Source organism: Nocardia sp. NPDC059154 (genome assembly GCF_042755705.1).
Classification (GTDB): Bacteria; Actinomycetota; Actinomycetes; order Mycobacteriales; family Mycobacteriaceae; genus Nocardia.
Genome location: NZ_JBHZCS010000008.1, coordinates 57,672 through 111,851 on the forward strand (window position 1 = coordinate 57,672; position 54,180 = coordinate 111,851).

At 69.0% G+C, this 54,180-nt stretch carries 61 protein-coding genes and 1 pseudogene (1 of these 62 cut by a window edge); 37 read left to right on the forward strand and 25 right to left on the reverse strand.

The genetic code is table 11. The features are described 5' to 3' along the window. The first annotated feature begins 2 nt into the window (after window positions 1-2). From ACFXN1_RS09650 to ACFXN1_RS09660, 3 genes are read left to right on the forward strand one after another with little or no spacing between them, the layout of a single operon-like run. Window positions 3-770, forward strand: coding sequence for an enoyl-CoA hydratase-related protein (locus ACFXN1_RS09650; protein ID WP_379437709.1), 768 nt, complete (start codon window positions 3-5; stop codon window positions 768-770). 47 nt (window positions 771-817) lie between these two features. Next, complete coding sequence (locus ACFXN1_RS09655) at window positions 818-1,795, forward strand: class I SAM-dependent methyltransferase (protein ID WP_379437710.1); 978 nt, start codon at window positions 818-820, stop codon at window positions 1,793-1,795. A gap of 18 nt (window positions 1,796-1,813) precedes the next feature. After that, window positions 1,814-3,103 (forward strand): class I SAM-dependent methyltransferase, encoded by a 1,290-nt coding sequence (locus ACFXN1_RS09660; RefSeq protein WP_379437712.1) that lies wholly within the window; start codon window positions 1,814-1,816, stop codon window positions 3,101-3,103. 33 nt (window positions 3,104-3,136) lie between these two features. Here ACFXN1_RS09660 and ACFXN1_RS09665 read toward each other — a convergent pair whose 3' ends face one another. Together ACFXN1_RS09665 and ACFXN1_RS09670 are read right to left on the reverse strand one after the other, a co-directional pair. Next, window positions 3,137-3,535, reverse strand: a complete 399-nt coding sequence (locus ACFXN1_RS09665; protein WP_379437714.1) for a PPOX class F420-dependent oxidoreductase — start codon at window positions 3,533-3,535, stop codon at window positions 3,137-3,139. A gap of 11 nt (window positions 3,536-3,546) precedes the next feature. Further along, window positions 3,547-4,572 carry an SMP-30/gluconolactonase/LRE family protein gene (locus ACFXN1_RS09670; RefSeq protein WP_379437716.1) on the reverse strand — a complete coding sequence of 342 codons (1,026 nt, stop codon included), beginning with the start codon at window positions 4,570-4,572 and terminating at the stop codon, window positions 3,547-3,549. 98 nt (window positions 4,573-4,670) lie between these two features. On the opposite strand from ACFXN1_RS09670, the gene ACFXN1_RS09675 reads away from it, so the two are divergent. After that, window positions 4,671-5,132 (forward strand): MarR family winged helix-turn-helix transcriptional regulator, encoded by a 462-nt coding sequence (locus tag ACFXN1_RS09675; RefSeq protein WP_379437718.1) that lies wholly within the window; start codon window positions 4,671-4,673, stop codon window positions 5,130-5,132. A 3-nt stretch (window positions 5,133-5,135) separates the two neighbouring features. Here the strand turns inward: ACFXN1_RS09675 and ACFXN1_RS09680 are convergent, their stop codons facing one another. After that, window positions 5,136-5,606 (reverse strand): MarR family winged helix-turn-helix transcriptional regulator, encoded by a 471-nt coding sequence (locus ACFXN1_RS09680; RefSeq protein ID WP_379437720.1) that lies wholly within the window; start codon window positions 5,604-5,606, stop codon window positions 5,136-5,138. A 59-nt stretch (window positions 5,607-5,665) separates the two neighbouring features. On the opposite strand from ACFXN1_RS09680, the gene ACFXN1_RS09685 reads away from it, so the two are divergent. Then, window positions 5,666-6,100 carry a hypothetical protein gene (locus ACFXN1_RS09685; RefSeq protein WP_379437721.1) on the forward strand — a complete coding sequence of 145 codons (435 nt, stop codon included), beginning with the start codon at window positions 5,666-5,668 and terminating at the stop codon, window positions 6,098-6,100. A gap of 10 nt (window positions 6,101-6,110) precedes the next feature. On the opposite strand, the gene ACFXN1_RS09690 is transcribed toward ACFXN1_RS09685, so the two are convergent. The 4 genes and pseudogenes from ACFXN1_RS09690 to ACFXN1_RS09705 all read right to left on the reverse strand — a co-directional run bounded on the left by ACFXN1_RS09690 (window position 6,111) and on the right by ACFXN1_RS09705 (window position 8,950). After that, window positions 6,111-6,302, reverse strand: a complete 192-nt coding sequence (locus tag ACFXN1_RS09690; protein WP_379437723.1) for a hypothetical protein — start codon at window positions 6,300-6,302, stop codon at window positions 6,111-6,113. A gap of 83 nt (window positions 6,303-6,385) precedes the next feature. Next, window positions 6,386-6,685: pseudogene (locus tag ACFXN1_RS09695) on the reverse strand (ABC transporter permease); the annotation flags it as partial. 8 nt (window positions 6,686-6,693) lie between these two features. After that, complete coding sequence (locus ACFXN1_RS09700; RefSeq protein WP_379437724.1) at window positions 6,694-7,512, reverse strand: ABC transporter ATP-binding protein; 819 nt, start codon at window positions 7,510-7,512, stop codon at window positions 6,694-6,696. A gap of 100 nt (window positions 7,513-7,612) precedes the next feature. Continuing rightward, window positions 7,613-8,950 (reverse strand): PQQ-binding-like beta-propeller repeat protein, encoded by a 1,338-nt coding sequence (locus ACFXN1_RS09705; RefSeq protein ID WP_379437726.1) that lies wholly within the window; start codon window positions 8,948-8,950, stop codon window positions 7,613-7,615. Between the two features lie 139 nt (window positions 8,951-9,089). On the opposite strand from ACFXN1_RS09705, the gene ACFXN1_RS09710 reads away from it, so the two are divergent. The 3 genes from ACFXN1_RS09710 (at window position 9,090) to ACFXN1_RS09720 (ending at window position 10,941) form a co-directional block, all read left to right on the forward strand. Further along, window positions 9,090-9,836 (forward strand): acyltransferase, encoded by a 747-nt coding sequence (locus tag ACFXN1_RS09710; RefSeq protein ID WP_379402352.1) that lies wholly within the window; start codon window positions 9,090-9,092, stop codon window positions 9,834-9,836. 84 nt (window positions 9,837-9,920) lie between these two features. Next, window positions 9,921-10,460, forward strand: a complete 540-nt coding sequence (locus ACFXN1_RS09715; RefSeq protein WP_379437727.1) for a DUF1697 domain-containing protein — start codon at window positions 9,921-9,923, stop codon at window positions 10,458-10,460. A 46-nt stretch (window positions 10,461-10,506) separates the two neighbouring features. Continuing rightward, window positions 10,507-10,941 carry a cupin gene (locus tag ACFXN1_RS09720; protein ID WP_379402355.1) on the forward strand — a complete coding sequence of 145 codons (435 nt, stop codon included), beginning with the start codon at window positions 10,507-10,509 and terminating at the stop codon, window positions 10,939-10,941. Window positions 10,942-11,035: 94 nt separating this feature from the next. On the opposite strand, the gene ACFXN1_RS09725 is transcribed toward ACFXN1_RS09720, so the two are convergent. Genes ACFXN1_RS09725 through ACFXN1_RS09735 form a run of 3 tightly spaced genes read right to left on the reverse strand, consistent with a single transcriptional unit; the run spans window position 11,036 to window position 14,627 of the window. Further along, complete coding sequence (locus ACFXN1_RS09725) at window positions 11,036-12,298, reverse strand: glycosyltransferase family 4 protein (protein WP_379402357.1); 1,263 nt, start codon at window positions 12,296-12,298, stop codon at window positions 11,036-11,038. After that, entirely contained in the window at window positions 12,295-13,848 is a 1,554-nt protein-coding gene (locus ACFXN1_RS09730; protein WP_379437729.1) for a 1,4-alpha-glucan branching protein domain-containing protein, read from the reverse strand. The genes ACFXN1_RS09725 and ACFXN1_RS09730 overlap by 4 nt, the downstream gene beginning before the upstream one ends. Beyond that, window positions 13,845-14,627, reverse strand: coding sequence for a class I SAM-dependent methyltransferase (locus ACFXN1_RS09735; RefSeq protein WP_379437730.1), 783 nt, complete (start codon window positions 14,625-14,627; stop codon window positions 13,845-13,847). Before ACFXN1_RS09735 ends, ACFXN1_RS09730 begins: the two co-directional genes overlap by 4 nt. Window positions 14,628-14,818: 191 nt before the next feature. Between ACFXN1_RS09735 and ACFXN1_RS09740 the strand changes: the two genes are divergently transcribed. Both ACFXN1_RS09740 and ACFXN1_RS09745 read left to right on the forward strand, forming a co-directional pair. Then, window positions 14,819-15,604: an electron transfer flavoprotein subunit beta/FixA family protein gene (locus tag ACFXN1_RS09740; RefSeq protein WP_326309084.1), complete on the forward strand. Its 786-nt coding sequence runs from the start codon at window positions 14,819-14,821 to the stop codon at window positions 15,602-15,604. A 37-nt stretch (window positions 15,605-15,641) separates the two neighbouring features. Then, window positions 15,642-16,601 (forward strand): electron transfer flavoprotein subunit alpha/FixB family protein, encoded by a 960-nt coding sequence (locus ACFXN1_RS09745; protein WP_379437732.1) that lies wholly within the window; start codon window positions 15,642-15,644, stop codon window positions 16,599-16,601. A gap of 685 nt (window positions 16,602-17,286) precedes the next feature. On the opposite strand, the gene ACFXN1_RS09750 is transcribed toward ACFXN1_RS09745, so the two are convergent. Continuing rightward, entirely contained in the window at window positions 17,287-18,615 is a 1,329-nt protein-coding gene (locus ACFXN1_RS09750; protein WP_379437734.1) for an FAD-dependent monooxygenase, read from the reverse strand. Between the two features lie 47 nt (window positions 18,616-18,662). On the opposite strand from ACFXN1_RS09750, the gene ACFXN1_RS09755 reads away from it, so the two are divergent. Continuing rightward, a complete protein-coding gene (locus tag ACFXN1_RS09755) occupies window positions 18,663-19,190 on the forward strand; it encodes a CGNR zinc finger domain-containing protein (protein ID WP_379437735.1) in 528 nt (175 codons plus the stop codon). Continuing rightward, window positions 19,190-20,131, forward strand: coding sequence for an aminoglycoside phosphotransferase family protein (locus tag ACFXN1_RS09760; protein WP_379437737.1), 942 nt, complete (start codon window positions 19,190-19,192; stop codon window positions 20,129-20,131). Before ACFXN1_RS09755 ends, ACFXN1_RS09760 begins: the two co-directional genes overlap by 1 nt. 16 nt (window positions 20,132-20,147) lie before the next feature. Here ACFXN1_RS09760 and ACFXN1_RS09765 read toward each other — a convergent pair whose 3' ends face one another. Further along, window positions 20,148-20,588: a DUF1707 domain-containing protein gene (locus tag ACFXN1_RS09765; protein WP_379437739.1), complete on the reverse strand. Its 441-nt coding sequence runs from the start codon at window positions 20,586-20,588 to the stop codon at window positions 20,148-20,150. 52 nt (window positions 20,589-20,640) lie between these two features. Further along, complete coding sequence (locus ACFXN1_RS09770) at window positions 20,641-21,231, reverse strand: TetR/AcrR family transcriptional regulator (RefSeq protein ID WP_379437740.1); 591 nt, start codon at window positions 21,229-21,231, stop codon at window positions 20,641-20,643. A 76-nt stretch (window positions 21,232-21,307) separates the two neighbouring features. On the opposite strand from ACFXN1_RS09770, the gene ACFXN1_RS09775 reads away from it, so the two are divergent. Continuing rightward, a complete protein-coding gene (locus ACFXN1_RS09775) occupies window positions 21,308-22,093 on the forward strand; it encodes an SDR family NAD(P)-dependent oxidoreductase (RefSeq protein ID WP_379437742.1) in 786 nt (261 codons plus the stop codon). Beyond that, complete coding sequence (locus ACFXN1_RS09780) at window positions 22,090-22,581, forward strand: SRPBCC family protein (protein ID WP_379437743.1); 492 nt, start codon at window positions 22,090-22,092, stop codon at window positions 22,579-22,581. Before ACFXN1_RS09775 ends, ACFXN1_RS09780 begins: the two co-directional genes overlap by 4 nt. Before the next feature lie 10 nt (window positions 22,582-22,591). Here the strand turns inward: ACFXN1_RS09780 and ACFXN1_RS09785 are convergent, their stop codons facing one another. After that, the gene (locus ACFXN1_RS09785) at window positions 22,592-23,452 is read right to left on the reverse strand and encodes a LysR family transcriptional regulator (RefSeq protein ID WP_379437804.1); all 861 of its coding nucleotides are present in this window, start codon (window positions 23,450-23,452) and stop codon (window positions 22,592-22,594) included. A 112-nt stretch (window positions 23,453-23,564) separates the two neighbouring features. Here ACFXN1_RS09785 and ACFXN1_RS09790 point away from each other — a divergent pair, with 112 nt between their 5' ends. The 12 genes from ACFXN1_RS09790 to ACFXN1_RS09845 all read left to right on the forward strand — a co-directional run bounded on the left by ACFXN1_RS09790 (window position 23,565) and on the right by ACFXN1_RS09845 (window position 34,370). Further along, a complete protein-coding gene (locus ACFXN1_RS09790) occupies window positions 23,565-24,860 on the forward strand; it encodes an NAD(P)/FAD-dependent oxidoreductase (RefSeq protein ID WP_379402372.1) in 1,296 nt (431 codons plus the stop codon). Window positions 24,861-24,938: 78 nt separating this feature from the next. Further along, window positions 24,939-25,556: a PadR family transcriptional regulator gene (locus tag ACFXN1_RS09795; protein WP_354835188.1), complete on the forward strand. Its 618-nt coding sequence runs from the start codon at window positions 24,939-24,941 to the stop codon at window positions 25,554-25,556. Window positions 25,557-25,635: 79 nt separating this feature from the next. Continuing rightward, the gene (locus tag ACFXN1_RS09800) at window positions 25,636-26,658 is read left to right on the forward strand and encodes an ATP-binding cassette domain-containing protein (RefSeq protein WP_379402374.1); all 1,023 of its coding nucleotides are present in this window, start codon (window positions 25,636-25,638) and stop codon (window positions 26,656-26,658) included. Further along, window positions 26,655-27,416: an ABC transporter permease gene (locus ACFXN1_RS09805; protein WP_379437745.1), complete on the forward strand. Its 762-nt coding sequence runs from the start codon at window positions 26,655-26,657 to the stop codon at window positions 27,414-27,416. Before ACFXN1_RS09800 ends, ACFXN1_RS09805 begins: the two co-directional genes overlap by 4 nt. 70 nt (window positions 27,417-27,486) lie before the next feature. Continuing rightward, window positions 27,487-28,176 (forward strand): SDR family NAD(P)-dependent oxidoreductase, encoded by a 690-nt coding sequence (locus ACFXN1_RS09810; protein WP_379437747.1) that lies wholly within the window; start codon window positions 27,487-27,489, stop codon window positions 28,174-28,176. Further along, window positions 28,173-29,303, forward strand: a complete 1,131-nt coding sequence (locus tag ACFXN1_RS09815; RefSeq protein WP_379437748.1) for an S-adenosylmethionine:tRNA ribosyltransferase-isomerase — start codon at window positions 28,173-28,175, stop codon at window positions 29,301-29,303. Before ACFXN1_RS09810 ends, ACFXN1_RS09815 begins: the two co-directional genes overlap by 4 nt. A 308-nt stretch (window positions 29,304-29,611) precedes the next feature. Next, on the forward strand, window positions 29,612-30,460 hold the full coding sequence (locus tag ACFXN1_RS09820; RefSeq protein ID WP_379437750.1) for a GNAT family N-acetyltransferase: 849 nt from the start codon (window positions 29,612-29,614) through the stop codon (window positions 30,458-30,460). 6 nt (window positions 30,461-30,466) lie between these two features. Then, window positions 30,467-31,420 carry a lysophospholipid acyltransferase family protein gene (locus tag ACFXN1_RS09825; RefSeq protein WP_379437751.1) on the forward strand — a complete coding sequence of 318 codons (954 nt, stop codon included), beginning with the start codon at window positions 30,467-30,469 and terminating at the stop codon, window positions 31,418-31,420. 75 nt (window positions 31,421-31,495) lie between these two features. Then, a complete protein-coding gene (locus tag ACFXN1_RS09830; RefSeq protein ID WP_379437753.1) occupies window positions 31,496-32,122 on the forward strand; it encodes a VOC family protein in 627 nt (208 codons plus the stop codon). 244 nt (window positions 32,123-32,366) lie between these two features. After that, on the forward strand, window positions 32,367-33,359 hold the full coding sequence (locus ACFXN1_RS09835) for a hypothetical protein (RefSeq protein WP_379437754.1): 993 nt from the start codon (window positions 32,367-32,369) through the stop codon (window positions 33,357-33,359). Beyond that, window positions 33,356-34,000: a class F sortase gene (locus tag ACFXN1_RS09840; RefSeq protein WP_379402381.1), complete on the forward strand. Its 645-nt coding sequence runs from the start codon at window positions 33,356-33,358 to the stop codon at window positions 33,998-34,000. The genes ACFXN1_RS09835 and ACFXN1_RS09840 overlap by 4 nt, the downstream gene beginning before the upstream one ends. A gap of 223 nt (window positions 34,001-34,223) precedes the next feature. Beyond that, window positions 34,224-34,370 carry a hypothetical protein gene (locus ACFXN1_RS09845; protein WP_354835208.1) on the forward strand — a complete coding sequence of 49 codons (147 nt, stop codon included), beginning with the start codon at window positions 34,224-34,226 and terminating at the stop codon, window positions 34,368-34,370. A 64-nt stretch (window positions 34,371-34,434) separates the two neighbouring features. Here the strand turns inward: ACFXN1_RS09845 and ACFXN1_RS09850 are convergent, their stop codons facing one another. The 5 genes from ACFXN1_RS09850 to ACFXN1_RS09870 all read right to left on the reverse strand — a co-directional run bounded on the left by ACFXN1_RS09850 (window position 34,435) and on the right by ACFXN1_RS09870 (window position 37,919). Next, the gene (locus ACFXN1_RS09850) at window positions 34,435-34,899 is read right to left on the reverse strand and encodes a phage tail protein (protein ID WP_379437756.1); all 465 of its coding nucleotides are present in this window, start codon (window positions 34,897-34,899) and stop codon (window positions 34,435-34,437) included. A 104-nt stretch (window positions 34,900-35,003) separates the two neighbouring features. Continuing rightward, window positions 35,004-35,639 carry a glyoxalase gene (locus ACFXN1_RS09855; RefSeq protein ID WP_379437757.1) on the reverse strand — a complete coding sequence of 212 codons (636 nt, stop codon included), beginning with the start codon at window positions 35,637-35,639 and terminating at the stop codon, window positions 35,004-35,006. 65 nt (window positions 35,640-35,704) lie between these two features. After that, window positions 35,705-36,301 (reverse strand): TetR/AcrR family transcriptional regulator, encoded by a 597-nt coding sequence (locus ACFXN1_RS09860; RefSeq protein ID WP_379437759.1) that lies wholly within the window; start codon window positions 36,299-36,301, stop codon window positions 35,705-35,707. 296 nt (window positions 36,302-36,597) lie between these two features. Then, window positions 36,598-36,789 (reverse strand): hypothetical protein, encoded by a 192-nt coding sequence (locus ACFXN1_RS09865; RefSeq protein WP_379402384.1) that lies wholly within the window; start codon window positions 36,787-36,789, stop codon window positions 36,598-36,600. A gap of 263 nt (window positions 36,790-37,052) precedes the next feature. Further along, window positions 37,053-37,919 (reverse strand): helix-turn-helix domain-containing protein, encoded by an 867-nt coding sequence (locus ACFXN1_RS09870; protein ID WP_379437760.1) that lies wholly within the window; start codon window positions 37,917-37,919, stop codon window positions 37,053-37,055. A gap of 752 nt (window positions 37,920-38,671) precedes the next feature. Between ACFXN1_RS09870 and ACFXN1_RS09875 the strand changes: the two genes are divergently transcribed. From ACFXN1_RS09875 to ACFXN1_RS09885, 3 genes are all read left to right on the forward strand, one after another. Continuing rightward, on the forward strand, window positions 38,672-39,871 hold the full coding sequence (locus ACFXN1_RS09875) for a hypothetical protein (RefSeq protein ID WP_379437762.1): 1,200 nt from the start codon (window positions 38,672-38,674) through the stop codon (window positions 39,869-39,871). A 46-nt stretch (window positions 39,872-39,917) separates the two neighbouring features. Then, window positions 39,918-40,715: a murein transglycosylase gene (locus ACFXN1_RS09880; protein WP_379437763.1), complete on the forward strand. Its 798-nt coding sequence runs from the start codon at window positions 39,918-39,920 to the stop codon at window positions 40,713-40,715. A 77-nt stretch (window positions 40,716-40,792) separates the two neighbouring features. Then, window positions 40,793-42,445: an alkaline phosphatase family protein gene (locus ACFXN1_RS09885; RefSeq protein ID WP_379437765.1), complete on the forward strand. Its 1,653-nt coding sequence runs from the start codon at window positions 40,793-40,795 to the stop codon at window positions 42,443-42,445. 11 nt (window positions 42,446-42,456) lie between these two features. On the opposite strand, the gene ACFXN1_RS09890 is transcribed toward ACFXN1_RS09885, so the two are convergent. Further along, window positions 42,457-42,675: a hypothetical protein gene (locus ACFXN1_RS09890; RefSeq protein WP_379437766.1), complete on the reverse strand. Its 219-nt coding sequence runs from the start codon at window positions 42,673-42,675 to the stop codon at window positions 42,457-42,459. A 44-nt stretch (window positions 42,676-42,719) separates the two neighbouring features. Between ACFXN1_RS09890 and ACFXN1_RS09895 the strand changes: the two genes are divergently transcribed. The 4 genes from ACFXN1_RS09895 (at window position 42,720) to ACFXN1_RS09910 (ending at window position 46,765) form a co-directional block, all read left to right on the forward strand. Continuing rightward, window positions 42,720-43,940, forward strand: coding sequence for a cysteine desulfurase family protein (locus tag ACFXN1_RS09895; protein ID WP_379437767.1), 1,221 nt, complete (start codon window positions 42,720-42,722; stop codon window positions 43,938-43,940). Further along, complete coding sequence (mnmA, locus tag ACFXN1_RS09900; RefSeq protein ID WP_379402392.1) at window positions 43,941-45,062, forward strand: tRNA 2-thiouridine(34) synthase MnmA; 1,122 nt, start codon at window positions 43,941-43,943, stop codon at window positions 45,060-45,062. Next, window positions 45,059-45,520 carry a hypothetical protein gene (locus ACFXN1_RS09905; protein WP_379402393.1) on the forward strand — a complete coding sequence of 154 codons (462 nt, stop codon included), beginning with the start codon at window positions 45,059-45,061 and terminating at the stop codon, window positions 45,518-45,520. The genes mnmA and ACFXN1_RS09905 overlap by 4 nt, the downstream gene beginning before the upstream one ends. Window positions 45,521-45,721: 201 nt before the next feature. Next, complete coding sequence (locus tag ACFXN1_RS09910; RefSeq protein ID WP_379437770.1) at window positions 45,722-46,765, forward strand: methionine synthase; 1,044 nt, start codon at window positions 45,722-45,724, stop codon at window positions 46,763-46,765. Window positions 46,766-46,835: 70 nt separating this feature from the next. Here the strand turns inward: ACFXN1_RS09910 and ACFXN1_RS09915 are convergent, their stop codons facing one another. Further along, on the reverse strand, window positions 46,836-47,390 hold the full coding sequence (locus tag ACFXN1_RS09915; protein ID WP_379437771.1) for a TetR/AcrR family transcriptional regulator: 555 nt from the start codon (window positions 47,388-47,390) through the stop codon (window positions 46,836-46,838). A gap of 342 nt (window positions 47,391-47,732) precedes the next feature. Here ACFXN1_RS09915 and ACFXN1_RS09920 point away from each other — a divergent pair, with 342 nt between their 5' ends. Further along, window positions 47,733-48,158, forward strand: a complete 426-nt coding sequence (locus tag ACFXN1_RS09920; protein WP_379437773.1) for a hypothetical protein — start codon at window positions 47,733-47,735, stop codon at window positions 48,156-48,158. A 47-nt stretch (window positions 48,159-48,205) separates the two neighbouring features. On the opposite strand, the gene ACFXN1_RS09925 is transcribed toward ACFXN1_RS09920, so the two are convergent. From ACFXN1_RS09925 to ACFXN1_RS09935, 3 genes are all read right to left on the reverse strand, one after another. Beyond that, window positions 48,206-48,619, reverse strand: a complete 414-nt coding sequence (locus tag ACFXN1_RS09925) for a hypothetical protein (RefSeq protein WP_379437774.1) — start codon at window positions 48,617-48,619, stop codon at window positions 48,206-48,208. Window positions 48,620-48,681: 62 nt separating this feature from the next. Further along, complete coding sequence (locus ACFXN1_RS09930) at window positions 48,682-49,923, reverse strand: ATP/GTP-binding protein (RefSeq protein WP_379402401.1); 1,242 nt, start codon at window positions 49,921-49,923, stop codon at window positions 48,682-48,684. Between the two features lie 180 nt (window positions 49,924-50,103). After that, window positions 50,104-50,523, reverse strand: coding sequence for a PPOX class F420-dependent oxidoreductase (locus ACFXN1_RS09935; RefSeq protein ID WP_379437776.1), 420 nt, complete (start codon window positions 50,521-50,523; stop codon window positions 50,104-50,106). 135 nt (window positions 50,524-50,658) lie between these two features. On the opposite strand from ACFXN1_RS09935, the gene ligA reads away from it, so the two are divergent. The 3 genes from ligA to ACFXN1_RS09950 are packed head-to-tail and all read left to right on the forward strand — an operon-like array spanning window position 50,659 to window position 53,565. Beyond that, window positions 50,659-52,764 carry an NAD-dependent DNA ligase LigA gene (ligA, locus tag ACFXN1_RS09940; protein ID WP_379402437.1) on the forward strand — a complete coding sequence of 702 codons (2,106 nt, stop codon included), beginning with the start codon at window positions 50,659-50,661 and terminating at the stop codon, window positions 52,762-52,764. 16 nt (window positions 52,765-52,780) lie between these two features. Continuing rightward, entirely contained in the window at window positions 52,781-53,035 is a 255-nt protein-coding gene (locus ACFXN1_RS09945; RefSeq protein WP_379437778.1) for a hypothetical protein, read from the forward strand. Next, window positions 53,035-53,565 (forward strand): GNAT family N-acetyltransferase, encoded by a 531-nt coding sequence (locus ACFXN1_RS09950; protein ID WP_379382168.1) that lies wholly within the window; start codon window positions 53,035-53,037, stop codon window positions 53,563-53,565. The genes ACFXN1_RS09945 and ACFXN1_RS09950 overlap by 1 nt, the downstream gene beginning before the upstream one ends. A 251-nt stretch (window positions 53,566-53,816) precedes the next feature. On the opposite strand, the gene ACFXN1_RS09955 is transcribed toward ACFXN1_RS09950, so the two are convergent. Next, window positions 53,817-54,180: the 3' portion of a hypothetical protein gene (locus ACFXN1_RS09955; RefSeq protein ID WP_379437779.1), read on the reverse strand. Its footprint extends 227 nt past the window's final position; only the last 364 of its 591 coding nucleotides appear in the window; the start codon falls outside the window, past its right edge; the stop codon is at window positions 53,817-53,819.

Below are 54,180 nucleotides of genomic sequence, written 5' to 3' on the forward strand. Positions count from 1 at the left end.
CTGTGGCCGAATTCGTGACCGTGGACCGGGGTGTGGCGGAGCATGTCGCCGTGCTCCGCATCGCACGCCCGCCGATGAATCTGATCGATCTCCAGGTGGCGCTGGAGGTGGCGGCGGCCGCCGAGGAGATCGCGGCCGACGCGTCGATCGCGGCCGTGGTGGTCTACGGCGACGAGCGGGTGTTCTCCGCCGGTGACGAACTGGCCGAACTGGCCCGGCTCACCCCCGAGCAGGCGCAGGCCATGGCCGGCGACTTCCAGTCGGCGCTGGGCTGCCTGGCCCGGCTGCCGCAGCCGACCGTGGCCGCCATCAGCGGATACGCCCTCGGCGCGGGGCTGGAGCTGGCCCTGGCCGCGGACCGCCGGATCATCGGCGACAACGTGAAACTGGGCCTGCCGCAGATCAGGGCCGGGCTGATCCCGCTGGCCGGTATCCGCCGGTTGAGCCTGCTGATCGGTCCCTCGCACGCCAAGGATCTGGTGTACAGCGGCCGGTTCGTGGATCCGGAGGAGGCCGCGGCGCTCGGGCTGGTCGACGAGGTGGTCGCGCCCGACGACGTGTTCGCCGCCGCCCTGCGGTGGGCGAAGCAGTTCACCGACGGTCCGCGCGCGGCCCTGGCCGCTGCCAAGCGGGTGTTCGAGGCGGGCACGCACGGCCACGATCGGGCGCGTCGTGAGTGGGCGGATCTGTTCGGCAGCGAAGATCAGCAGGTTGGAACACGTTCCTATTTGGTCGACGGTCCGGATGCGGCCCGGTTCACCGGCCGTTAAGCAGCCCGATAACACCGTTCACCGGGGTATTCATTAGGCTGCCCTGCATGACAGTTGGTCCTGAAGACCCCGCGCCGAACCCGCACGCCACCGAGGCGGAGGTCCAGGCCGCGTATAGCGACAACAAGCTCGCCCAGGTCCTGTATCACGACTGGGAAGCCGAGACCTACGACGACAAGTGGTCCATCTCCTACGACGAACGCTGCATCGAGTACGCGCGGGGCCGCTTCGACGCCGTCGCCCCGAGCGCCGAGCTGCCCTACGACCGGGCCCTCGAACTCGGCTGTGGCACCGGCTTCTTCCTGCTGAACCTGATGCAGGCGGGCGTCGCCAAGCGCGGCTCGGTCACCGATCTGTCCCCGGGCATGGTCAAGGTCGCCACCCGCAACGGCCAGAACCTGGGCCTGGACGTGGACGGCCGGGTCGCCGACGCCGAGACCATCCCCTACGAGGACGACACCTTCGACCTCGTCGTGGGCCACGCCGTGCTGCACCACATCCCGGATGTGGAGCTGGCGCTCAAGGAGTGCCTGCGCGTGCTGAAGCCGGGCGGCCGGTTCGTGTTCGCGGGTGAGCCGACCACCATCGGCAACCTCTACGCCCGCAAGCTGGGCCAGGTCACCTGGAAGATCACCACCGAGATCACCAAGCTGCCGTTCCTCAGCGACTGGCGTCGCCCGCAGGAGGAGCTCGACGAGTCCTCCCGCGCCGCCGCCCTCGAGGCCGTCGTCGACCTGCACACCTTCGACCCGTCCGACCTCGAGCGCATGGCCCGCAGCGCCGGCGCCGTCGAGGTGCAGGCCAAGACCGAGGAATTCGCCGCCGCCCTGTGGGGCTGGCCGGTGCGCACCTTCGAGGCCGCTGTCCCCGACGAGAAGCTGACCTGGCGCTACCGCATGGCCCAGTACAAGGCGTGGCTGGCGTTCTCGGCCCTCGACGAGAAGGTGCTGCGCCACGTGGTGCCCCGCCAGTTCTTCTACAACGCCATGATCACCGGCGTGAAGCCCCGCGCCTCCGCCAAGTAGGCCGGTCCACGAATCCCCGTGGGCTACGCCTTCTCTCGCGCTGACATCGCCTACCTCGCCAGTCCGGCCGGCGCGGCCGCCCTGGCCGAGGTAGGCGATTTCGCGCTCACCCCCGCCTCGCTCCTCAAGGACCTGGAGCGCCTCCGCCGCGACCACGGCGACCACGCCCCCGCCCTCGTGGAAACGGTCCGCCTGCGCCGCCGCGCGACAGCCAAACTCGACGGCGCGGGGGAGTGGCTCTTCACCGACGACGCCCTCCAGCAGGCCACCCCGTCGGCCGTAGCTCGCCACCGCGCCCAGCGCTTGGCCGGCCGCACGGTCCACGACGTCACCTGCTCCATCGGCGCGGAATTGGCCGCCCTGGCCGAGGTCTGCCCCGCCGTGATCGGCAGCGACCTCGACGACGTACGTCTCGGGATGGCTCGGCACAATCTCGGTGTGCCGCTGGTGAATTCCCGCTCGGACGGCGATGCGATCCACCACGGGGATGCGAGCGTTGCTGGGCAGGGACGTGGCGTCCCGTCGGCGATCGGCAGCGTATCCACTGCGGCGCTCGCCGGGGCGGAGGTGCGAAATGTAGTGCTGGTCAAGGCGGATGCGCTGGTGCCGTGCAGTAGCGCCGAGGTCGTGATCGCGGATCCGGCGCGGCGGGCGGATGGGCGGCGGACGCATGATCCGGCGAAGCTGCAGCCGCCGCTGCCGGATCTGCTCGCGGCATATGCCGGGCGGGACCTGGCCGTGAAGTGTGCTCCCGGACTGGATTTCGAAAAGCTCGGCTGGGCGGGGGAGATCGAAGTCGTCTCGCTCGACGGGGCGGTGCGGGAAGCCTGCCTGTGGTCACCGGGTTTGGCGGAGCCGGGTGTGACCCGCCGCGCGACCGTGCTCTCGTCCACTGCCGCGCCCTGGACTCTCACCGATGCCGATCCGGACGATATCCCCGAGCGTGAGCCGGGGGAGTGGATCATCGACCCGGACGGGGCGGTCGTCCGTGCGGGGCTGGTGCGGCACTATGCCGCGAAACACGGGCTGTGGCAGCTGGATCCGCGCATCGCGTACCTGACCGGCGACCGGGTTCCGGAGGGTGTGCGGGGGTTCCGGGTGCTCGATCGGATGGAATTCCGGGAGAAGCCGCTACGGGCCGAGTTGCATCGGCGCGACTGTGGTCCGCTGGAGATCCTCGCGCGTGGTGTCGATATCGACCCGGATGCGCTCCGTGCCCGGCTCAAACCGCGAGGCTCCCAGCCACATACGCTGGTCGTCACCCGGATCGGCCGGGCGGCAACGGTTTTCCTCTGCGCCACGCCCTGACGCGGCGTCTCCGCCCCGGTAGCTCGCGCTGTTTCAGCCCTGATAGCTGACGCGGGTGGGCCGCATGACGAGGACGACGCGGTGCGGATGGTCGCCGACCGGCTTGTCGTAGGCCAGCCCGTACCGCTGCGCCAGGACGTCGAAGAACTCACCCTCGGGGTCGGCGTCGATGCGCTCGATGACGCCGCGCACCTCGAGGTAGCGGTAGGGAGCCTCGGGATCATTGATGCTCACCGCCACGTGCGGGTCGCGAGACGTATTGCGGTGCTTGGCGCGAGTGGTGGTCGTGGTGAAGCGCAGGACCTCACCGTCCCAGATCTGCCAGACCGGGGTGACCTGCGGGGTGCCGTCCGGGTTGAGGGTGGCCAGGTGCGCGAACAGCGGGCGGGTCAGCAGGTCGGTGTACTTCTCAGGAATGACGGGGTGGGTCACGGTGTGCTCCTTCAGAGTTGGGAGATCTCGACGATGCGGAAGCCGGCGGGGACGCCGTCGCCGTAGGGGCCGTTCTTGTCGAACTGGGAGACCGTGACCAGCGCGTGGCCGCCGGTGTGCACGATCGAGGTGGGGATGTCGAGCGCGGGGTCGGTGACGCGGTGCTGCAGTTCGGCTTTCGCGCCGTCGTTCCCGAGCCGCCAGCGGGACACGGCGTTCCCCTTGTTGTGCACCACCCACAGGGTGTCGCCGCGCAGTTCCAGGCCGTCGCCGTCGAGCGCGTCGCCGCCGGTGCGCTCGATCCGTTGCGCGGTCGGTTGTGGTCCGGTCGAGACCCGGTAGAGGTCGCCGTTGGTCATGTCGACCACGATCAGATACCGGCACCCGTCGTCGGCGGCAATGCCGTTGAGGGTCATGGGATTCCGCGCGGCCGGGTCCTTGGCGGCGCCGAGGTCGAGGTAGACCCGCAGTTCGCCGCCGTGCCCGTCGTGCGCGAGCGCGTCGGCGAGCTGGTCCGGTCCGATGCGGTAGACCACGTTCCGCACGCTGTCGGTGACGTAGACGCTGCCGTCCGGGGTGATGGCCAGATCGTTGACGAACGGCTGCCCGGCGGCCGGGACGTCGAAGCGGGCCAGTAGTGCGCGAGTCCCCGTGTCGTACACCGTGATTCCCGCGGTGTGGTCGATCACCCAGAGCCGCCCGGCGGCATCGACCTTCACGCCGTTGGCGGTGTGGCGTCCGTCCGCGCCCGCCGCCAGGAAGGTCTCGGCCGCGGTCGTGCCCGGCGTGGCCCGGTAGATCGCGCCGGTGAGGAACGAGCTCGCGTACACGTCGCCGGTGCGCGGATCGACGGTGATGCTCTCCGGATACGCGCGCTCGGGCAGGTCGTACGCGGTGGTGATGCGGTCGGGCGCCGGGGTGTTGTGGTCGGGCGCGGCGCCCGGCGTCGCCGCGTCGCCGGTGCTGCACGCCGCCGACGCCAGCAGCAGCGCCGCCGTCACCGCGGGCGCGGCCCAGCGGCGAATCGGGTGGGACATGGTTCGTGCCTTTCGATCCCGGTGGATAGAGATGACATCTGAGTGCGAGAGCGAAGATAGATTAGACCTCTAATGATCGTCAAGGTTCGAACAACTGCATGAGCTATCATGCCGGGGTGACGTCGATGCCGGTCGAAGAACGCCTGGGGACCTTCATCAAGCGCGCCGAACAGGCGCTGATGGGTGCGAAGAACGCCGCCCTCAAACCCGCGGGCGTGACGATTCCGCAGTACGCGGCCCTCTACGTACTGAGTGAGAACCCGGGCATTTCGGCGGCCGAGCTGGCCCGGCGCTGCGGCGTCACGCCGCCCACCATGAACACGGTCCTCACCAATCTGCGCGAGCGCGGCCTCATCGAGCGCACGCCGCACGCCTGGCACCGCAATGTGCTCGAGACCCGGCTCACCGAGGAGGGCCGCACCGTCATGCACGCCGCCGACAAGCGGGCGGTCCCGGTCGAACGCGCGCTGGCCGCGGAGTTCACCGATGCCGAGCGCGAGGCGCTCATGTCCATGCTCGAGCGTGCGGCCACCCTGCTCGATTCGGTGCGGCCGGACTGATCGCTAACGGTTGCTGATGGCGCTGAAGTCGGCGACGAATCTGGTGAGCAGCCGGGCGAATTCGGTGCGGTCGCGCTCGCCCCAGGCCGCGGTCGCCTCGGCGAAGACGGCCTGGCGGTTGGCGTGGGCGCGGCTCAGTGCGGTCTGCGCGGCGGGCGTCAGGTGCAGGTGGATGCGTCGCGCGTCGTGCTGGTCGGCACGGCGTTCCAGCAGGCCCTCGGTGACCGCGCGCGCCACCAGGCGGCTGGCGCGGGGCTGATCCACGCCCAGCGCGGCCGCGATGTCGGTGACGGTGGCCTCCCCGTCGCGCGCCTCGACCGCATCGAGCACGCCGAAGATGGTCGGATCGAAGGCCGGTCCGCCGCCGCGGGCCGCGAATCTATTGAGCGCACGCCGGGTCTGGCTGCGCCGGATGGCCACCATGGCGCGCTCGATGGCGACGATCGCGGGGTCGTTGTCCTTCACCCTTGCCATCGTACAATTCCTTGCTAAAGTACATGTATATGTAATAAGATAACTGATTGGAGAATGTCATGACCGACACCCCGAAGCCGATCGGATACTGGTTCAAGCACATCGACAAGACCCTCGAAGAGAACTTCGCCGCCCTGCTCGCCACCGAGGGCCTGCTGCGCCGCCACTGGCAGATCATGCACACCCTCTCCGGTGGCGCACTCGACGCGACCGGGCTCGACGTAGCCCTCTCGCCGTTCCTGAACGCCCAGGACCCTACGGCCGCACCATATGTCGGCACACTGCTCGACCGCGGCTGGGTCGTTCGCGATGCCGCGGGTGCCTACACCCTCACCCTCGAGGGCATCGGCGCGCACGCGAAACTGCTGGAGCGCATCGGGATTCAACGCACGGCGGCGACCGAGGGCCTCAGCGACGACGACTACCGCACGCTGCTCGATCTGCTGCAGCGCGTTTCGGCGAACGTCGACGCGTTCGCGCTGACCTTGCGGTAGCCGGCGCCCGTCACGGGTGCGGCGGCACCCGCTCGACCCGGGTCCAGCCCTTCCAGCCCCGCTCTGCCAGGATCGCCATGAGCCGTTCGGCGACCGGTGAGGTCTCGAGCATGGTCGTGTCCAGCAGGTCGACGAATTGATCGTCCATCACGTCGGTGAACTTGCCGCCGACTCTGCCGGTATCCGCCTCGCCGGCTGTCATGGCGCGAATCAACAAGCGCTCCAGGATGTCGGCGACCTCGACGATTCGCGAGTCGTCCGCCGACCAGTCGAGCGCGCCACACCCGACCGCGCGATCGGCATCGACTGGAAGCGCTCGAAGATCCCGCTCTTGATATCTGTGAACAGCCGGAACGCGGTGTAGGAGATACCCGATGCGATCGTGATGAGCAGGATGCCGGGCAGCATGTAGTCCACGTACTTTTCCGAGTCCGTGGCGATCGCACCGCCGAACACGTAGACGAACAGCAGCATCATGGCGATCGGCACGATCGCGGTGGTGATGATGGCGTCGGGGCTGCGGGTGACATGGCGCAGGGTCCGGCCCGTGAGTGCGGCGGTATCACCGAAGAAGTAGGAGGGCATCGTCTTTCCTAGGGGTTCGTGTCAGCGACGGAGTTCGCGCCGGCGACGTCGCTCTCGGGGTCGTCGCCGATGATCGCGAGGAAGATCTGCTCGAGCGTCGGCCGCTTCTCGACGTACTCGACGGTGGCGGGCGGGAGCAGTCGCTCCAGTTCGCCGAGCGTGCCGTTCGCGATGATCCGGCCCCGGTGCAGGATCGCGATCCGGTCGGCCAATTGTTCGGCCTCGCCGAGGTATTGGGTGGTGAGCAGTACCGTCGTGCCGTGGCCGGCGAACTCCTCGATCGTCTGCCACACCTCGAGGCGCGCCTCCGGATCGAGTCCGGTCGTCGGCTCGTCCAGGAAGATCACCGGCGGATTCCCGATGAGGCTCATGGCGATATCCAGGCGGCGGCGCATCCCACCCGAATAGGTGGACACCTTCCGTGCACCGGCGTCGGTCAGCGAGAAACGCGCGAGCAGGTCATCCGCGATCGCGCCGGGTTGCGCGAGGTGGCGCAGCCGGGCGACGAGCACGAGATTCTCCCGCCCGCTGAGGATCTCGTCGACGGCCGCGAACTGACCGGTGAGGCTGAAGGATTCGCGCACTGCGGCCGGTTGGGTGGCGACATCGAAGCCGTTCACGCCGACCGTTCCCGCGTCGGCCTTCAGCAGCGTGGCCAGGATCCGCACGGTGGTGGTCTTGCCCGACCCGTTGGAGCCGAGCAGCGCGAAGATGCTGCCGCGCTCTACATCGAAGTCCACACCCCGCAGCACTTCGAGCTGACCGTACGATTTCTCGAGACCCCGCACCCGGATGGCCGGGGCGTGGGCCGTTTCGGCCGTCGTCATCGTTCTTCTCCATCCCGGAGCTGTTCCGGTCGTTCCGGGAGGCTCCTGGCACCAGGATGGAGGGTTGACCCCCAGCGTCAGGGTCAAGCCGGACGCGGCGTCACTTCTCGGGTTTGAAGACGAACAGCTCGCCGATGCGGGTGGTCACCACGACCTCGCCCTGATCGCCCACGGCGGTGGCCACGGTCGTGCCCTCCGCGCCGGGCAGCTCGTTCGACTGCACCGTGGCGCCGGTCTTCGTGTCGAAGGTGACCAGCGTCAGCTTGTCGCCGATCGGCGCGACCGTGTACCCGGTCCCGCCCGCCGTCTGCACCGGCCGCCCGCGCAGCTCCAGATCCTTACGCTCCCAGGCGATCTCGGCGCTGTTCCCCCGGTCGCGCAGCGCGACCAGATGCCCCTCGTCGCCGGCGGGGACCAGCAGTCCGTCGGCCACCGAGATGCCGCCGCGCGCCGGGAAACCCAGATCCTGCACCCATTTGGTGTGCCCGGTGGCGGCGTCCACGGCCATCAGCCGGTTGGTGTTGTCGCCGACGTACACCGTGGACCCGTCGGCCGACAGCGCCGGGCTGGTGGCGCTGCCCTGTTCGAGCAGCTGCGCGGTCCAGTCGACGTGAACGTCCTTGCCGCCGTAGGTGAGTGCGATCAGTGCGGCCGCCTTGTCGCCCGGCTTCCACACCGTCGCGTAGAAACGCCCCGACTTCTGGTCCACCGCCGACACATTCGCGATCGGGCACTGCGGCCCGCCGGTCGCGCAGTCCTCCAGGCCCTGCCGGTCCGGCGGCCGGCTCAGCGACGGGTTGGTCAGGAAGTCGGGCTCGCCGAGCAGCTGGAAGGTGGACACCTGCCGATCGCCGGTCTGCCGGCTGAGCACGTCCACCTGTCCGGACTGGGTCACCGACAGGACATTTCCGTCACCGGTGAACTGCACCGACACCGGTGTCCCGGCGGCCGGGGTGCGCCAGCGTGGCTGCCCGGAATTGTTGAAGGAGTTCACCGCGCCGTCGTCGCCGACGTACACATTGCCGACGCCGTCCACCGCGGAGCCGCCGTCGACGGCGCTGGGACCCATCGGATTGCAGAACCGCTTGCGCCCGGTCGGCATCTGGAACGAGACAATATTGCAGGCATTGGCGCGGGTGGTGACGTACAGCTGCCCGTCGCCGCCGATCGTCACCGGCTGTGCGACCGGACCGCCCACGGGCCGAGACCAATTCAGCGCCAGCTTCCGCGACCCGGTGACCGGACTCGACCCGCTGTTGTGCGCGTCGCGGAAGGCCAGCGGCCACCCCTTGCCCGGGCCTACGCCGATATCGTCGACCTTGGTGCTGCCGTACGCGCACGCGGTCAGCGTGAACAGCCCGGCGCTCGCCAGAGCCAGCACCTTCGCCCCGGTGCGGGTGCGTCGTTCACGTCCGGTCCGCCGCCTGCCGTTTCGCACCTGCTGGTGTCCCTTCTGCCAGTACGGAAGTCTGTAGTTTCTCGCCGGGCCGCTACAGCCGGAGCACAGCCTACTTTCACGCCCTGTGAGGGGGGCGGATACCCTCGTTGAAACGACCGGTGAACACAGGGAGTAGTTCGTGACGAGCATGTGGGGCGCACCGTTGCGCTCGCGTTGGCGGGGGTCGCGCCGCCGTGATCCGGAGCAGGCGCGTTTCCTCACCCTCGCGTCCCTCAGGTGGGTTCTCGCCAATCGCGCCTACACGCCCTGGTATCTGGTGCGCTACTACCGGCTGTTCAAGTTCAAGATGGCCAATCCGCACGTGGTGTTGCGCGGCATGGTGTTCCTGGGCCGCCGGGTCGAAATCCACGCCACCCCGGAACTGGGCCGGCTGGAGATCGGCCGCTGGGTGCACATCGGCGACGGTAATGCCATTCGCTGCCACGAGGGTTCGCTGCGCATCGGCGACAAGGTGGTGTTCGGCAAGGACAATGTCGTCAACACCTACCTCGATATCGAGATCGGCGAATCCACCCTGGTCGCCGACTGGTGCTACATCTGCGACTTCGACCATGTCACCGACGACATCAACCTGCCCATCAAGGACCAGGGCATCGTGAAGTCCCCGGTGCGCATCGGCCCCGACACCTGGATCGCCGCCAAGGTCACCGTGCTGCGCTCCACCCGGGTCGGCCGCGGCTGCGTGCTCGGCGCCCACGCCGTGGTCAAGGGCGACGTCCCCGACTACTCCATCGCCGTCGGCGCCCCCGCCAAGGTGGTCAAGAACCGCAAGGACGCCTGGGACTCCGCCGCCGAGAAGCGCGCCGCCCACCTGGCCGCCCTCGCCGACATCGAACGCAAGAAGAGCGGCGCCACCGCGTCCTGACAAATCACCGCCTGACCCATCACCGCACAGAGGCCGGGCCGCGATGCCCGGCCTTTGTCATGCCCGCCCGGTACGTTCAGGCGCATGCACCGCTACGCCGCCTTCCTGCGCGGGATCATGCCCACCAACCCCAATATGCGCAGTGAGAAACTGCGCGGCGTCTTCGAGGGTCTCGGCTTCGAGACGGTGAGCACCTTGCTCACCAGCGGCAATGTCGTCTTCCGGTCCGACGACTCGGATGTCCCGGCCCTGGAAGCCAAGATCCAGCAGGCCCTCAACTCCGAACTGGGCATCCCCGGCGGCACCCTGATCCGGACCCACGCCCAGCTCCAGGCCCTCATCGACTCCGACCCCTTCGCCGGCCTCACCCACGGCCGCGAGACCTACCTGACGGTCACCTTCGTCCGCGACATCCCGAAGTCCCTCCCCGAATTCCCCGAGGGCGAATCCACCGTCCGCCTCGTCCGCTTCGACAAGCCCTGCCGCGCCCTGCTCTCGGTCATCGACAACACCGACCCCAGCACCACGGGTTTCATGGCAGTCGTCGAGAAGGCCTACGGCAAGGACATCACCACCCGCACCTTCCTGACGGTCCAGAAGGCCCTCAAAAAGATGGACGCCTAACGCATTTCGGCCTGCGGGCCGTCGTGGGGCGCGATACCGTGGGCCGGTGACTCTCGGATTTCGAGCTGTGCTGACCGGCGTGGCGTCCGTCGCGCTGGTGGGGTCGCTCGCCGCGAATGCTCATGCGACGCCGTCCAGCGGCATCAGCGCCGTGATCCTCTCGCAGACCACCATCGGCGGTATGGACTACATTCTGCGCGAAATCACCGTGGCGCCAGGCGGTTCCACCGGGTGGCATTACCACGATGGGACGTTGTACGCGCTGGTGCGGCAGGGCGAGCTGAGCCATTACGGGTCGGACTGCGCGGTGGACCAGACCGGCGGGCCGGGAACCACGTTCGTGGAGCGGGCCGGGTCGGGGAATGTGCATCTCGAGCGGAATCTGGGCACCGAGCCGCAGATCCTCGATGTGCTGTACGTCCTGCCCGCGGGCAGTCCACTGTCCGAGGATGCGCCGAATCCGGGCTGCCCGTTCGACTGACCGGCTGCCGGGGTCGAGCGTCCGCTGACCCCGAATTAGAACTCGTTCCAATTCGGGGCGCAGGGATGTCCCAGGTGAATTCGAGCCGAGGGGCTCAGTACGGCTGGTTCGGGTCGCGTTCGGGGAGTGGGCGTTCCGCGATCACGGGACGGCCCAGCGGTGTCCGGACGCGGCGCTTGGCGGACTGGTAGACCAGGGCGGTCTCCTCGGCGACCACGTCCCAGGCGAAGTCGGCGGTCAGCCGCTCGCGGGCGGACCAGGCGCGATCCTGGGCGGCGGCGGGGTCGTCCAGCACCGAGATCACCGCGTCCGCAACGCCGTTCACGTCGGCCGGTTCGAACGAGGCGCCGGTGACGCCATCGGTGACCAGGTCGCCGAGCCCACCGGCGGTGGAGGTGACCAGCGGGGTGCCCGCGGCCGCCGCCTCCAGCGCGACGATGCCGAAGGGCTCGTAGCGGCTGGGCAGCACGATGGCATCGGCGCTGTGCAGCCAGCCGAGCAGATCGGTGTGGTCGAGCTTGCCCACGAAGTTGACCGCGCGCGCCACCCGGTGCGCGCGGGCCCGCTCACGCAGCCAATCGAATTGGGTGCCGATACCGGCCACCGTCAGGGTCGTGCCCGGGTGCGCCTTGCGGATCCGCGGCAGCGCGGCAATCGCGTCCTGGATGCCCTTCTCGTACTCCAGCCGGCCCACGTACAGCAGTCGCGGCGGACCGGAGCGGGGCGCGCGCTCACGGAAGGTCCACGCGCCCACGTCGATACCGTTGCGGATCACCGTCATCGGCACCCGCTCGGCGCCGTAGAGCCGGTGCACCTCGTCCTTCATGGACTCCGAACAGGTGATGAGCGCGTCGGATTCGTGCGCCAGCCACCACTCCACCGAGTGCACCTGCCGATTCACCCGTCCCGACACCCAGCCGCTGTGCCGGCCCGCCTCGGTGGCGTGAATGGTGGAAACCAGTGGCACGTCGTAATACTCGGCCAGCGTGATGGCCGGGTGCGCGACCAGCCAGTCGTGCGCGTGCACCACGTCCGGTGTCCAGCCCTCGCCGATGCCGGGCTTGTTCAGCGCGATGCCGGCCCGCACCATGGCGTGGCCCATGGCCAGCGTCCAGGCCAGCATGTCCTCGCCGAAATCGAAGGCCGGTGGATCCTCGGCGACCGCCACCACCAGTACGCCCTCCTCGATGAAGGAGTGCGTCGGGTGGGTGGTGGCGTCGGTGCCCATCGGACGGCGCGCCAGCACGACGACTTCGTGCCCGGCCGCGGCCAGTTCGACGGCGAGGTGATGCACGTGGCGGCCCAGCCCGCCGACTACGACGGGTGGGTACTCCCACGACACCATCAAGATCTTCATGCGGGTCCTTCTGAAGCGGGGCCGAGCCTGCGCGCATCGAGCGCGGGGAAGAGTCCGTCGGCCGCGTACCATCCTGCCGCCAACTGCCCCGCTTTGGCGAGTTGCCCGGCCGCCACCGCCGCGGCGATCTCGCGCACGGCGTGGGCGTGTTCATGGGCGCGGTCACGCGCGTATCCGGCCGCGGAATCCTTGGACACCATGAACGCCCAGTCGCTGGAGACGGTGAGGATCGCCTCTCGCAGCAGCTGGTCGGCAACCGTGTCGCGGAGCCCGAATCGGTCATTGTGTATCGATCCGGCGTCCACCCGCATCTTGTCGAGGGTGTCCAGGGCCAGCCGCACCACCTCGGCGTTGAGCTCGACCAGATCCGCGACCTGGTCCCCGGCCCACACCCGCCAGTCCTTGCCCGAACCCCAGGAGGAGTCGGCCAATTCGACGCGTTCGCCCACGTAACCACGGGCCCGCGCATCGGCGAGCGTGCCGACGGTGACCCCCGCCTCGGGCAGTGCGCGCAGCACCTGTTCGAGCCACTGCGGACCCTCGTGCCACCAGTGCCCGAACAGTTCGGTGTCGAACGCGGCCACCACCAGGGCAGGGCGACGGATCCGTTCCGACTCCGAGATCAGCCGCTCCCGCACGGTCGCCACGAAGTCCGCGACGTCCTTCTCGATGGCCGCGGCGGCGAGTTCGGGATCGTAAGGGGCCTTGTCGGGGCCCGCGACGGTCTTGCCGGTGACGCGCGCCGGCTTCAGTCCGGTGGCGTGATCGTAGTGATGGAAATCACGATAGAAGGGCTGCCCCGGGTACCCGGATTTCGGCGACCACACCCGGTAGCTGACCGTCAGGTCGCGGCCGAAGGCCACCACATCCGAATCCCACACCGGCCGCCCGAGCGTGGTGTCACCGCGCAGCGCGGGACCGTCCACCATGAAGTGCGAGATGCCGACCTTGTCGTAGGTCGTTTCCATCCCGGGCGTGAACCCGCACTCCGGAGCCCAGATGCCGGAGGGTGTGTGCCCCCATCGGGCCCGAGCGTCCGCCAGCCCCTCGGTCAGTTCGTACTCGCGCAGCCGCGGATCCAGCAGCGGCTGGAACGGATGCGACAACGGCCCGCCCAGCAATTCGATGGCCTCGGCGTCGATGAGCTCGCGCCACACCGGCGAGGCCCCGTGCATCCAGCGCGTCTCGAAATCGTCGAGAGCCGTTGCGGCGAGCCGGTGTTCGTGCCCGCCGAGCGCGGTATTGCCCGCCATGGACGCCTCGTCGGCACGCAGCCGCCAGTTGCCCAGCCAGTGGTGCATGCCCTTCAGGCAGTGCGGATCATCCAGCTGCGCCGCCAGCACCGGCGTGATCCCCAGGCTGATCAGGTGCGAACGGCCCTCGGCCGCAAGGGTTCTCAGCACCTTCGCCACGGGCAGGTAGGACGCCGCCCACGACTGGTACAGCCACTCCTCGCCGACCGGCCACCGCCCGTGATGGGCCAGCCACGGCAGATGTGAGTGCAGGACCAGCGTGAACTGGCCCGGCACCGGGGAAAGCTTGTCACTCACGGCTTCACCGCGATGGCCAGCAGATCCAGGCTGGCGTCGATATCCCGCGCGGTGTCGGCGACCAGTTCGAAATCGTCGATGCGCACGGCGGCCACGTCCGTGGCCAGCTCCGCCGGCCACGGCTCGCCCGCCAGCGCCCGCTCGATCTGCGCGTCGATGATCGACCCGCCCCACTTCGCGTCCAGCGCTACGAGTTCGGGCCCGTGGAAGATGCCGGCCATCAGTTCCACGGTGAAACCGGCCTCGACGAGAAGTTCGGTCATCTCGGCGGCATTCAGCTCACGCGTGTGGAAAGGGTTGAGCGGCGTATCGCGCCCGGGGGAGAAGGTGATCCGGTTGGGGGTGGAGATCAGCAGCTTGCCGCCGGGCCGCAGCACCCGCAGGCATTCGCGCAGGAACTGCGCCTGGTCCCAAAGGTGCTCGATCACTTGGAAGTTCACCACGATGTCGACCGAGGCGTCGTCGAGCGGCAGCGCGGCCAGATTGCCCTGCACCATCCGCACCCGCGGGTACTTGGCGCGCACGTGCGCGACCGCGCTGTCGTCGTAGTCCAGGCCGGTGACCTGCGCGGCGACGTCGGCGATCATATTGGCGCCGTAGCCTTCTCCGCTGCCGGCCTCGAGCACGATCTTGCCCGCGCAGTGCTCCAGCATGCGCACGTAGGCGATCTCGTGCCGCCGGAACCAGTAGTTCTCCTCGGCGATGCCGGGCACCGTCCGCTCACCGGTCAAAGGCAAGGGATCGGTGGGGTTTTCAACAGGACTCACGGCCTCGCTCATTGCTCCGACGTTAGCGGTTGTCCATATCACACCCGCGACCGGATCAGCCGATGCAGAAAGTCACACGCTAAGTTACCCACGAGTAACTTAACGTAGGGTAATCTCCCGGACGAGCTACTTGTGGACGTACGTGACGAACTCGTGCGACCGCCATACCCAGTGCCACCAGAACAGGAGGTCGACGAAGACCAATGCCGAACATCGTCGTACTGATCAAGCAGGTTCCCGACACCTGGTCCGAGCGCAAGCTGACCAGCGGTGACTACACCCTCGACCGCGAGGCCGCCGACGCCATCCTCGATGAGATCAACGAGCGCGCCGTCGAGGAGGCGCTGTTGATCAAGGAGGCGCAGGGCGGCGAGGTCACCGTGCTGGCCGCAGGCCCCGACCGGGCCACCGAGGCCATCCGCAAGGCCCTGTCCATGGGCGCGGACAAGGCCATCCACATCAACGACCCGGCCATCCACGGCTCCGACGCCGTGCAGACCGCCTACATCCTGGCCGCGGCGCTGGGCCAGATCGAGGGCATCGAGCTGGTCATCGCGGGCAACGAGGCCACCGACGGTCGCGCCGGCGCCGTTCCGGCCATCATCGCCGAGTACCTGGGCCTGCCGCAGCTGACCCACCTGCGCAAGCTGACCGTCGACGGTGAGCGCATCGCCGGCGAGCGGGAGACCGACGAGGGTGTGTTCAAGCTCGAGGCCACTCTTCCGGCCATCGTCTCGGTCACCGAGAAGATCAACGAGCCGCGCTTCCCGTCCTTCAAGGGCATCATGGCCGCCAAGAAGAAGGAAGTTCAGACCTTCACCCTGGCGGATCTGGGCGTCGACCCGGAGACCGTGGGCGTTGCGAACGCCGGCACCCAGGTGACCGGTGTGACCCCGAAGCCGGCGCGCACGGCGGGCGAGAAGATCGTCGACGAGGGCGAGGGCGGCAACCAGATCGCCACCTACCTGGTCGGCCAGAAGATCATCTAAAGCCCCCGAGCCCAACGACTTTCAGGAGATAGAAAAAATGGCAGAAGTTCTGGTGCTCGTGGAGCACGCTGACGGTGCGCCCAAGAAGGTGACCACCGAACTCCTCACCGCCGCCCGCTCGCTCGGTACCCCGGCCGCCGTCGTGGTCGGCCCGGCCGGCACCGCCGACAAGCTGGGTGACGCCCTGGCCGCCGCCGGCGCCGAGAAGATCTACGTCGCCGAGGGCGACGACGCCGAGGGCTTCCTCGTCACCCCCAAGGTCGACGTGCTCGCCGGCCTGTCCGAGTCCGCAGCCCCGGCCGCGATCCTGGTCGCCGCCACCGCGGAGGGCAAGGAGGTGTCGGGTCGCCTGGCCGCCCGCATCGGTTCCGGTCTGCTCATCGACGCCATCGCCGTGAACGGTGACGGCTCGGTGCAGCACTCCATCTTCGGTGGCGCGTTCACCGTGGACGCCAAGGCCACCGGCGACGTGCCGGTGATCTCGGTGCGCCCGGGCGCCGTCGAGGCCGCCCCGCAGGCCGCCGCCGGCGAGAAGGTCGCCGTCGAGCTGCCCGCGCAGGAAGAGGGCGTCGTCAAGGTCGTCTCGCGTGAGCCGAACGTGGGCGGCGACCGCCCCGAGCTCACCGAGGCCGCGATCGTGGTCTCCGGTGGCCGTGGTGTCGGTTCCGCCGACAACTTCGGCAAGGTCGTCGAGCCGCTGGCCGACGCCCTCGGTGCCGCCGTCGGTGCGTCCCGCGCCGCCGTCGACTCCGGCTACTACCCGGGCCAGTTCCAGGTCGGTCAGACCGGTAAGACGGTCTCCCCGCAGCTGTACGTCGCCCTCGGCATCTCCGGCGCCATCCAGCACCGCGCCGGCATGCAGACCTCGAAGACCATCGTGGCCGTCAACAAGGACGAAGAGGCCCCGATCTTCGAGATCTCGGACTACGGCATCGTCGGCGACCTGTTCAACGTCGCCCCGCAGCTGACCGAGGCCGTGAAGGCCCACAAGGGCTGATTCACCCCTGGTGAAAGCACTCCGAATGTCCCCCGGTCCGAGCGGCCGGGGGACATTCGTCTGTTCGGGGGCCGGAGGTTCCGCCCTCGCCGGCAAGGGGTCGGCCTGATCGGGTGAGGCGGGGCGTGCGTCGTAAAGTGGCACGGTGCTTGGGCGATTCGATCCTCGGCGTCGGCGGGCTGAGCCGGTCGCCTCTGAGAAGGCCGATGCGGCAGGCGATGTCGAGCTGACCGATATGGTCGCGGCCTTGCATCTCGATCTGGCCGAATGGCTGGGGTCGGATGCGCCGCCGAAGGTGTTCGACCGGATCTCCGGCGCGCTCGACGAGGGCTTCACCTCGGTGGTGACGACCGGGCAGGCGGTGGATCGGGAGACGTTTCTGACGGGGATCTGGTCGGCCCGGAATGTGCTGGCGGGGGTGGAGATCGAGGTCTCCGAGGTCGCGGAGATCGCCCGCAGCGGGCAGCTGATCGTGGTCCGCTTCGTCGCGGAGAACCGCATCGGTGCGGTGAAGACCGGCGGGCGCACGGTGACGGCCGTCCTGGTGACGGACGGACGAACCTACCTGTGGCGCACCGTGCATGAGACGCCGGTTCCCGAAACCGCCCAGCCCATCACCACGGAGCCACCTGCTGGTGCGCCGCCCGAGCAGGCCGAAACCGTCGACGAGGAGCCGGCCGAGGGCTCAGCCGTAGAGGCGGGCGGCGATGTGGCCGTCGGGGCGGACGAGCAGAGCGGTGGTGCGGGGGAGTCCGCAGCGGTCGCGGAGGGATTGGGGGAGTTGGGATCCGGTGAGGAGGACGTGGCCGGGCCCGACCAGATCGAGAGTGGAGCGGCCGTCGGCTAGCCAGGCGTGCGGGAGACGCTCGCCGACATCCGCCGAAGGGGTGTAGCCGTCGGTGGTGAGTGTCGTGCCGGTGCCGCGGTAGGCGGTGCCCAGCAGGAGTTCGTCGTCGATGCGGTAGCTCGAGCGATTGCGGGCATTCGCGGTGGAGATGTCGATGACCTGGCGGGCCACGGGGCGGCGCTCGAATTCGTAGGTGTCGAGCAGGGATTCGGGTGCCGCGCGGGTGAGAACCGCGGCCAGCTTCCACGCGAGATTGTCGGCGTCGCCGATGCCCACGTTCATCCCGTGCCCGCCGGTGGGCGGGACGGCGTGCGCGGCATCGCCGGCCAGCATCACGCGGCCGGACCGATAGCTGTCCGCGAGCCGCGCATCCATACGCCAGGTGGCGGTGTTGTGGACGATCACGTCCAGATCGGGTATGCCGGTGCCGGAACGGATCTGGGCAACCAGGTCGATATCGCCGGGCCGTCTGCCGTTCAGCGGATGCTGGTAGATCCAATGCCGGTCATTGTCGATCGCCAGGAACCCGCCACCGCCGGTGAGGAAGTAGGAGGTGCTGGCGCGATCGGCTACCACTGGGCCCAGCGGTGCTTCGAATCGAACGCTGAGAAATTCGTTCAGGCCGGTCGGCCCCGTCATCGTGATGCCGCTTCCGCTTCGGGCGGTGCTGTGCGCGCCATCGCAGCCGATCAGCCAATCCGCCTGCAGCACTGACTCTGCACCGGTCCGCTCCTCGCGAATCGTCGCGGTGACTCCGGAACCGGTCTGCTCGTAGGACATCAGTCGGACGCCCCACCGCACCGATTCGCCCGCGTGAGCGGACAGCACGCGTTCCAGCGCGTCCTGGGAACAGGTGAGACCGGGTGCGGGCGTATGGTCGGTGTCCTCCGAAACCGGCAGCGTGCGAACGTGATCCGGATCGTTGAGCGTCCGCCCCCGGAAGAAGGCGACATGGTCGGCGGGCAGTCCGGCCGCGCGGATCTCCGCCTCGAGCCCCAACCGCCGGAAGATCTCCATCGAGCGGGCCGAGATGCCGCGCGCCTTGGGGTGCGGCGACGGCTCGACGCGAGCCTCGATGACCCGGTGATCGATGCCCATCCGCGACAACAGGATCGACAGGGTCAGCCCGACAGGCCCGCCACCGATCACCAGGACCGAGGTGCGCATGATCCTCCTGTAACGCCAATTGATTCTATTGACGTTACAATACAGAGGTGGCGGATGACCAGAACCCGAGAGGGCTGTACTTCCTGGCCGACCTGGCGAACGCCGTGCGGGCCGGAAGCGGGGACGAGGACGTGCGGCGAATCCTGCGCGAGCACCGAGCCCCCGAGCGCTACCGCACCGCCGAACCAGCCGAGATCCGCCCCGCGGCCGCTCGCATCGCCGACATTCTCGAGCTCACGGATCCCGATGACGCGGCGCGGGAGATCAATGCCCTCCTGGCCGACTATCCCGCGCGCCCGCTGCTCGTCCAATTCCCCGGCCGCCCTTGGTCCATGCATTCGCGCCCGCCCGAGGACGCCGACCCCGAATACTGGCTGCTGGCCAAGGCGGCGCTGGCGCTGGGCCTGTGGTTGAGCGACCGCGGCCGATGCGCGTGGGGCCGGTGCGCCGCCACCGACTGCGGCCGCTTCTTCATCGACACCGGGCGGCGGCAACCTCAGAAGTACTGCGGAACCACCTGTGCCACCAGAACCAGGGTGGCCGCGCACCGGCAACGGTCCGGCAGGATGGACTGATGCCGATCTCGTTGCCGCCGAATGTGGCGGAGACCATCGCGGGGAGTTTCGGGGGACGGGGGCCGCTGTGGCTGGCCGCGCTGCCCGGGGTGGTGGACACATTGTGCGCGGCTTGGGGGTTGGAGGTCATCGGGGAGAGCTTCGGGGGTGGGACACATTCGTGGGTCGCGCCGGTGCGGCGGGCCGACGGGTCGGTCGCGGTGCTCAAGGTGCCGGTGGTCGACGAGGAGAACTATGGGGAGCCGACCGGTCTGTACCTCTATGGCGGGGATGGGGCGGTGCGGTTGTTCGAGTTCGATCCGGGGACGGGGGCGATGCTGCTCGAATGGGCGCGGCCGGGGACAGAACTGCTGTATCAGCCCGGGTTCCCGAGTCTCGAAGGGCGGCCGGAGAACATCGCCAAGGTCGAGCAGGCGTGCGGGTTGTATCGCAGGCTGCGGCGGGAGCCGGTGGTGGTTCCGGCGGGTTTTCCGGAGTTGCCGACCGCCGCCGGGATGGTCGCGGGGTGGGAGGGGATGGTCCTCGAGCCGGAAGACGGTGTCGCCGAGGTGATTCCGGCGCGGCTGCTGGATCGGGCGGCGGAGCGGTGTGGTGAGCTGGCGGTGCCGGACGGGCCGCTGCTGGTGGTGAACCGGGATACCCATCTGGGGAATATCGTTGCGGCGGAACGGGAGCCGTGGCTGCTCATCGACCCGAAGGCGTATCTGGGGGAGGCGGCGTTCGATGCCGGATTCCTGATCATGATTCAGATGCAGAGCGATCCGGCGCCCGACCATGCCCGGGCGGTAGTCGAGCGGACCGCCGCGGGATTGGCCGTCCGCGCCGATCGGGCGCGTGCCTGGGCGTTCATGCGGTCGATGGAGGAGATTGTGTGGGCCGTCGAGGACGGGGCACCCGAGGACCTGCGGTTGCACCTCGCGGTCGCGGCGGCGTTGGCCTGACCGTGGGGGCCGAAACCTACTGCGGCCGATACCGTTCGCGGGCCGCCCGCCGCCGCTGCGCGTCGCGCTGGACCACCATGCCGATGGAGGTGGGGATGAGCAGCGCGAGTCCCCACGGCACCGCCACCCAGATCGGCCAGAAGTAGCCCATCCCGGTGGCCACCCAGATCACCACGCACATCAGATTCACGAAAACCCATGGCGTCCAGATGATCTTGACCCAGACCGGCACGCTGCCGCCGTCGTCGGGTCGGCCCACGGGTCGCCCCGGACCCCGTGGGACCGGTAGGTCGGACAGGATCGGCGCCAATTCCCCGTAGGTCCGGGCCGAGTACACCTGCTGCAACCGTTCGTCGAATTCGTGCAGCGTGATCCGCCCCTCGCCCATGGCCACGCGTAGCCGGTCGACGATCTGTTCGCGGTCCCGGTCGGAGGCCCGCATGTTCTCCTGCCCCACGACGCCAGGGTAATTCGGTTCCGCCGGGTGTGTCGGCGGTATTCGGCCGCGGTCAGGTATCGGCGGGCAGTCCGGCGAGGCCGGCCACCAGTGCCCGGGCGTCGGCGCGGGCGGTCGCGGCCCACGGTGCGCTCGGTTTGTGGATGCGCAGGGAGGCAACCCCGTGCACGGCGCACCAGATGCGCAGAGCGGTGGCGCGGCGGGCCTGCGGGTCGGTGCCGGGCAGCAGCCGGGCGAGGCGGTCGAGTAGATCCAGGCCCGGGCCCTCGCCCTCGGTGTCGAGCGGATCGGGCCGCTCGAACAGCAATTGGTATGCGCCCGGGTGGTTTTCGGCCCAGGTCAGGTAGGCGCCGAGCAGGGCGTCGAGCTGTTCGGCGGGGCTCGCGGCTTCCGGGTCGGCAGCGTCGAGGTCGGCGCGCAGCCGGCCGAAGAGTTCGGCGATGACGGCGTAGTTCAGCGCGTCCTGGGAGGCGAAGTGCATGTAGACGGCGCTGGGGGCGACGCCGCAGGCGCGGGCGATGGCGCGCAGGGACGGCGCAGGCAGCGGTTGTGGCTCGAGTAGCAGGTCGATGGCCGCGGCGACGAGTTCGGCGCGCAGCCGCTCGCCTTCGCCGCGGGTTCGGCGCTGTCGGGTACCCGGCACGAAGTCCTCCTTGACAGAGATGACTGAACAGCTGTTAAGTATACATAGCTGAACACCCGTTCACCTAGGAGGAGAAATGACCGAGTGGTATCCGGCGACCGCGGTCGTCACCGGCGCGAGCAGCGGCATCGGCGCGGCCTTCGCCACCGCCCTGGCCGCCCGCGGCTGCGATCTGATCCTGGTGGCCCGGCGCGAGCCGCGGCTGCGGGACCTGGCGAAGGAATTGGAAGCCGCGCACGGGGTTTCGGTGCGCGTACTCGCGGCGGACCTCGCGGATCCGGCCGGTGTGGCCCGGGTCGCCGAAGTCTGCACCGATCCGCTGCATCCCGTCGGCATCCTGATCAACAACGCGGGTTTCGCCACCCACGGCGCGCTGGCCGACCATGCGGCCGGGAAGGTTCGCGAGGAGATCGCGGTGAATGTGGCCGCGCTGGCCGAGCTGACCCACGCCGCACTGCCGGCCATGGTGACCCGCGATCGCGGGGTGATCGTCAGTATCGCCTCGACGGCGGCCTTCCAGCCGATTCCGTTCATGGCCGTCTACGGCGCGACCAAGGCCTTCGTGCTCTCCTTCACCGAGGCGCTGTGGGGTGAGCTGGAGGGGTCGGGCGTCACCGCGCTGGCGGTCTGCCCGGGCGCGACCGACACCGAATTCTTCGATGTGGCCGGCGAAGCGGCGAGTGTCGGCAGCCGGCAGACGCCGCAGCAGGTGGTGGCCACCGCCCTGCGGGCCCTGGATCGCCGCAACCCGCCGCCGAGCGTCGTGTCCGGCACCGCCAATGCGGTCTCGTCGAGTCTGCCGCGAATCCTGCCCCGCCGCACCACCATCCGCGTGACCAGGCGTCTGGTCGGGGCGAAATGATGTTCGCACTGGGCCCGAGTGAACTCGGCGACATCGACGCCATGCGCCTGCACCTGCACAGCGAGCGCACGGTGGCGGCCTCGGCGGCGCGCACCTTCGAGATTCTCGCCGCGGGGGAGGGGCAGACCGAGTGGGCGAACGGCTATCGCGCCACCACCTGGTACTCGAATGTCCGTGCCGCGGGCGCGATCCGCGATATCCACCTGCGCTGGATCACCGTGCGGGAACGCTTCCTGGCCTGGGAACCGGCCGCGCGCTTCACCTTCGGCGCGGACGCCATGTCGATTCCCTTGGCCCGCCGCATGATCGAGGACATCTCGTTCACGCCGATCGACGCCGGGCACTGCACGCTGACCTGGCAGGTCCATCTGGATCCGGCCCCGGCGCTCGCCCCGGTCGGGGCGCGGTTCGTGCGGTCGATGCTGACTCCGATGTTCGAGTCCTTCGCGGCCGGTCTCGCCGAGTTCGCCGCCGCGCATCCCGGTTAGGGGTGGTGGGTCACGCGCAGTGCAGCGCCGCCAGCAGGGTGATCACGATGGGGGAGGTGCGGCCCTCGCTGCGGGTCACGGCCGAGACCGGGATGCGCAGCGGGTGCCCCGTGAGCCGCAGGGTGGCGATGCCCTCGGTCTGGCTGTCGGCGTAGAGGATGGTCCAGGCGTCGGGCCGGTTGATGAGTTCCATGGTGGCGGTGTGGTCCGGCGGGATGGGCGGGCCGAAGACCGGCCCGGTGGGGAGGTCGGCGAAGGCGGCCCGCACCACATTGTGGAGCAGGACCTGTTCCGACTCGGGCGGGAGCAGCAGCGGATAGGCCCCCAGTTCCGCGAGGGTGACATCGCCGCCGCGCATGACGAGCGGGTGCGCGGTGGAGGTGGCGATGACGGGATCCTCGTCCCAGAGCTTCTCGACGGTCAGGCCCGGCTGGTCGACACTGCCCCGGATGAGGGCAAGGTCACAGTCGCCGTCGGCCACCGCCTGGATGCGCTGCCGGAAGGGCTTGATGACGAATTCGATCTCCGCGCCCGGGTGCGCCTCGCGCGCGCCCGCGATGGCGGACAGTGATCTAGTTGCAAAGCTCATATTAGCCGCCAAGCGAATGCGCGGCCCGGAGGCCCGCACAGCTGCGCGAATGGCCGATTCCAGGCTCAGCATTTGCTTCGCAAGGGGAAGTAGCCGAGTGGTCGCGTCGGTCGGGACGACCGAGCGTGTGGACCGTTCGAAGAGGTTCACGCCGAGGTCGCGTTCCAGCCGGGCGATCTGATGACTGATAGCCGACTGCGAGATGAAGCATCGGCTCGCGGCCCGGCTGAAGCTCAGCTCCTCACAGACCGCCACGAAGTAGGCCAGTTGGCGCAGCTCCACGGCATTCTCCAATTCATGATCAACGTAGATAAGAGTCATCTTGATTATGCGCCCTGACGGCTGGAACAACCGCGTTCCGAATCACGGTTAGTCATGACGGAAGGGAGCAGTCATGCAACACGTGGAGGCGGGTATCGAAACCGCCGATGTCGTCATCGTCGGATCGGGCTTCGGTGGTCTCGCCGCTGCGAAGCAGTTGAACAAGTCGGGTATCCGTTACGTCCTGATCTCGGGTACGCCCGAGCACCTCTTCCAGCCACTCCTCTATCAGGTGGCGACGGGGGTGCTGGCCTCGGACGAGATCGCGCCTCCCATGGCCAATATCCTGCGCAACCACAAGAACGGCGAGGTGCGGCTGGGCAAGGTCACCGCCATCGACGCCCCCAATGCGGTCCTCACCTATGAGACATCCGAGGGTCCGCGCCGGATCCGGTACGGCAAGCTCATCGCCGCCACCGGCGCCAGCCAGTCGTACTTCGGCCGTGACGACTTCGCGGACAAGACGTTCTCGCTCAAGACCATCGACGACGCCCGCAACCTGCGCGCGCAGATCCAGCGCGTCTTCGAGCAGGCCAAGGATGCCGACCCCGAGACCCGCCGCCGGTTGCTGAGCTTCGTGGTGGTCGGCGCGGGCGCGACCGGCGTCGAGGTCGCCGGTCAGTTGAAGGAGCTCGCGAAGAGGTACTACCACCAGGAGGACACCGTCACCCTGGTGGAGGGCGCGGGCGTGGTGCTGCCGCCCTTCGGTGGCGGGCTGTCGGAATATGCCAAGGAGTCGCTGGAGCGCAGCGGCGTCGAGGTGCTGGTCGACACCTTCGTGACCGACATCGAGGACGGCAAGGTCACCGTCAAGAGCAAGGACGGCGTGGAGCGCCGGATCGCCGCCGAGACCGTGGTGTGGTCGGCGGGCGTGCAGGCCGGCGGCTTCGCCCAGGTGCTGGCCGAGGCAACCGGCTGCGAGACCGACCGCGCCGGCCGCCTGCTCATCAACCCCGACTGCACGGTCGGCGGCCACGCCGACATCTTCGCCATCGGTGACATGACCTACCTCAACGGCTACCCCGGCCAGTCGCCGGTGGCCATGCAGGAGGGCCGCCACGTCGCCGACATCATCCGCGGCAAGAAGCCCGCGGCCACCCCGTTCAAGTACTGGGACAAGGGCTCGATGGCGGTGATCAGCCGCTTCAGCGCGGTCACCAAGCTGAACGACAAGGTCAAGTTCACCGGCCTCATCGCCTGGGTGGCCTGGCTCGCGGTGCACATCTACTACCTGGTCGGCTTCCGCAACCGCTTCGCCGCGGTGCTGTCCTGGCTGGTCGCCTTCATCGGCAGCGGCCGGCCCGGCTTCAACGAGGTCGAAAAGGCCTCGGCCGCAAAGACTCCGGAGAAGTCACCGGTAGCGGCCTGACCGCAGGAACGAAACGAGCCGCCCGGCCATAGCGCCGGGCGGCTCGTTCCCGTTGTGGGGCAAGGTTAACCTGCGACTATGGCTGTTCCTACAACTCGATTGCTGGTGCTGGCGGTGGTGCGCCTGCTCCAGCCCGTGCACGGCTACGACGTGCGCCGCGAATTGCTGTCCTGGCATGCCGACGACTGGGCCAATGTGAAGCCCGGCTCGGTGTACGGGGCGCTGAACACGCTGGAGCGGGACGGTCTCATCTCGGTGGAGGGTGTCGGGCAGGAGGGGGCGCGGCCGGAGCGGCGCACATATCGGCTGACTCCGGAGGGGGAGAAGGAATTCGGCGAGATGCTGCGCGAGTCGCTGTTCGCGGCCGACCAGCTCAAGCATCCGTATTTCGCGACGGTGTCGCTGTTTCCGCACGCGCCGAAGGTGGATGTGATTGCGGCGCTGCGCAGCCGGATCCTGCAGTTCGAGTCGAATCTGGTCTATCTCGAGCGCGAGGAGGAGCGGATTCTGGCCGGGAGCGGGGATCCGCGGGAGGCGGAGCCGCATCATGTCGCCGATGCGATCAATCTTGCTGCGGCGCATGTGCGTGCGGATCTGGAGTGGTCGCGCCGGACCCTGCAGCGGATCGAGAGCGGGGAGCTGGATGCCTGGTCGGGGACCATGGGCGGGGCCCCGGTCCCGCCTCCGGTGAAGTAGTGTCGCCGCTCCTGGCGAAGTAATCAAGTTTTAATAGTCAAGCTTGACTATGTGGGTGGGTCGTTTCTACCGTTGAGGCGTGGAAACGACATCACCCGTCCGCGGCGCACCCACCGACCCGGTCATCCGGGTCCGTGGGCTGGCCCGGACCTTCAAGACCAAAACCGGTGACGTGCAAGCGGTCACGGGTATCGACTTCGACGTGCGCTACGGCGAGATCATCGGACTGCTCGGCCCCAACGGGGCCGGCAAGACCACCACCCTGCGGATGATCTCGACGCTGCTGGCGCCCACCGCGGGCGAGGCCACCGTGGTCGGCGCCGACCTGCGCGCCGAGCCGCGGACGGTGCGCTCCCGCATCGGCTATGTGCCGCAGGGCGGATCGACCAACGAGGCCGAACTGGTCGAGGACGAATTGATCCTGCAGGCAAGGCTTTTCGGGCTGTCCAAGACCGAGGCCAGGCGCAATGCCGCCGACCTGGCCAAGGCGCTCGAATTCGACGGGCTGGAGCGCCGCCGGTGCGGGCAGCTCTCCGGCGGGCAGCGGCGGCGGGTGGACATCGCGCTCGGCCTCGTGCACCGGCCCACGCTCATCTACCTCGACGAACCCACCACCGGGCTGGATCCGCAGAGCCGGGCCAACCTGTGGGACCACATCCGGCGGCTGCGCGACGAAGGCACCACCGTCGTACTCACCACCCACTATCTGGAGGAGGCGGACGCGCTCTGCGATCGCATCCTGGTGATGGACCACGGGACCATCGTCGCCGAAGGCACCCCCGATGAGCTGAAGCGGCGCATCTCCGGCGACGTGATCAGCCTCGAGATCGCTTCCGGCAGCGCCGATCTGGCCTTGGAGGTCGCCGCGGAGGCGCTCGAACTGCGCTCCCGGCTGCGCACCGAGGGCCACGAGAACGGCCATGCCGGAAAGAGTCTCGTGCATCTCACCGTCGAACACGGTGACGCCGCGGTGGTTCCGCTGCTGCAGGCGCTCGGCGACAAGGGCATCACGCCCGGCTCGCTCACGGTGAAGCGCCCCAGCCTCGACGATGTGTTCCTCACGCTCACCGGGCGTTCACTCCGGGAAGGAGACCGGTCATGACATTCCTGCGCGACACCGGACTGATCTACTGGTCCCAGGTCCGGGCCAATCTGCGCAATCCGGTCTGGGTGATCATCGGCCTGATGCAGCCGATCATCTACCTGGTCCTGTTCGGCCCCCTGGTGAAAGGCATCGCCCCGTCGCTGGGCCCGGGCGTGGATCCGTGGAAGATCCTCACCCCGGCGCTGGTCATTCAGATCGGTTTGTTCGGAGCATTGTTCGTCGGCTTCGGCATCGTGGCCGAATGGCGCGCGGGCGTGATCGAACGGCAGCGGGTGACGCCCGCCTCGCGCGGCGCGCTACTGCTGGGCCGGGTGCTCAAGGACATGACGGTGCTGCTGGTGCAGGCCCTGGTGCTGGTCGGAGTGGCCACGGCGGTCTTCGGGCTGCGGCCGAATCCGGGCGGCCTGGTGCTGTCACTGTTGCTGATCGCCGTCATGGGTGCGGGGCTGGCGTCCGCGTCCTACGCGTTGGGCCTGTGGGCGCGCTCGGAGGACACCCTCGCCTCGCTGCTGAACTCGGTGTCGGTGCCGATCATGCTGCTGTCGGGCATCCTGCTGCCGATGACGGTGGGACCGAAGTGGCTGCAGGACATCGCGAAGGTGAATCCGTTCTCGCACACCGTGGACGCGGCGCGGGCGCTGTTCCGCGGTGACTTCGGGGCGCACGAGGTCTATGTCGGCACCGCCGTCACCATCGTGGTCTCGCTGCTGCTGATCCTGGTCGCCTCCCGCAGCTTCGCCCGGGAGAACGCCTGACCCGGGCGGCTCTTCGCTGCCGGCGAAAAGTTGTTGACCTGAACAGAGGTTCAGGTTTCACGATGGCTGTATGCCTGAAAACACGAAAAGGGCCCTGATCACCGGGGCGTCGGCGGGCTTCGGCCGGGCGGTCGCGCTCGCGCTCGCCGAACGGGATTGGGAGCTGATCCTCGTCGCCCGCGGCGCGGATCGGCTCGACCGGGTGCGGGCCGCGACCGGCGCGCACGCCATCGCGGGGGATGTCGCCGACCCGGCGGTGCGCGAGCGCATCGCCGAGGCCGTCGGCTCCGGCCGGCTGGACCTGGTGCTCAACAATGCCAGCGCACTGGGGCCGAGCCCGCTCCCGACCCTGGACCGCTACCCGCTGGACGAACTCGCCACCGTCCTCGATACCAATGTGATTGCACCCCTGGCGATTCTCCAGCTCACCCTGACCGCACTCCGGGCCTCCGACGGCGTGGTGGTGGACATCAGCTCCGACGCCGCCGTCGGCGGTTACGAGGGCTGGGGCGGCTACGGCGCCTCCAAGGCCGCACTGGACCAGCTCACCAACGTGCTCGCCGCCGAGAATCCCCAGCTGCGCATCTACAGCTTCGATCCCGGCGACATGCGCACCGAGATGCACCAGGCCGCCTTCCCCGGCGAGGACATCTCCGACCGTCCGGAACCGGAAACCGTTGTCCCCGCCCTGCTGCGCCTTCTCGAGTCGCGCCCGCCGAGCGGCCGCTACCTCGCGTCCGAACTGTCGGTGGCGTCATGACCCTCGGTATGGAGGAGCTCGCGTTCACCCTGCCCGGCGAGCTGTCGGCGACCAGCCCGCCCGAGGCGCGCGGCCTGGCGCGTGACGAGGTCCGGATGCTCGTCTGCGACGCCGGGACGGTCACCCACGCGCGGTTCCGGGAGCTGCCGAGATTCCTGCGCGCCGGAGACCTTGTGGTGGTGAACAATTCGGCCATGCTCAGCGCCGCGGTGGATGCGCGGTACGGCGACGCGGCCGCGGTGCTGCACTTCTCGACCTGGCTCGACGACGGGCGCTGGGTGGTCGAACTGCGCGACCCCGCGGGCGTGCCGTGGCGCGGGCGGGCGCTGAAACCCGGTGCGCGCATTACCCTTCCGGCCGGTCACCTCGCCACCGTCCGCACCCGTTGGCTGCGCGGCGGCGACCGCCTCTGGGCCGCGGACGTCCAAGCCGCGTCCGATCATGATGCCGTCGGGAATCCAGCTGCCGTTGGGGACCGGGGCGCCGCCGCGGCGGGCCACGGCGACGGGGTCGAGAGAGCGGGGGCGGATGTGCGGGCGCTGCTCGCACGGTATGGCCGCCCGATCTCCTACTCCTACCTCACGGGGCGGTGGTCGGCCGCCTACTATCGGACGGTCTTCGGACTCGAGCCGGGCAGTGCCGAAATGCCCAGCGCAGGGCGGCCTTTCACCGAGGCGCTGGTGACCGAGCTGGTGGCGGGCGGGGTGGGGTTCGTGCCGATCACGCTGCATACCGGGGTTTCGTCGCCGGAGTCGGGGGAGCCGCCGAGTCCGGAGCGGTTCGCGGTGCCGGAGATGACGGCGCGGCTGGTCAATGCCACGCATGCGGCGGGCGGGCGGGTGGTGGCGGTGGGGACCACGGTCACCCGGGCGCTCGAAACGGCCACCGCCGCAGACGGTCTGGTGCGTCCGATGGCCGGTTGGACCGAGCTGGTGCTCGACGGGGATCGTCCCGCGCGGGCGGTGGACGGGCTGATCACCGGTTGGCACGCGCCGGGCGCCTCGCATCTGCATCTGCTCGAATCCGTGGCGGGCGGGGCGGTGGTGCGGGAGGCGTACCGGGTGGCGCTCGACTCCGGGTATCTCTGGCACGAATTCGGTGATTCCGCCTTACTCTTCCGGAACTGACCCTCCCTCGTTCCGGAAGTGGACCCCCGCGATGCAAGGCTCACCCGGGCGGCGTAGGCTGATTTCTTCCGCGTTGCCGACCGCTCGCGGACGCGGGTCCGGGCTCGCCGCAACGTCTTCCGGGCTCGCCGCGCGGCCTTCCAGAGCCGCCGGTACCCCGCCGGGATACGAGCATTTGTCCTGGTAGAGAACGTTGCGAGGCGGTCGGATGAACTCCCGGTGCGGTCTGCGTCGCGTTCACCGGACTGGCATCGGCAGGTAATCCGGCGGTCGCTCCAGCGCAGTCTCGGACTGGCTTGATCAAGCCTATGACCACCATGGCAGCGTCGAATTCCAGCCTGCTGGCAGCCGCGTCGAAGCCCGCCCCGGAAGCACCCCGCACCACCGGACGGTCCCAGTACTCCCTGGTCGTCTCCTCCGATGCCGAGCACCGCGAGGCCGCACAGCGGCTGCGCTACCAGGTGTTCGCCAATGAGCCGGGCTTCACCATTCCCGACAACGGAACCGGCCTGGACGCCGACCGTTTCGACGACCACTGCGATCACCTGCTGGTGCGCGACGAGCTCACCGAGCAGTTCGTCGGCTGCTACCGCATGCTGCCCCCGGACAAGGTGACCGCCGCCGGCGGATACTACACCGCCACCGAATTCGACTTGGCCGCACTGGATCCCGTCGGTCACCGGATCGTGGAGATGGGCCGCGCCTGCGTGGTGCCCGATCACCGCAACGGTTCGGTGCTGACGCTGATGTGGGCGGGCATCCTGCACTACATCCAGCTCACCGGATACGACTGGGTGATGGGCTGCGTGTCGGTGCCGATGCGGATGACGCCCGAGGACGAGCCCGGCGTGAACGTGCGCGGCGTGCGCGACATGCTGCTGCGCAAGCACGCGCTGGAGACGGAACGCCATGTGCGCCCGTACAACCCGGTGGTGGTGGACGGCCGTACCCTCGACGAGTTGGCAGCCCCCGCCCGCCCCAAGCTACCCCCGCTGCTGAGCGGCTACCTACGCCTGGGCGCGCAGATCTGCGGCGAGCCCGCCCACGACCCGGACTTCGCGGTCGCCGACTTCGTCGCCCTGCTCGGCCTCGAGACCATCAACACCCGCTACCTGGAGCGCCTGCAGGGCGCGGCCAACAGCCTGGATGCCCGGTGATGCCCCATGATGCCCGCACTGCTCTCCCCGGAGACCGGATCGCTCTCGTGCCCGCCGGCCGAGGCCTCCGCCCACGCCTGGATGCCCCACAGTCCCTGCGGCCCTTCGTGTGTCGACGCTCCCGCTGAGGCGGGCACGCTGCGGGTGGCCGCCCGGATCGCCGGCATCGCCGGGGTCCTGCTGAGCTTCCCGATCGCGCACTACGCCACCCCGCGCCGCCGTCGCGCCGGGCTGCAGCGCCGCTATGCGCGAGCCCTGCTGGCCTGCTGCGGAATTCGCGTCCGCATCGTCGACAACCGCGCCCCCGAGGACCGTCGCCAGGGCGGTGTGCTGATCGCGGCCCGCCACATCGGCTGGACCGACATCGTGGCCCTCACCGCCGTCGAGCCCGTGTCCTTCGTGGCCCGCGCCGACATGGTCGAGTGGCCGATGCTCGGCGATGTCGCCAAGCGGGTCCGCGTCATCCCGATCGAGCGCGAACGCCTGCGGCAGCTGCCGTCGGTCATCGCGACCATGGCCGACCGCCTGCGCGCCGGTGAGCGCGTCACCTTCTTCCCCGAGGGCACCACCTGGTGCGGCCGCGCCCACGGCCGCCTGCGTCCCGCCCTGTTCCAGGCTGCCATCGACTCCGATACCCCGGTGCAGCCCATCCGCCTGCGCTACCTCGACCGCGACGGCGACCTGTCCACCATCCCCGGCTTCGTCGGTATCGACTCGCTGGCCGACTCGATCCGCCGCGTCCTACGCTCCAAGGGCGTCGTCGCCGAGATCGCCCTGCAGCCGCAGCTGCTCCCCGACACCGACCGCCACGAGCTGGCCCGCCGCTGCGAACAGACCCTGGAGGGCGATACCGTCGCCCGCGCCTTCACCGACGTCATCCACGGCTCCGAGCACCTCGAGGCCGTCGGCACGGGCGCGGATCGACGTGCGGAGGCACCGCGGGCGACCGCCGGGAAGTGACTCGCCCGCCAGTGGCCCGGGACTGATCAGGAATCGAGAAGCGCTGGTCAGTGGCGCGACCGTAGCGTTGCTGCCATGACTTCCATCGAGAACATCACCCTCGACGTCGCGGACATCGACGCCGCGGCCACCTTCTACTCCACCGCGTTCGGACTGGACTCGAAGCTGCTGGGCTTCCGGGCCACCCGGGAGCCCAGCACCGGATTCCGTGGGTACACGCTGTCGCTGACGGTGGCCCAGCCGGCCGACGCCGACGCCTATCTCGATGCGGCGCTGGCGGCGGGTGCGACCGCGCTCAAGCCCGCGGCCAAGTCGATGTGGGGTTACGGCGGCGTGGTCCAGGCCCCGGACGGCGCGATCTGGAAGGTCGCGACCTCCTCGAAGAAGAACAGCGGTCCGGCGGCCAAGCGCTTCGACTCCATGGTGTTGCTGCTGGGTGTGGAGAACATCGGCGCGAGCAAGCGCTTCTATGTCGACCACGGGCTGCCGGTGGCCAAGAGCTTCGGGCCCATGTACGTGGAGTTCGACAGCGGCTCGAGCCCGGTGAAGCTGGCCCTGTACAAGCGGCGCGCCCTGGCCAAGGACGCCGGGGTCTCCTCCGACGGCAGCGGGTCTCACCGCCTTGTGGTGGGCGGCGCTGCGACCTTCACCGATCCGGACGGATTCGCCTGGGAGACCACGTCCCAGCATGCCGCCCGCTGACTCGTCACCGTTCCACGGCGGTTGCCCGCCTTACCGGAATGCTGTCGGCATGGTCGGTGAAGTGGAGCAAATTAGGGGCTTCGGGTGGGGGCTCGGTGCATTAGGGGCTTGTGCAGGCGTCCAGTTTCAAATGCGCCTGAAACGGCATAGTTTTCGCGGTCAGGGGCGACTTGTCGGTAACACACCAACCCGTCTGTTCGACGGGAAGGCAACCGAACAACAACGTCTGGAAGCGAATTCGAAAATGTCGGCTAGGACATTCCCGGTCATGGTGATCGCCGCGGCCGCAGTCGTACTGTGGGCGCCGCTGGCCGGCGCGGACCCGACCGCGACGACACAGCCCGCCCCGGGCGCCGGCCTCGGTGTGGACGTCGGCATCGGACCCGGCGGGGTGAACGTGGGCGTCGACGTCCAAGGCGGAGGCGGCGGCAATGCCGGTGCGTCCGTCCAGCCGAGCGCCGGCGCGAATGCCGGCGGCGGTGTGCAGGCCGGCGGCAACACGGGCGGCGGCGTGCAGGTCGGCGGTGGCGCGCAGACCGGTGGCAATGCCGGTGGTGGCGTGCAGGTCGGTGGCGGTACGCAGACCGGCGGTGACGCCAATGGTGGTGTGCAGGTCGGCGGCGGTACGCAGACCGGCGGCAATGCCGGTGGTGGCGTGCAGGTCGGTGGCGGTACGCAGACGGGCGGGGATGCCAATGGTGGTGTGCAGGTCGGCGGCGGTACGCAGGTTGGCGGTGACGCGAATGGTGGTGTGCAGGTCGGCGGAGGCGTCCAGACCGGTGGCAATGCCAACGGTGGTGTGCAGGTCGGCGGCGGCACCCAGGTTGGCGGTGACGCCAATGGTGGTGTGCAGATTGGCGGCGGTACGCAGATCGGTGGCAATGCCGGTGGCGGCGTGCAGGTCGGCGGCGGTACGCAGATCGGTGGGGATGCCAATGGTGGCGTGCAGGTCGGTGGCGGTACGCAGATCGGTGGAAACGCCGGTGGCGGAGTACAGGCGGGCGGGAACACCGACATCGGCGGTAGCGCACTGGGTGGCATCGATCTGGTGACGGCCGGAGCCGCGGCGGCCGGTGCGGACACGGCGTACGGCATGGCGATTCCGGTGGGCGCGACCACCGGCATCCCGGGCGGCACGGCGGTCACCGATCAGGTTCCGCCGGGCGGCTACGTGATTCCCAAGGGCGCGCCCGAGACCGGCGCGGGCGGCATGGCCGCCCAGGTGAGCGCGCAATGAGCACCGCGAAGGGAAATGCCTTGGGCGCGTTGAGAATCCGTAGACCACTACGTGGTGCGCTCGTCGCCGTGGTGGCGATCATCCTGGCCCTGGTGACCGGTTGTTCGTCCTCCGGCGCGACCCATTCGGCCGGGAGCACGACCACCGCGGCCGCATCCGCCTCCGGGGTGAAGACGGCGGCCGCGATCAGCCGGTCCACTCCGGTGTCGTTCGACATCGCCTCGATCAAGGCCTCGGGGTCGCTGATCGCGGTGGGGCTCAATGCCGATGGCTCGGTCCAGGTGCCTTCCGACTACCTGCAGGCCGGCTGGTATCAGCAGGGTCCCGCGCCGGGTGAGCAGGGCTCGGCGGTCATCCTCGGTCACGTCGACTCCTACAAGGGCACCGGCGTCTTCTTCTACCTGAAGAAGGTGAAGCCGGGCGACATGATCGACGTGAAGCGCGCGGACGGCAAGACCGCGCACTTCAAGGTCACCGATGTCCGCATGTACCTGAAATCCCAGTTCCCCGACCAGCTCGTCTTCGGTCCCCGCGGCGGCGCGACGCTGCAGGTGGTCACGTGTGGCGGCCAGTTCGACCAGGCTGCCAAGAGTTACGAGTCCAACGTGGTGGTCTTCTCGTCCCTCGATTCGGTGACCTAGCCACGCCCGGGGCGCACGGCGGTCCTGTGAGTCTGCTGTGGTCCCGATTGTCCGAATGTCGGCGTGTCGCCCTGTCGCGTCCGCTGAGACTCGGCAATGTTGTTGGCAGAGAACAGATTTCGGTGAATCCAGGTGCGGCAGCTCGCGCCACACCGGACTTGCCGGTGGTGACACGGATTGGCTACGTTCCCGTGCGCACCATTCGGATCGACCGACAGCGGAGGTGGACATGCAGACCTTTGCGCAGAACCTCGGAACGATCGGCAACGACGCGTTGTCGATCGGGCAGGGAATGCTCGTGATGCTCACCGACATCATCGGTATGGGTGGCACCGGCTACGCCGGCGCCGGTCAGTACCCGTTCGGCTGATCGAGCAGTGGCCGAACCGTCCCGCAGGTCTTCGTCGGCTGCGGGGCGGTAAGGCCCACCGGGATCAGTACTCGCCCTTGATGACGAAGTACGAGCCGCGAATGGTGCCGGCCAGCTTCGACTTCTGCCGCGCGAACTTGAATTGCGAGGCGAGCTCCGCCGGGACCTCCATCCCGTCGGAGAGCTTGAACCCGACCGCTCGTTTCTTGGCGTCGTCGACGGTGTACATCACATTGATCGACAGGCCGTTCTGGTAGAACACGTAGGCGATTCGAATGTCCTCGACCTGGAAGGCCGTCGCCTCGAGGGGCTTCGAGGAGATGACGAGGGACCGCTCCTCCGCGAGGATCCGGTTCACCCACTCGATGGTCTGCCGGGCGTCCTCCGCGGGCTCCACCGTGAAGACATGGTCGTACTTGTTCTTGAAGTACCGGGCCTCGTTCGCCCGTAATCCGGCGAGCGCGGGTGCGACCGGCGACGACTCCAGTCCCTCGGTCGAGACGTTCACGAAGTCAACAACATTCGGCATGGCGAATTCCTTCACACGAATGTCCGATCAGGTCGGACGGTGCTCTCGGACAGGCCGCGGTAATCCTAGCCGCGCCCGCCGGGCCGATGGGTAACCCGAAGGCGTCACGGGCGTTTCGCGGATGCCTCCCATTCGAAGCCGTCCGGGTCGACGAACGAGGTGGTGGCGCCGCTGACCACGATTCCGTGCGGGCCCGAGCCGGTCGGAGGGACGCCGGCGTCCTTGGCGGCGGCCGCGAGGGGGTACATGGCGAGCTTGACGGGGGAGTCGGGGAGGGCGAATTCGACGTACTTGCTGCCGAAGCTCTTCGAGACGGTGAGGCCGCGGTCGAGGTAGAACTGCTTGCTGGCCTTCACGTTCTCGACCCCGAGCAGCAGGACGACGCTGTCGACCTCGCGGGTCGCGGGGCCGGTGTTCTTCTTCTGGGAGGTGGTGACCTTCCAGACGGTGCCGTCCGGGCCCTGGATGACGGCGCCGTAGCCCCAGAGGCTCTTCTTGGCCGGCTTCAGGATGGTGAATCCGTTCTGCAGCGCGCTGGCGATGAGGTTGTCGGCGGTGCCGGGCTGGGTGACGACCAGGGACAGCATGAATCCACGGAAGCCTTCCGCCGGGGCGGCCGCGGGACGGAAGGTCAGCCTGGCGCCCATGCCGAAGGCGGCTTCGTAGGCGGCCGCGGTGGCGGTGGGGTCGGCAGCCTCGAGGTTGACATTGATTTCGGTGGTGGTGGCGGTGTTCGTCATGCCGATAACGCTAAATTTCGGCCGCGCCGGCGACATCCGTGCCGACCACGGATCCCGCCACGGATTCAGGGTCGGTGGATTCCGAGGTTGGTGAAACGCTCCAGCAGCACCGTCAGGTGCACGCCGATGGACTCGGTGCGCAGGCGGTGACTGCGCGCCAGCGTCACCAGGCCGTGCAGGGCGGCCCAGAACACCTCGGTGTCGGTGTCGGCGTCCGGATCGATGTCGCCGGGGGATGCCCTGATCACCGAGCGCATTTCGCCGAAGGCGCGGCGCAACTGCGCGGGCGTCTCGGCGCTGCCGAAGGCGAGATCGGTCGCCTGGACGAACATGGCGTCGTAGAGCGCCGGCTGGGACAACCCGAATTCGACATAGGCGGTGGCCAGGCCGCCCAGGCGCTGCTCGACGGTCTCGCGCCCCGCGCCCGCGGCGTGCAGATCATCGGCCAGCTCGGCGAAGCCCTCCACGGCCACCGCCGCCACGATGGCCTCCATGCTCGTGAAATGGCTGTAGAGCACGGGCTGGCTGTACTCGATGCAATCGGCCAGCCGGCGCGTGGTCACCGCGGGCCAGCCATCGTCCTCGGCGAGCTTGCGTGCGGTGTCGATGATCAGCTGACGCCTGGCCGCTCGCTCACGCTCACGCCGTTCCTGGATCGTCATGGCGTCTTCTGAATCGTCATCGACTCATCGTATCGGCCGTAAAGTTATCTAGCTACAGACTCTGGGCGTGTCAGCGACACGAGTTCTATCATTGCTAGCATCGCCGCGACCGAGCGGAGGGAGCCCTTGCGACCCATCAGGTGCTGCCGGATTCGCGTGCCCTGCAACGAACTTCGGATGGGGACAAGAGAACTCGGCACCCAGGGCCCGACGGTCTCCGCGCGGGGGCTCCTCTGTATGGGCGTGAGCGTCGCCTCCGGCGCGGCCGGTAACCGGTCGAGGTCACCGCCCGGCCATTACCTGGCCTTGGTCGTGGACGGGGTGGTGGTCGGCACATCGATCACATCCGGTATCTGGCCGCCGCCGAAAACCGGTACCGAGGTCGTCGAAGTCGGCGGGGTGAGCGGACTGCTGTGGTGGCTGCCGCAGCCCGCGAGGGCCACCACCGCCAGCGCAATCGACGCCACTGTGATCAGGTGCTTGGGCACGTATCGACCTTTCGTGTGGGATCGGTCGCGGCCGCGCCGCACACCACCCCATTGCCCATGTACCGGTGCGTGTGCGGTCGACCGCGTTGAAGACCAGGGCCGGTCCGCGAGTCGGTGTCGGCCGCACCGAATTCTGGTGCACCCGGCCCGGCGCTGCACCACCGGTGTCCGAGATCGGCACGTGTGGTCCTCAGTCTGGCACGATCGGAACCCCCGGGATGGGGGCGGCGGGAACGTGTTCGGTGTGGTCGATCCGATGCGGCCTACGCGCCCGCATCACGCGGTGCGGTGCTCCGGATCAGGTGTACGACGTCGTACGGGCGCATCGGCTGGATCGCGCGCAAGGATCGGTAGGTATACCGATCGACCGTGCCCTGCTCCAGATTTCGCACCAATAGTGCGTCGCCGTCCTGTTCGTCCTCGACCGGGTCGGTGGCGAAGAATCGTTTGAAGTCCTTCGGCGATCGCGAATAGCAGGCGTTGAAGATCTCGTCGAGGCGCGGCTGCGGAACGATGCCGGGACCCATGACCCGCAGGGCATGGATCACGCGAACGGCGAGGTCGCGCCAGTTGACCAGCAGCTCTCGTGCGGCGTCGGTCATGATCCATTCGACCAGATTGACCGCGCGGGCCGGACCGAGGTCGGCCGGCGTCAAGCTCGGAATCAGTTGGCGCGCGGGTCCGTTGGCAGCGACGACATCCAAATGGGGGAATCTGATGAAAAAGGCGGGCGCGGAGAACGATTCGAGATGAGCGAGATCCTCGCGGCCGATGGTCCGGGGCCAGGGTTCCGTGCGCAGCGTATCCATGTCACCGAGCGCGAGCGACATGATCTTGCGCAACATCCAGTCCGGTGGATTCAGCGCGCGGCACCAGGCCGCCAGACCTTCGGTGCTCGGGTTGCGCAGACCTGCCTCCCACTTCCGCAGGGACGACAGCGTGGTCGACGCGGCCAGGGCCACCTCCTCCTGGGTCAATCCCAGCGCCTCGCGTTGCCGGCGGAGATAGCCCCCGATCTCGGGTCGCTCGCAGACCCACGAGAGCCGGCCGGCGCTGCGGCGGACCTGGGTGGGCGGGATCGGGGGAAACGCCGACTGGCCGGGGTGGGGGAGCGGTGCGGCGATCTGCACGGCCAGCCTCTCTGTCGAACGTCCTACGAAGCCTTGCGCGGCCGAGCGGTGTGAATCAAATTCGCTGAAGAACTTTTACCCGACGGGCCGAAACGGCGCACTGTCGGAAAGATCACAGCGTATGCAACATGAATATTCGCTGATGCCAACGATTTTCCGACACCTTTCATGCACCGTTTGTTCATTGAAGTTTGGGTAATGGGGCAAAATCGTGAACAGAGCTCCAAAGCTCATATCTAGTGCTGCCTGGTTGTGCAGGCGATGGGTGTGGGCGTTCGGGCGGAAGGTGTGACAATTTGTGTCGCTCGGTCAATCGTTCAGCTCGCGTACCCGTGTCGAGTTCGGTGTGAAACCTGTTTTGGTACAACTTATTTGGTGAATCGGACAGAAGAGTTGGGGTGACGACTCGGCGCGGCTGATCGGTGGTAGCTGCCTTTTTCCTGGCCGATGGGCGCTGCCGCGTCGTTCGATGTGCCGATTGGCTGATCCATCCCGCCAGCAGTGCTCGATTCCCCTGTTGTGCAGAGATTTATGCGTTATCTCGGGCATGTTGTCGCTGCCGTGTTGCGGGGCACCGGCGAGTTGTGGTGCGCGATGCGGGGCTGAGTTGCGTGCTGTCCGAGTGCATTGCACAGTCTTGGTCGCCAGAAAGCCGTTTCATAACGAGTTTTGAATTTCCGGCCCCGGTGGCCATCCGGTCATCCTCCGCATGGGCGCTGGTGCGGCGACTTATCGCGGAGAAAGAATCCACAGTGGGGACAGCCTTGGACAGCAACGAACCCGATCGGGACGAATCGGACACGCCTGAACCGACCATCGAGCCGAACGCCGATGCCGTCGATGCGGTGCCGACCGAATTCATCGAGGCCCCGGGGGAACTCGCCGAGGCCCCGGGGAAATGGCAGCTGATGGCTCGCCTGATCGCGTCGCGGCCCGTCCGCCGCCATCTGCCGAAGGTGGCGGCCGGCGCCGCGCTGGCGAGCCTCGTCGTCGGCGTGGTCGCCGCGGCCGAAACGCACGGGACCGATCCGGCGGCGACCAGTGCCGCGTCGACCGAAGCAGCGAAGGCGCCGGATTCGCAGAGCTACGCCGATCTGACGGCCGCGCAGTCCGGGTCGACCACGCCGGAGATCGGTCTCGCCGACAGCTCACTGACCCCGAGCGACGTTCCGGTCCCCACCGACGGCTCCACACCCGACGCCGCGGGCGACCCGATCGCCGCGACCGATCCGGGCACCGATCCCGCGTCCGCGACAACGGATCCCGCCCAGGAGACCACCACCCCGGATGCGACCACCAGCGCCCCCGTCATGACCACGGATACGCCGGTCACGACCACGGATACGCCGACCACGACCGCCGCGCCCAGCCTCTCCATCGACGCGAGCGCGACCCTCTCGTTCCAAGCGGATCAGTCTTCCGATCCGGGACAAACCGTTTCGCAGTCGGTGACTCCCACATCGGACCCTGTCACCACCACTACGACGGTCACGGTGACCACCGACCCCTCGACGACGACCACTACGGTCCCGCCCACCACCACAGTTCCGGTCACCACCACAGCTCCGGTCACCACGCCCCCGTCGACAACGACGACGGTTCCGGTGGCCACCACGACCACGGCACCCACGACGACATCGCCGGTGACGACCACGGTTCCCGTGACGACCACACCGGCGGTGACGCCCGCCCCGGTGACGACGACCGCCCCGCCGCCGACCTCGCCCCACTGCATCGCAACGCTGCCGCGGAATCCGATGCAGCCGCTGGCATCCGCGACTCTCGCGCATCCGCCGACCGTGAAGCCGCAGCCCGCGCCGCCGGCCGCCCCGGCGCCGAAGCCGCCCGTGCCCGCGACATCGAAGCCCCCGGTGCCCGCGACCTCGAAGCCGGCCACGCCCCCGACATCCAAGGCGCCGACACCCCCGCCCGCCCCTCGTCCGTGCGGCTAGGCGTACGGAACGAAACCTTGTTCGCACCAGTGAATTTCGCGGAAACATGACGAACTCCTACGTGCCCGGCACGGGTGGCCGGGCGATGGGCGGGGCTCGGTTGCCCCTGTTCATCGCCGCGGTCGCGCTCACCGTGGCCGGGTGTGCCGCAGGGCCGGGCCGGGCTCCGGAACCCGCTCCTCCGGGCTACGGCGGCCCGATCCCGAAAATCCGGCTCGACGCGATGGACAACAAGCTCGACCAGCTCCGCGAGTGGGCTCGCCCACGGGCCGACAGGGACGGCATCCCGCTGCGCGCGCTGGAGGCGTACGGGTACGCCACGGTCGTGCTGGCGAAGGCCCAGCCCGGCTGCCACCTCGGCTGGACCACGCTGGCGGGGATCGCCCGCGTGGAAAGCGATCACGCCCGTTTCGGTGGCGCCACCATCGCGGCCGACGGCCTGGTGCAGCCGCCGATTCGCGGCGTGGCCCTCAACGGCACGGGCGGCAACGCCGTCATCCTCGATCCCGCCTCGACCGCCCGGGCCGGACGCACCGTCTACGCCCGCGCCATGGGCCCGTTCCAGTTCATCCCGGACACCTGGAAGCACTGGGGCGTTCGCGCCGGTGCCGACTATCGCGCCCTCGCCGATGCGCTCGAGGCCGCCAAACCCGTTGCCACCGGCGACCTGTCGGGCAACCCGGACAATATCGACGACGCCGCGCTGGCCGCTGGCCGCTACCTGTGCGCCGCCGGCCGCGATCTGGCCACCGCCGCGGGCTGGCGGCAGGCCATCCTCGCCTACAACCACTCCTCGCTCTATGTCGGCCAAGTGCGCACTGCCGCAACCGGTTACGACGCCTGATTGCTGTCTTTCGAATCACTTCATTCGCAATAACGCCGTGACACAAAAGTTCTGTGTCGCGTGATTAGGAGGAATCCATGTCCCGTAAGAGCATTCGGGTCGCCGCTGCCGCCGGTGCAGTGGCGCTGGTCTGTACCGGTGCCGGTATCGCCCATGCCGCCCCCGGCGGCAAGACCGGTCAGGGCAAGGACGCCGACCATGTGCTGCTGATCTCGATCGACGGAATGCACCAGGCGGACCTGGCGTGGTACGTCAAGCAGCACCCGAACTCCGCACTGGCCTCGCTGGCGAACAACGGCGCCGAGTACACCAACGCGCAGACCACCAACCCGTCGGACTCCTTCCCGGGCATGGTCGCGCAGTTCACCGGCGCCACCGCGGGACAGTCGGGCGTCTACTACGACGACACCTTCAATCACGACCTGCTGCCCGCCGGCACCACCGACTGCGCGCACACCCCGAAGGGCGCCGAGGTCGCGATGACCGAGGCGATGGACAAGAACCAGAACTCGATCGACGCCGGCCAGGGCCTGGCGGGCCTGCCGGGCAGCATCCTGGGCATGACGGGCAACCCGGCTTCCCTGCTGAACCCGGCGGCCATGCCGGTCGACCCGGCCACCTGCAAGCCGGTCTACCCGAGCCAGTACCTCCAGGTGAACTCGGTCTTCGATGTCCTGCACGCCGCGGGCAAGCTGACCGCCTGGTCGGACAAGCACCCCGCCTACTCCATCCTCGAGGGCAAGGCCGGCAACGCCATCGACGATCTCTTCACCCCGGAGATCAACTCCAATTCCCCGATCGCGGGCCAGGACTGGACCAAGGACGACAAGTCCACCCAGCAGTACGACGGCTACAAGGTGCAGGCCGTCCTCAACGAGATCGACGGCTACGACCACGGCCACACCAAGCAGGTCGGTGAGCCGGCCGTCTTCGGCATGAACTTCCAGACCGTCTCCGTCGCGCAGAAGCTGCCGACCTCCGACGGCATGACCGGTGGCTACCAGGCCGACGGCGTGACCCCCGGCGCGCTGCTGTCCGGTGCGCTCGACTACGTCGACGGCCAGCTGGGCAAGCTGCTCGGCGAGCTGAAGACCAAGGGCGAGGACAAGAACACCACCGTCATCGTCTCCGCCAAGCACGGCCAGTCGCCCACCAAGCCGAGCGACCTGACCCGCATCGACGACGGGCCGATCCTGACCGCCCTGAACGCCGCCTGGAAGGCCAAGCACCCCGAGGCCACCAAGGACCTGGTCGCCTTCAGCGTGGACGACGACGCCATGCTGCTGTGGCTGAACGACCGTTCGCAGGCCGCCGCCGATTTCGCCAAGCAGTGGCTGCTGGCCAACAACGGCACCGGCAATGACATCAGCGGAAACCCGAAGGCGTACACCAAGTCCGGCCTGACCGAGGTGCATGCCGGCGCCGACGCCGCCTCGTACCTGGGCGCCCCGGAGAACGACCCGCGCCACCCCGACCTGATCGGTGTCGCACAGGTCGGCACCGTCTACACCGGTGGCAAGGGCAAGATCGCCGAGCACGGCGGCGCGAACCCGGCCGACCGCAATGTCCCGCTGATCGTCTCCGGCCCGGGCGCCAAGAAGGCGGTCGTGACCGACGCCGTGCAGACCACCCAGATCGCCCCGACCATCCTGAAGCTGCTGGACGAGAACCCGCAGAAGCTGGACGCCGCCAAGGCCCACGGCGTGCGCGAGCTGCCGAACCTGGGCTGATCCGATTCGGATCACGCGACCACGACGGCCCGCCGGTCCAACCCGGCGGGCCGTTCCGCACCCGGCCGCAGGGGTGAACCAACGGACCGGGCGGGACGCAGGCGAACCCGGTCCGCTGCCGATTCGTGGCCTACATGGAGGACTCGGACGGGGCGGTCGGCGTCGGGAGTGGAGGCGGAGCGTGCGGGCGCGGTGGTCGCGACGATGGGGGCGGGAGCTGCTGCGGGCATGGCGGGAATATCGTCTCGACGGTGGCGGCTATCCTTGGACGGTCATGAAGTCGGCTTTCCCGGGTCCGGTCGGTGCCCAGACGGTCTACCTCGATCACGCGGCCACGACACCCATGTTCCCGGTCGCCGTCGAGGCGATGTGTGCTGCGCTGGGGATGACGGGGAACGCGTCGTCGTTGCACGGGTCCGGGCGGGCCGCCCGGCGGGTGCTGGAGGAGGCGCGGGAGTCGATCGCGGCGGGGCTGGGGGCGCGGCCGTCGGAAGTGATCTTCACCTCGGGCGGGACCGAGAGCGACAATCTCGCCGTCAAGGGCATCTACTGGGCGCGGCGTGACGCCGATCCGCGGCGGAACCGGATCCTGGTGAGCGCGGTGGAGCATCACGCGGTGCTGGACACCGTGGAATGGCTCGAGCAGCACGAGGGCGCGCGCATCACATGGCTGGAGTGCGATGCCCAGGGCATCGTCTCGCCGCGCACGCTGCGCGACGCGCTGGCCGAGTACGCCGCCGAGACGGCTCTGGTGAGCGTCATGTGGGCCAACAACGAGGTCGGCACCATCCAGCCGATCCAGGAATTGGCCGCGGTGGCACAGGAATTCGACGTGCCCATGCACAGCGATGCGGTGCAGGCCGCGGCGCAGCTGCCCATCGACTTCGCCGCCAGCGGGCTGGCCGCGGCCAGTTTCGCCGGGCACAAGGTCGGCGGGCCGCACGGCGCGGGCGTGCTGCTGCTGGGGCGGCAGGTGCCGGCGGTGCCGCTGCTGCACGGCGGCGGGCACGAGCGGGATCTGCGCTCGGGCACCTCGGACGTACCCGCGGCGGCCGGCCTGGCCGCCGCGATTCGCGAGACCGTGGCCGGCCTGGCCGTGCGCGCGGTCGATCTGGAGCGGCTGCGGGACCGGCTCATCGAGGGCGTGCGCGCCGTCGTGCCGGACGCGGTGCTCAATGGGGCGACCGGCGCGCAGCGCATGCCGGGCAACGCCCACTTCACGTTCCCCGGCTGCGAGGGCGACTCGCTGCTCATGCTGCTGGACGCCGCCGGGATCGAATGCTCGACCGGATCCGCGTGCAATGCCGGTGTGGCCGGACCCTCCCATGTACTGCTGGCCATGGGCGTGGAACCGGCGCTGGCGCGCGGATCCCTGCGATTCTCATTGGGACACAATTCGACCGACGTCGATATCGATGCCCTGCTGGCCGTGCTGCCGCAGGTGGTGGAACGGGCGAAGGCGGCCGGACTGGCCGGAGCGAAGGGAGGCTTCTAGATGCGAGTACTTGCCGCGATGAGTGGTGGCGTGGATTCCGCCGTGGCGGCCGCCCGCGCGGTGGACGCCGGACACGAGGTGGTCGGCGTGCACCTGGCGCTGTCGGCGAACCCGGGCACGCTACGCACCGGATCGCGCGGCTGCTGCTCCAAGGAGGACGCCGGCGACGCCCGGCGGGCGGCCGACGTGCTCGGAATCCCGTTCTACGTCTGGGATTTCGCCGACCGGTTCAAGGAGGACGTGATCGACGACTTCGTCGCCGCCTACGCCGCCGGTGAGACCCCCAACCCGTGCTTGCGCTGCAACGAGAAGATCAAGTTCTCGGCGCTGGCCGACCGCGCGGTGGCTTTGGGCTTCGACGCTGTCGTCACCGGGCACTACGCGCGGCTCGCGGACGGCGTGCTGCGCCGGGCCGTGGACGAGGACAAGGACCAGTCCTACGTGCTGGCCGTCCTTACCGCCGAACAGCTTTCGCGCGCCATGTTCCCGGTCGGCGACACCCCGAAGCCGCAGATCCGCGCCGAGGCCGCCGAGCGCGGGCTGGCGGTGGCCGGCAAGCCCGACAGCCACGACATCTGCTTCATCCCCTCCGGCGACACCCAGGCCTTCCTGGGCGCCAAGATCGGCATCCGCCCCGGCGCGGTGCTCGACGCCGACGGCACCAAGCTCGCCGACCACGAGGGCGTGCACGGCTTCACCATCGGCCAGCGCAAGGGCCTGGGCTTGCCCGGCCCGGCCGCCGACGGCAAGCCGCGCTACGTGACCGATATCGACCCGGACACCGGCACCGTGCGCGTGGGCTCGGCCAAGGACCTCGAGGTGTGGACGGTGCGCGCCGACCGCGCCATCTGGACCTCGGGTGAAAGTCCTTCCGGCCCGGTGGAATGCGTGGCCCAGGTGCGTGCCCACGGCGGCATCGCCCCGGCCGTCGCCGAGGCCGTGGACGGCGGCCTGGTGGTGCGCCTGCGCGCACCGCTCACCGGTGTGGCCCGCGGCCAGGCCGTGGTCCTCTACCGCCCCGACCCGGCGGGGGACGAGGTGCTGGGCAGCGGCACCATCTCCGGCACCGAACGCGAACCTCATTCGTACGCAAGCGAACTGGTCTCGGATAGCGCCCGGTGAGCGACCGCCACACGCGCGGACGCGCGAAATCATATGTAGCGGCGCAGATTCGATCGACCTCCCGGGTCGTCTGGCGCACCGGAATGCCGCAGCCGCTGCGCCTGCGCCCGCGCCGCGCGCCGGGGCGGGCCAGGCTCGGCCGGAACGCCGCGGGCAGCGCCGCGCCGGAGCAGATCGCCCGCACCGACACCGGCGAATTCCGGCCCGGCGAGCCGCAACCCGGCCCGGACGGGAAAACGGACACGGCGAACGGCACCGGCCGCAGTCGGGCACGGACCGGCGTGGTCGTCCGGGTCACCCCGTATGCCGAGCGCGGCCGCCCCACGACCGGGCCCGGCGCGCACGCCGACGCGGCCGAGCGGGCGGGCAAGACCTGGGACTGGTTCGTCAACGCGACCTGCTGGGACTGGTACACGAATTCGAGCAGCCGCACCGAACGCGGCGATGCCGACGAGTGACCTCGCGCGGCTCGGCAGCCCGCTTCGCCGCGCAGTGCACGACGGCTCGCACGCGATCCGGTTCGGTCCAGGCGGGAGTTCGTCGACGCCGCTGAAACGGGGCGAGCGGATGCCGGGTGGCCGGGTCGACGTCGAGGTGACGAGTTCAGTTGGTACGCGGGGTTTTCGGAACGCACGGCCGAGTGATACGGGATGGCTGGGATGACTGACGACACGAACACGGCGGTACTGCGCGGCGGCATCGCGACCGGCGTGGGCTCGTGGCCCGGGACCGATCCGCGGGAGGCGGCGGCGACCGTGGTGGGGGAGCTGGGGCAGCTGCCGCATCTCGTCGAACTGCCCGGCCGTGGCGTGGGCGCGGACATGGTCGGACGGGTGTCGGGCCTGCTGGTGGACATGCAGTTCGACAGCACCACGCGCGGATATCGGCTGGCGGCGCGGCCGGGCGCGGTCGCGCGCCGGGCCCACGATCTGCTGCGCACCGATCTGGACGCGCTCGAAGAGGCCTGGGAGACCGGCGGTTTCGCGGGCTCCGGCCATCCGGTGAAAGTGCAGGTGGCCGGGCCGCTGTCGGTGGCCGCGGAGGTGGAGCTGCCGGGCGGGCATCGCGTGCTGACCGATTCCGGTGCGCTGCGCGATCTTTCGGAGTCGCTGGCAGAGGGCATCGCGAATCATGTGGCGGAGGTGGCCAAGCGGCTGGGCGCGCAGGTCGTACTCCAGATCGACGAGCCGGACCTGACGGCCGTGCTGAACGGCACGCTGAAGGGCGTGAGCGTCCTGAACACCGTGCGCGCCATGCCCGAACCCGAGGCGCTGCACATCCTGGACATCGTCGCGGGCAGCCAGTCCGTGCCGGTGCTGGTGCACACCTGCGCCGACCGGCCCGCGCTGGGGTTCCTGCGCAAGAGCGGGGCGGCCGCGGTCGGCTTCGACATGGCCGCCGTCGGCACCCCCGACCTCGACCGGATCGGCGAATTGCTGGACAGCGGAAAGCACCTGGTGCTCGGGCTGGTGCCCACCACCGCGCCGGCCGCGCCCGTCACCTGGCGCGATATCGCGGAACCCGGTGTGCGCCTGATGGATCGGCTCGGTTTCCCGCGGCGCCTGCTGGCCGAGCAGATTCTGGTCGCCCCGGCCTGCGGCCTGGCCGGTGCCCCGCTGTCCTGGGCGCGCCGCGCGCTGAGCCTGGCCGCCGAGACCGCGCGCGCCTACGCCGAGGAGCCGGAGTCGCTCACCTTCGAGTGAGGCCGGGTGGCAGCGTGACCGCCGGGTGGCAGCGTGACGCTGTGCCGCAGGGTGTTTCGGCGGGCGTGGCTCACATCCGGGTCAGGATGTCCAGTGCGATCGCCACCGACGCCTGGTTGCTCTCCTCGTCGGAGAGCTCCAGATCGCCCATCATGGACAGGCTCCAGCTGATGGCCAGCAGCGCCTGCCGGGCGTGAAAGGTGGCCAGCGGCTCCGTGCTGGGCGCGGTCATGAGGTCGGCCAGCATCCGGAACTGGTAGCGCAGGCTGGTGCCGAACCCGAGGTCCCGGAACGCGGGCTGGTTCTCGTGCCAGAACCGGATCATGTCCTTGCCGAGGCTGTGCAGCAGCGCGCCGTAGCGAATCACGATCTCGCGGGCCCGATCCGGCCCCGGCGGCGTGGCCTCGGCCCACTGCACGATCTCGTCGACACCGCCGCGCAGATCCTCCGACAGGCTGGCGACAATGTCTTCCTTGGTCCGGAAGTGGTAGTAGAGCGCGGCTTTCGTGACGCCCAGGCGCTCGGCGATCTCGCGCAGCGAGGTCTTCTCATAGCCGCGTTCGGAGAACAGCTCCATGGCGACGGACCGAATCCGCTCCCGCGTATCACTGCGACGCCCGTCCATCGAGTCCTTCCCTCGGTACCCCGCCCTTGTTTCCTTGACGACGGCCCTTTTGCTTGACGACCGGCAAGGTGAAGCCTAGCGTCTCCATCACCGACAGATACCTAGCCGGTCGGCAAGTTACTTTGCGCAGTGGGGAGCAGGACATGACCGAGACAGCAGCGACAGTGCCGGTGGACGGCGTCGCCGTGACCGCCATCGGGGTCGCCATCGGAGAATCCCGCTGCAGGCGGTTCTCGACTTCCGCGAGCGCAGGCGTCGCGATCGCTCGCAGGCCTTGGATGAGGTGGCGCGTGTCTCGCGCGAATCGGGTATGTACGACGACGAATTCTGAAGGGAGCGGGGGTGTCCCTCCGGGCCTTCGTGGACGCGAACGTCCTTGTCCCGGCGCGTCTGCGGGACGTACTGCTCACACCGGCCGAAGTGGAGCTGTACGAAATTCGTTGGAGTGCTCAGGTTTTGGACGAAGTGACGCGCCATCTACCGAGTTGTATGGACGCTCCCGCGCGGACATCGCTCTTCGGCGCGATGGCCCGGGCATTCTCGGATGCGCTCGTCGAATGGCCCGCGAGCTTGTGGGTCGAAGTTCCGAAACTGATCAACGCCAAGGATCGGCATGTTGCCGCGGCGGCCAGGCGGTGGCTGGGCGGGGTCGAGCCGATCGACACCGCGGAGATTCGGGACCGGCTGACGGTCTGGACTCGCCGGGAACTGGGGTCTGCGGTCGCGGACTTGGTTGCGAGGCCGGATTTCATTCGAGATGCGAGGTAGTCCGGCCTATCCCCGGCGTGCGGCGTGGAACGGGAACCGAGGTCCGTTCAGCCTTGGTTCTTCGGGCGTTTGGAGCCGAAGTAGGGGCGGGCGCCGGGGTGGTCGAGTTGCCACTTGTCGGGCTTGCCGGAGGGGTAGGTGACGGGGATCTGGTCGCCGATGGCGGGCCAGTTGTCGACGTCCCAGGCGAAGCGGCCGTAGACCTCGTGGGCGAACACGGTGGGGCCGGAGATGCTGCCGGAGATGGTGACGTACTGCTCGCCGAGGTCGTCGGGGCGGGGGCTGACGCCGGTGACGTGGAGGGTGCCGGATTCGAGGCCGGCGGGGGAGGCGTTCCAGGAGGCGGCGAGCGGGTCGCCGGGGAAGGCTCGTGAGCCGCCGCCGTTGCCGCGACGGTAGTACACCAGGACCGCGGCCAGTGCGCCGCCGATCAGCAGGACGAACATGAGCTGCAGGAGCATGAACTCCATGCTAGGCGGCGTGGAGTTCATGCCCGGCCGGGGCCGCGTGACGACCGGTGCTGCTAGTGGGCGGTGAGTTCGGAGATACCGTTGTGGCGGCGCAGCTGCCAGACCGTGGTGCGCTTGGACTGGGAGCGGCCGTTGCCGCGGTCGATGAGGGTGCGGTTGGCGGTGGTGAAGACCAGTTGCGCGCCCTGGGTATTGGTTTCGGGGTTCTGGAACAGCTGGATGAGGCTGTCGGCCGTCTCGGGGGTGAGGGCGGCGTCGATATCGTCCACCGCCAGCACGCCGCCGGTGTCGAGGGCGTCGAGCATGGGCGGCAGCAGGCGCAGCATGGCCAGGGTGGCGCTGGACTCGTCGGTGATGTCGAAGGCGGTTTCGATGCCCTCGTGGGTGAGGCCCAGGCCGACGCCGCGGCGGGCCACCATGCGGGAGTACAGCGCGTCCCGGGCGGCATAGAGGTTGGCCAGTTCGCGCTGCAACAGGGTGACGGTGATGCCGTGTTCGAGGAACATCTCCTCGGCGTAGTTCGCCGAGATCGTGCAGGACTCGATTTCCTTTGTGGTGGAGGCGATATCGGCGTCCAGGTCACGCAGGTAGTCGGCGTACATGGGGTCGTCGGACGGCAGCAGCAGATCGGTGATGCCGAGGTCGGCGGCGCGCAGCAGGGTCAGCAGCCGCACCGCGTGGTCGGTCGAGCGCGAGATGTGTGAGCCCACCCGGTGCGCGACCTCCTGCGGATCCGGCTGCCCGCACTGCACTTCCAGCAGCGACTGGAACCAGCGGTAGGCCGGGACCAGCGGCTCGGCGTACAGCTGCCCGGAGAGGCTGAGCAGCAAGGCATTCGGGCGCACCAGCGGCACCACCGCACCCAGCCCGTAGCGCGCGGCCTCGAACATCGGCCCGATGCGGATGTCGTCACCGGCGCGCTCGAACACCACGCGCTTGCGATTGTGCGGATGCGAGTGCAGCCACTCCGCGGCCACGTCGGCATTGTCGAGCCGGAACCCGTAGGTGTACGGGCACCCCTCGGCGACGAAGTTCGCCACGAATTCCGAAGGGCGATCGGAGAATCCGAGGTGCGGCGTCCGAACCGGACCGGAGTAGGGATCCCACCCGGTGACCGAATTCAGTACTGCGTCGCGCATGCGATCGAGCGCGTCGACGAGGCCCGTCTTGCCGGTGGCGGCCGTCCCGTAGACGGCGGTGACCGGTGTGGCGACCGGCCCGCTACCCCGGGTCAGCCGCAGTTCCTGCGGTTCGGCGAGGGACCGATGATTCGACACCTGAAAACTACGCAACACCCTGGACATCCTGCCGGTCGCGGGTCGGAAATGCGACTCACCTTATTCGGGTATTCCGCGAGGGCGGCACCCGGAGGGCAACTTTCGCGATATCCGGGTTCGAAACCGGGGCGACCGGCACGGACCGCGCCGCGGCCGAATGGCGGTGTGCACGAACCACAGCGGAGCAGTGCGCGAACCTCAGCGGAGCAGACCGTAGGCGCGGGCGGGAGCGAGACGTACGACGGCGCGGCGGTCGGCGACCATCGCGCGGCGGTAGTCGTCCCAGTCGGGGTGCTCGCCGCTGAGGGCGCGGTAGTAGGCGACCAATTCGTCGACCGTGGCGTCGCCGGGATCGGCGGCGACCGGGGAGACCTCCACCTCGCCTTCGATGACCGCATACGACCAGAAGTCGTCACTGCTCATGTGCAGCGCGGCCCACGGGTCCCGGACCAGATTGTGGTACTTGGCACGGTCGGAGGTGATGGAGATCCGGATGATGCCGTCCTCGCCGGCCCAGTGCAGCACATTGGACAGCTGCGGACGGGTGTCGCGGCGAATCGTGGTGAGCACCGACTTGCGGTGGGAGCGCGCGAAATCGACTGCCTTGGCGAGGTCCATACCGAGTGGAACCCGGCCGGTTGCGGGCGTGTTCCCGAGGCCGGAAAAACCTCGCATCAGGCGCGCGACGTGCGGGAATGTTGATCAGACCTGTCGGTGGGGCGGGATAGAGTGCCTGGTGTGAGCGAATCGGGCATGGAGATCACCGCGGCGAGCGGGGACGAGCGCGTCGAGTGGCAGCGGCTGGCGGAGGAGGTTCGCGACCACCAGTTCCGCTACTACGTGCGGGACGCGCCGATCATTACCGACGGCGAGTTCGACGAGCTGTTCAACCGGCTGGTGGCGCTCGAGGAGGCGCATCCGGATCTCCGCACCCCGGATTCGCCCACCCAGCTGGTCGGCGGCGGCTTCACCACCGAGTTCCAGCCCGTGGATCACCTGGAGCGGATGTACTCGCTGGACAACGTCTTCAACGAGGACGAGATGCGGCAGTGGATCGCCAAGGTGGAGGCCGATGCCGGCACCGATCTGCACTACGTGTGCGAGGTGAAGATCGACGGCGTCGCCCTCAACCTCGTCTACGAGGACGGCAAACTGGTGCGCGGCGCCACCCGCGGCGACGGCCGCACCGGTGAGGACGTCACCCTCAATGCCCGCACCATCGAGGACATTCCGCACGAGCTCATCCACAGCGACGAGTTCCCGGTGCCGAAGCTCCTGGAGGTGCGCGGCGAGGCGTTCATGACGCTGGCCGACTTCGAGTCGCTCAACGCCGCCATCGTCGCGGAAGGCAAAGCGCCGTACGCGAATCCGCGCAATACCGCCGCCGGGTCGCTGCGGCAGAAGGATCCCGCGGTGACGGCGCGGCGGCGGCTGCGCATGATCTGCCACGGCTTCGGCCGGCTGGAGGGCTTCGCGCCGGAATCGCAGTTCGAGGCCTACCGCGCGCTGGCCTCCTGGGGTCTGCCGGTGTCGGCGCACACGATCCGGGTGCAGGGCGCGGACGCGGTGGTCGACCGCATCGACTACTGGGGCGAGCACCGCCACGATATCGAGCACGAGATCGACGGCCAGGTCATCAAGGTCGACGAGTTCAGCCTGCAGCGCCGCCTGGGCTCCACCTCGCGCGCACCGCGCTGGGCCATCGCCTACAAGTACCCGCCCGAGGAGGCCACCACCAAGCTGCTCGACATTCAGGTGAATGTCGGTCGCACCGGCCGGGTTACGCCGTTCGCGGTCATGCAGCCGGTCACCGTGGCGGGCTCCACCGTCGCCATGGCCACCCTGCACAATGCCTCCGAGGTGCAGCGCAAGGGCGTGCTCATCGGTGACACCGTCACCATCCGCAAGGCCGGGGACGTGATTCCCGAGGTGCTGGGCCCGGTGGTGGATGCCCGCGACGGCAGCGAGCGGGAATTCGTGATGCCCACGCACTGCCCCGAATGCGGCACCGAGCTGGCCCCGGCCAAGGAGGGCGACGCCGATATCCGGTGCCCCAACCAGCAGTACTGCCCGGCGCAGCTGCGGGAGCGGGTATTCCACGTGGCCGGGCGCGGTGCGTTCGATATCGAGGCGCTGGGCTACGAGGCCGCCATCGACCTGTTGAAGTCGGGCGCGATCGCCGACGAGGGCGACCTGTTCTCCCTCGACGAGGACAGGCTGCTCACCACCACGCTGTTCACCAACAAGAGCGGCACCCTGTCGGCCAATGGCAAACGCCTGCTGGAGAACCTGGAGTCCGCCAAGGACCGCCCGCTGTGGCGCGTGCTGGTCGCTCTCTCCATCCGCCATGCCGGTCCCACCGCGGCCCGTGCCCTGGCCACCGCGTTCGGCAGCATGGACCGCATCCGGGAGGCCTCGGCCGAGGAACTGGCCGCCACCGACGGCGTCGGCCCCACCATTGCCGCCGCGGTCACCGAATGGTTCACCGTGCCCTGGCATCTCGAGATCGTCGACAAGTGGACCGCCGCCGGCGTCCGGATGGAGGACGAGCGCGACGAGTCCATCGAGCGCAACCTGGAGGGCCTGTCCATCGTGGTGACCGGCTCGCTGGAGGGCTTCACCCGCGACGGCGCGAAGGAGGCCATCCTCATCCGCGGCGGCAAGGCGGCCGGATCCGTCTCCAAGAAGACGGCTTTCGTGGTGATCGGCGACGCACCCGGCTCGAAGGCCGCCAAGGCCGAGGAACTGGGTGTTCCCATCCTCGACGAGGCAGGTTTCGTGAAACTGCTCGAGGGCGGCCCGGAGGCGGTGTCGGAAATCCCGGAACCGGAGTCCGAGAGCCCGGAGGCGGTGTCCTAGAGATCGATTCGCACCGGTGCGGCGCCTCGTGCAACCGCGCGCGCGGTGCGGGGCGATCGGCGATGTGGTCGGGGAGCTGGAGATTCTGGTGGCCGAGTCCGGGGATTACCCGGCCATCGGCGACTCGATCGTCGAGGTGTATGCCGGTGAGGAGTGCGCGAATCCGCCGGGCCTATATGCCGGGAAGCTCGTCGACACCGCCACCCGGGCGGAGCGATCAGTAAAGGCAATCGCGTGCGGCGGGGCGGTATTGAGGATGGAGTTGTGGTGATGAATGTGCGCACCGAGCGGTCACGGGACGGCCGCGTGGAGATTCGGGTGGCCGAGCCCGGGGATTACCCGGCCATCGGTGAGCTGACCGTCGAGGTGTATGTCGGTGAGGGGCACGTGAATCCGCGCAGCCCCTATGTCGAGGAGCTCGCCGACACGGCCACCCGGGCGGCGGCGGCCGAGATTGTGGTGGCGGTCCGCGACGGCGAGCTCCTGGGCTCGCTGACCATGGCCCGGCCCGGCACGCCGTTCGCGGATATCGCCCGGCCGGGGGAGTTGGAGTTCCGGATGCTCGCGGTGTCCAAGGGTGCCCGCGGGCTGGGAATCGGGACCGCCCTCATGGGGCGGGTGATCGATACCGCCCGCGCCGAAGGGTTCGACGCGGTGGTGCTCACCACCATGCCGACCATGCAGGACGCCCGCCGCATGTACGACCGGCTGGGTTTCGCCCATGCCCCGGAACGAGATTGGCGCACCGACTCGGGCCTGCAGCTCACGGTGATGCGTCTGGAGATCGCTGCGGCCCGCTGACCTGACCGGGCCGGACGCCCGGCATCGTCGAATGGGCAAAGGCGGCGGCGGACTCACCGACCGGCCGCGGCGGACCGGCTCGACCGTCACGCGGTCGAACCGGCCAACCTCGCGGGCCCGCGACGGGTGCGCGGGCGATGCCCCGGGGAAGCGGCGACGGAAGTCCGGTCTGTCATCCCGGCATCTTCGGGCCGCGATCTCGGGTGGTGGATTTCGTCCGAGAACGCGCCGGGATTGCCGGGTGCACCCGCTCAGGTCAGGATGCCGTCGATGCAGAGCGATGCGGTGCGCCAGGTCGGGGCGGGGCGGGCGCGGTCGAAATCCCACTGAGAGATCGGGTGTGCGGCCTTCCAGAGCAGGACGTCGCCGGGGAGGCGGACCACCTGGTACACGTCGTCGGTGCCGGGGATGAGCTGATTGCCGACGCAGTAGTCGGTGTAGCTGGTGCCGGGTTGTCTTGCACCGGCGCTGAATTGGCCGACCGGGCCGGCGGTCGCGCCCGGGGTCGGAACCGTGCTCGGCCGATCGGTGGCGGCCCCGGCGAACCAGTACGGTGCGCCCGACTGCGTTCCGCAGCGGAAGGTGGTGCCGCCTGCGACCACGGTGCTGTCCTGC

Bases quoted from the DNA above. Each gene is read 5' to 3' on its own strand.
- ACFXN1_RS09655 (WP_379437710.1), top strand. From the start codon at position 818: ATGACAGTTGGTCCTGAAGACCCCGCGCCGAACCCGCACGCCACCGAG.
- ACFXN1_RS09670 (WP_379437716.1), bottom strand. From the start codon at position 4,572: ATGTCCCACCCGATTCGCCGCTGGGCCGCGCCCGCGGTGACGGCGGCG.
- ACFXN1_RS09675 (WP_379437718.1), top strand. From the start codon at position 4,671: ATGAGCTATCATGCCGGGGTGACGTCGATGCCGGTCGAAGAACGCCTG.
- ACFXN1_RS09680 (WP_379437720.1), bottom strand. From the start codon at position 5,606: ATGGCAAGGGTGAAGGACAACGACCCCGCGATCGTCGCCATCGAGCGC.
- ACFXN1_RS09685 (WP_379437721.1), top strand. From the start codon at position 5,666: ATGACCGACACCCCGAAGCCGATCGGATACTGGTTCAAGCACATCGAC.
- ACFXN1_RS09690 (WP_379437723.1), bottom strand. From the start codon at position 6,302: ATGACAGCCGGCGAGGCGGATACCGGCAGAGTCGGCGGCAAGTTCACC.
- ACFXN1_RS09700 (WP_379437724.1), bottom strand. From the start codon at position 7,512: ATGACGACGGCCGAAACGGCCCACGCCCCGGCCATCCGGGTGCGGGGT.
- ACFXN1_RS09715 (WP_379437727.1), top strand. From the start codon at position 9,921: ATGCACCGCTACGCCGCCTTCCTGCGCGGGATCATGCCCACCAACCCC.
- ACFXN1_RS09725 (WP_379402357.1), bottom strand. From the start codon at position 12,298: ATGAAGATCTTGATGGTGTCGTGGGAGTACCCACCCGTCGTAGTCGGC.
- ACFXN1_RS09735 (WP_379437730.1), bottom strand. From the start codon at position 14,627: ATGAGCGAGGCCGTGAGTCCTGTTGAAAACCCCACCGATCCCTTGCCT.
- ACFXN1_RS09740 (WP_326309084.1), top strand. From the start codon at position 14,819: ATGCCGAACATCGTCGTACTGATCAAGCAGGTTCCCGACACCTGGTCC.
- ACFXN1_RS09745 (WP_379437732.1), top strand. From the start codon at position 15,642: ATGGCAGAAGTTCTGGTGCTCGTGGAGCACGCTGACGGTGCGCCCAAG.
- ACFXN1_RS09750 (WP_379437734.1), bottom strand. From the start codon at position 18,615: ATGCGCACCTCGGTCCTGGTGATCGGTGGCGGGCCTGTCGGGCTGACC.
- ACFXN1_RS09760 (WP_379437737.1), top strand. From the start codon at position 19,190: ATGCCGATCTCGTTGCCGCCGAATGTGGCGGAGACCATCGCGGGGAGT.
- ACFXN1_RS09775 (WP_379437742.1), top strand. From the start codon at position 21,308: ATGACCGAGTGGTATCCGGCGACCGCGGTCGTCACCGGCGCGAGCAGC.
- ACFXN1_RS09780 (WP_379437743.1), top strand. From the start codon at position 22,090: ATGATGTTCGCACTGGGCCCGAGTGAACTCGGCGACATCGACGCCATG.
- ACFXN1_RS09790 (WP_379402372.1), top strand. From the start codon at position 23,565: ATGCAACACGTGGAGGCGGGTATCGAAACCGCCGATGTCGTCATCGTC.
- ACFXN1_RS09795 (WP_354835188.1), top strand. From the start codon at position 24,939: ATGGCTGTTCCTACAACTCGATTGCTGGTGCTGGCGGTGGTGCGCCTG.
- ACFXN1_RS09805 (WP_379437745.1), top strand. From the start codon at position 26,655: ATGACATTCCTGCGCGACACCGGACTGATCTACTGGTCCCAGGTCCGG.
- ACFXN1_RS09810 (WP_379437747.1), top strand. From the start codon at position 27,487: ATGCCTGAAAACACGAAAAGGGCCCTGATCACCGGGGCGTCGGCGGGC.
- ACFXN1_RS09815 (WP_379437748.1), top strand. From the start codon at position 28,173: ATGACCCTCGGTATGGAGGAGCTCGCGTTCACCCTGCCCGGCGAGCTG.
- ACFXN1_RS09820 (WP_379437750.1), top strand. From the start codon at position 29,612: ATGACCACCATGGCAGCGTCGAATTCCAGCCTGCTGGCAGCCGCGTCG.
- ACFXN1_RS09825 (WP_379437751.1), top strand. From the start codon at position 30,467: ATGATGCCCGCACTGCTCTCCCCGGAGACCGGATCGCTCTCGTGCCCG.
- ACFXN1_RS09830 (WP_379437753.1), top strand. From the start codon at position 31,496: ATGACTTCCATCGAGAACATCACCCTCGACGTCGCGGACATCGACGCC.
- ACFXN1_RS09835 (WP_379437754.1), top strand. From the start codon at position 32,367: ATGTCGGCTAGGACATTCCCGGTCATGGTGATCGCCGCGGCCGCAGTC.
- ACFXN1_RS09840 (WP_379402381.1), top strand. From the start codon at position 33,356: ATGAGCACCGCGAAGGGAAATGCCTTGGGCGCGTTGAGAATCCGTAGA.
- ACFXN1_RS09850 (WP_379437756.1), bottom strand. From the start codon at position 34,899: ATGCCGAATGTTGTTGACTTCGTGAACGTCTCGACCGAGGGACTGGAG.
- ACFXN1_RS09855 (WP_379437757.1), bottom strand. From the start codon at position 35,639: ATGACGAACACCGCCACCACCACCGAAATCAATGTCAACCTCGAGGCT.
- ACFXN1_RS09860 (WP_379437759.1), bottom strand. From the start codon at position 36,301: ATGACGATCCAGGAACGGCGTGAGCGTGAGCGAGCGGCCAGGCGTCAG.
- ACFXN1_RS09880 (WP_379437763.1), top strand. From the start codon at position 39,918: ATGACGAACTCCTACGTGCCCGGCACGGGTGGCCGGGCGATGGGCGGG.
- ACFXN1_RS09885 (WP_379437765.1), top strand. From the start codon at position 40,793: ATGTCCCGTAAGAGCATTCGGGTCGCCGCTGCCGCCGGTGCAGTGGCG.
- ACFXN1_RS09890 (WP_379437766.1), bottom strand. From the start codon at position 42,675: ATGCCCGCAGCAGCTCCCGCCCCCATCGTCGCGACCACCGCGCCCGCA.
- ACFXN1_RS09895 (WP_379437767.1), top strand. From the start codon at position 42,720: ATGAAGTCGGCTTTCCCGGGTCCGGTCGGTGCCCAGACGGTCTACCTC.
- mnmA (WP_379402392.1), top strand. From the start codon at position 43,941: ATGCGAGTACTTGCCGCGATGAGTGGTGGCGTGGATTCCGCCGTGGCG.
- ACFXN1_RS09910 (WP_379437770.1), top strand. From the start codon at position 45,722: ATGACTGACGACACGAACACGGCGGTACTGCGCGGCGGCATCGCGACC.
- ACFXN1_RS09915 (WP_379437771.1), bottom strand. From the start codon at position 47,390: ATGGACGGGCGTCGCAGTGATACGCGGGAGCGGATTCGGTCCGTCGCC.
- ACFXN1_RS09925 (WP_379437774.1), bottom strand. From the start codon at position 48,619: ATGCTCCTGCAGCTCATGTTCGTCCTGCTGATCGGCGGCGCACTGGCC.
- ACFXN1_RS09935 (WP_379437776.1), bottom strand. From the start codon at position 50,523: ATGGACCTCGCCAAGGCAGTCGATTTCGCGCGCTCCCACCGCAAGTCG.
- ligA (WP_379402437.1), top strand. From the start codon at position 50,659: ATGGAGATCACCGCGGCGAGCGGGGACGAGCGCGTCGAGTGGCAGCGG.
- ACFXN1_RS09950 (WP_379382168.1), top strand. From the start codon at position 53,035: ATGAATGTGCGCACCGAGCGGTCACGGGACGGCCGCGTGGAGATTCGG.